Consider the following 57671-nt stretch of genomic DNA (forward strand, 5'->3'; position numbering starts at 1 on the left):
CGCCAATGCCGTGCCCTCGAACCCGGCAATGCCCGAGATCAGCAGCCAGGCAACGAGATGGGCGCCGACGAACAGCACGATGGCCTCCACAAGCGACGGAATCCTGATCATCGAGATCAGCGCCGCCACGATCGCCAGGCCGAGCATCAAGCCCTTGGTTCCGAGATAGGGATAGCTGATGCTGGCGGTCGGGTCCGCGAGCGCTGCCGCTTCCGGCTTGGACATCGCGCCGAGCGCGATTGCGATCACGCACAACACGATCGCCAGCAGGGCTTGCCACGAAGGTTTCAGCCAGTTCATGCCGGCCTCCCGCCCATGGCGCGATCGACGATGCGGCCGGCAACGCCGACCACCATGACCAGAAGTGCGGCCACGATCGAGCCGGCGACCAGCGCCGACCAGATGTCGATGGACTGGCTGTAATAGGCGCCGGCGAGCAGCTTGGCGCCGATGCCGGCGACCGCACCGGTCGGCAGCTCGCCGACGATGGCGCCGACCAGGCTCGCCGCCACCGCCACCTTCATCGAGGTGAACAGGAACGGCACCGAGGCCGGCACGCGCAGCTTCCAGAAAGTCTGCGAGGGACTGGCATTGTAGGTGTGCATCAGGTCGAGATGCATGATTTCGGGCGAGCGCAGCCCTTTCACCATGCCGACGGTCACCGGGAAGAACGACAGATAGGTCGAGATCATCGCCTTCGGGATCAGTCCGGTGACGCCGATAGCCGCGAGCACCACGATGATCATCGGCGCGACCGCCAAGATCGGGATGGTCTGGGAGGCGATGATCCACGGCATCAGGCTTCGGTCGAGCGTCGCCACATGTACGATGCCGACGGCAATGATGATGCCGAGCGCCGTGCCGAAGGCAAAACCGAGCAGCGTCGACGACAGCGTCACCCAGGCGTTGTAGACGAGGCTGCGGCTCGAGGTGATGGGCCGCAGGAAGGTGTTCTCGAAGAAGTTCACCGCCACCTGATGCGGCGCCGGCAGCGTCGGCTTCGGCTGCGCCAGCGTCTTGCCGATGAACTCGACGGCGCCGGGCGTTTCGTTGGCCCGGCTGTCGAGATCGCGCTGGAACGGCGCGTTGAGGATGACGGCGAAGACGTACCAGAGCACGACCACGCCGGCGAGGATCGAGGTGACGGGGACGAGCTTGTCGCGGAAGGAGTCCATCTAGCGCTTCGCCTCAATCGTCATAGCTGTGCCCTGCCCGCAAACCATCGCGCACACGGGCCGCGATCGCCAAAAACTCCGGCGTCTCGCGGATGTCGAGCGGCCGCTCCTTCGGCAGCGTCGATTCGATAATGTCGCTGACCCGGCCAGGGCGCGGCGACATGACGACGATGCGCGTCGACAGATACACGGCTTCCGGAATGGAATGGGTGACGAAGCAGATGGTCTTGTTGGTGCGCGCCCACAGCTGCAGCAATTGCTCGTTGAGGTGGTCGCGAACGATCTCGTCCAGAGCGCCGAACGGTTCGTCCATCAGCAGCAGGTCGGCGTCGAAGGCCAGCGCTCGGGCGATCGAGGCGCGCTGCTGCATGCCGCCGGAGAGCTGCCACGGATATTTCTTCTCGAAGCCCGACAGGTTGACGAGATCGAGCGTGCGCTTGATACGCTCCGCCTGCTCCGCCCTGGAGAGACCCATGATCTCCAGCGGCAGTGCGACATTGCGTTCGATGGTGCGCCAGGGAAACAGCGCGGCGGCCTGGAAGACATAGCCATAGGCGCGTTTCTCGCGCGCCTGCTCCGCGGTCATGCCGTTGACCGAGATCGTGCCTGATGTCGGTTTCTCCAGATCGGCGATGACGCGCAGCAGCGTGGTCTTGCCGCAGCCCGACGGTCCGATGAAGGAGACGAATTCTCCCTTGCCGATCGTCAGGTCGACATTGGACAGTGCCTGGACCGGCCCGTCATTGGTCTGGAAGGTGAGGCCAAGTTTGCTTGCCGCGACGACGGCTGGCGAAATCCCTGTCATCGGCCGTTGCCTGCCTGTTCCCGCCACACGGGCGCCGGCCGGAATCCGATTGCTTTTATCGCGATGTTGTTTTCCACTCGCCCTGTCCCAATGGCCCTGTTCCACTCAAATCGACGCCCGGAGTTCCCCGATGTCGCCCAAACCCACTTGTCATCTTATCCGCCCTGAAAGCACTTATGAAGGCAAGCAGGGATTGACCTATTTCGCCGGCATCGCCACGGAGTCGGTCGGCTCCTCCGGCATCTGCATGCACGTGCTCACCATGCCGCCCGGCGCCCGCGCCAAGGCGCATCTGCACGAGAACCATGAAACGGCGATCTACGTGCTCTCCGGCGAGGTCCATACCTGGTATGGCGACCGGCTCGAGCACCACATCGTCGTCAAGGCCGGCGACCTCTTCTACATCCCGGCCGGCGTGCCGCATCTGCCGGCCAACCTGAGCAACGCTCCGTCCTCGGCCGTCATTGCGCGCACCGATCCCAACGAACAGGAGAGCGTCGTCCTGCTGCCGGAACTGGATGCGCTGGTCGCCTGAGGTCGACGGGATCGCCGTCATTTGCACTGCGAGACTTCCCCCATCACATTGCCGTCCGCATCGGCGATCGTCAGCTTCTTGGCGTTCTTGGCGCTGCGCTTGATGGTGAAATTGGTCGGCGCCTGTCCCTCTTCGCCTTCCGCCTCACATGTCGCCGTCACCACCAGCGATCCGTCAGCCTGCGCTTGCGTCTTCGTGAAGGTGCAGGCGCTGGCTGCGGTGATCAATTCCTTGTCGGTCAAAAGCAGCATCTGATCGGCGGCGACTTCCTGGCCGTTGCGGTTGATGCAGCCATATTTGTCGCCATAGGGTTTCGACAGATCAATGCTTGCCGCAGAAGCCTGCCCCGCCGCCAGCACAAGCGTCATCGCAACAGACAAACCAAAACCACGCATGCTCATCCCCCTGATCCCAATGCTCAAAACGTCACGAACATGATTGCAGCGGTCCCATTTCTTCAAGGCCGGGAATGGTGACGAAGACGCCATCCCCACCCTTGTTGGTGACCAGAATTGTCTCGATCGTCGTCCCCGCCTCGCCTTCGGCCGAACAGGTCGAACGCAGCGATTGCGTGCCTGGCGCCGATGTCAATTGCTGCTCGAACCGGCAGCCGCTGCCATAGGTCTCGATGCCTTCGGCGGTCAGCAGGACATAGGCATCACTGTCCTGATAACCGGCCTTCACGCCGGCACAGCCGACATCATTGCCCCAGGAGCCTGCCAGCACGCCAGCCGCCGTCGCCGGGCCACCGGCAACTGCCGCCAAGACCATCGAGATGAGCGCGGCCGAACGCGCCAAGCTCAGACCCCCGTCGCCGGGATGCCGGTGCGTTCCACCTTGCGCGGCGCTGTGATCTCTTTCCACGTCGACAACGCCCGGTTGACCGCCGCGTTCGGCTCGCGGCCGACGAACTCGCCATGGCCGGGCTTGGCCTTCACCTCGGCCTCCTCGATCGACAATTCGCCGCGCGAAAAGACGAAACGCGGCAGGCCGGTCACCTCGACGCCTTCGAAGACGTTGTAATCGATCACCGACTGCTGCTTCTTGGCTGAAATCGTCTTCTTGCGCTTCGGGTCCCAGACGATGATGTCAGCGTCGGCACCTTCGACGATGGCGCCTTTCTTCGGATACATGTTGAGGATCTTGGCGATGTTGGTCGAGGTCACCGCGACGAACTCGTTCATCGTCAGCCGCCCGGTGTTGACGCCCTTGGTCCACAGCACCGGCAGGCGATCCTCGAGGCCGCCCGTGCCGTTGGGGATCTTGGTGAAATCGCCGACGCCGAAGCGCTTCTGCTTGGTGGTGAAGGCGCAATGGTCGGTCGCTACCACTTGCAGCGACCCGGCCTGCAGGCCGGCCCACAACGAGTCCTGGTGCAATTTGTTGCGGAAGGGCGGGCTCATCACGCGGCGCGCCGCATGGTCCCAATCCTTGTTGAAATACTCCGTCTCGTCGAGCGTGAGGTGCTGGACCAGCGGCTCACCGAAGACGCGCATGCCCTTCTGCCGCGCCCTGCGGATGGCCTCGTGCGCCTGCTCGCAGGAGACGTGCACGACATAGAGCGGCACGCCCGCCATGTCGGCAATCATGATGGCGCGGTTGGTCGCCTCGCCTTCCACTTCCGGGGGCCGCGAATAGGCATGGCCCTCGGGACCGTTGTTGCCGGCGGCGAGCAGCTTCTGCGACAGGGCCGCGACCACGTCGCCATTCTCGGCATGCACCAGCGGCAGCGCGCCAAGGTCGGCGCAGCGCTGGAACGACGCATACATCTCGTCGTCGTCCACCATCAGCGCGCCCTTGTAGGCCATGAAGTGCTTGAACGAGGTGATGCCCTTGTCGACGACGGTCGCCATCTCGTCGAACACCTGCTTGCCCCACCAGGTGATCGCCATGTGGAAGGAATAGTCGCAGGCAGCCTTCGACGTCTTGTTGTCCCACATCTGCAGGGCTTCGAGCAGCGACTGCTTCGGCGCCGGCAGGCAGAAATCGACCACCATCGTCGTGCCGCCGGCAAGGGCCGCCCGCGTGCCGGATTCGAAATCGTCGGCCGAATAGGTACCCATGAACGGCATTTCGAGATGGGTGTGCGGATCGATGCCGCCCGGCATCACATAGCAGCCGGTGGCGTCGTACTCATGGTCGCCATGCAGGTCGGAACCGATGGCGACGATCTTGCCGTGGCGGAACAGCACGTCGGCCTTCCAGCTGCGGTCGGCGGTGACGACGGTGCCGTTCTTGATGACTTTGGTCATTTTCTGTTCCCTTGTTCTCTTCGCGCTTCTTTATGAGCGGCGTTTGGAATCTAGATGGCTAAGTTCACTCCACGATGACGGCGGTCTCCACCACCGCATGGAACAGCACATCGGCGCCTGCGCTCGCCCATTCCTTGGTGATTTCCTCGGCCTCGTTGTGTGACAACCCATCGACGCAAGGGCACATCACCATGGCGGTCGGTGCGACGCGGTTGATCCAGCAGGCATCATGGCCGGCGCCGGACACGATGTTGCGATGTGTGTAGCCAAGCCGGTCGGCGGCATCGCGGATGGCCTTCACACAGCCGGCATCAAAGGTGACCGGATCGAAATGGCCGACCTGCTCGATCTTGTACTGGATGTCGAGCGCCTCGCAGATCGTGTCGATGCCTTCGCGGACGCGCGCATCCATGGCGTCGAGCACTTCCTTCTCCGGCGAGCGGATATCGATGGTGAAGACGGTGCGGCCGGCGATGATGTTGCGCGAGTTGGGGTAGGCCTCCATGTGGCCGACCGCGCCGACGGCGTCCGGCTGGTAATCCATGGCGATCTCGTGCACCAGTTCGATCACACGCGCCATGCCGAGCCCGGCATTGCGGCGCTTGGGCATTGGCGTCGAGCCGGTATGGGCTTCCTTGCCGGTCAGTGTCACCTGCAGCCATTTAAGGCCCTGGCCGTGGGTGACGACGCCGATGTCGATGTCCTCGTCCTCGAGGATCGGGCCCTGCTCGATATGCAGTTCGAAGAAGGCGTGGATCTTGCGATCGCCGACCTTCTCGGTGCCCTTCCAGCCGATGCGCTCCAGCTCCTCGCCGAATTTCTTGCCGTTCTTGTCCGTGTGCTCGTAGACGTCGGCCTGGTCGAGCACGCCGGCGAACACGCCCGACGCCATCATCGCCGGCGCGAAGCGCGCGCCTTCCTCGTTGGTCCAGTTGGTGACGACGATCGGATGTTTCGTCTTGATGCCGAGATCGTTGAGCGAGCGCACGATCTCCAGCCCGCCGAGAACGCCAAGCACGCCATCATATTTGCCGCCGGTCGGCTGCGTATCGAGATGGCTGCCGACATAGACCGGCGGCAGGCTGGGGTCGGTACCTTCACGGCGGGCAAACATCGTGCCCATCTCGTCGACGCCCATTTCGAGCCCGGCGGCATCGCACCAGCGCTTGAACAGATGCCGGCCCTCGCCGTCCTCGTCGGTCACGGTCTGGCGATTGTTGCCGCCGGCAATGCCGGGGCCGATCTTCGCCATCTCCATCAACGAATCCCACAAACGGTCTGAATTGATTCGCAGATTCTCGCCGGGTGCGGCCATGTATCGTCCTTATGCTTTTAGTTCGGTGAGAAACATTTGCGCCAAGCGCGGCTCTCCCGGCCGATTGGACCCTTGTTCCGCCCTCAGTTCAACCAGTCGCTGCATGGGAGCAAACAGGTCGGCGAAACCCATCTTATCCCGAAGCACGACAAGCTCGTGTCCTATCGCCTCCAGCCGCGTAACACTCTGCGGTAAATAACGCTCGTCGAGATAGGCTGGAACAGTCCCTTCGTTCTGGCCGAACAGACCCCACCGACCGTCGGCGCAATCGCGAAGTGCAACAAGCAAGGCGTCGAGATAGGCAGTCGCGAGAGACTGCCTATCCTTTTCCAACGCTGCCTCGCGCTTGGCGGAGACCATTCACACCCTTCCTAGTCTATTGACCGCAGCACTTCACGCACATGGTCGATCAGTTCGTTGATCTGGCCCTTGGTGATGATCAGCGGCGGCGACAGCGCGATGATGTCGCCGGTGGTGCGGATCAGCGCGCCGCGCTCGAACGCCTTGACGAAGGCCGAGAAGGCACGCTTGGTCGGGCTGCCGGCGATCGGCGCCAGTTCGATCGCGCCGATCAGGCCGATGTTCCTGATGTCGATGACATGCGGCTCGCCTTTCAGCGAATGCAGCGCGTCCTCCCAATAGGGCGCCAGTTCCTCGCCACGGGTGAGCAGGCCCTCTTCCTTGTAGGTGTCGAGCGTGCCCAAGGCCGCGGCGCAGGCGATCGGATTGCCCGAATAGGTGTAGCCGTGGAAGAACTCGATCATGTGCTCGGGGCCGGTCATGAAGGCGTCGTGGATCTCCTTCTTCACGAACACCGCGCCCATCGGGATGACGCCGTTGGAGACGCCCTTGGCGGTGGTCATGATATCGGGAACCACACCGAAATAGTCGGCCGCGAACGGCGCGCCTAGACGGCCGAAACCGGTGATGACCTCGTCGAAGATCAACAGGATGCCGTGCTTGGTGCAGATTTCGCGCAGCTTCTGTAGATAGCCCTTTGGCGGCAGGATGACGCCGGTGGAACCGGCGACCGGCTCGACGATGACGGCGGCGATGGTCGAGGCGTCATGCAGGGTGACGATGCGCTCCAGCTCGTTGGCGAGCTCCGCGCCATATTCCGGCACGCCCTTGGAGAAAGCGTTCTTTTCCGGCAGATGCGTGTGCGGCATGTGGTCGACGCCGCCGAGCAGCGTGCCGAACATCTTGCGGTTGGAGACGATGCCGCCGACCGAGATGCCGCCGAAATTGACGCCGTGATAGCCGCGCTCGCGGCCGATCAGGCGGGTACGCGCGCCCTCGCCCTTCATCCGGTGATAGGCGATCGCCATCTTCAGCGCTGTCTCGACAGATTCCGAACCGGAATTGGTGAAGAAGACATGGTCCATGCCCTTGGGCGCGATGTCGACCAGGCGGTTGGCCAGCTCGAACACGATCGGATGGCCCATCTGGAAGGCCGGGGCATAGTCAAGTTCGGCGGCCTGGTGCTGGATCGCCTCGGTGATCTTCGGCCGGCAGTGGCCGGCATTGACGCACCACAGGCCTGCGGTGCCGTCCAGCACCTTGCGGCCATCGCTGGTGGTGTAATGCATGTCCTTGGCGGACACGAACATGCGTGGCGCCTGCTTGAACTGCCGGTTTGCCGTGAACGGCATCCAGAATGCGCTGAGATCGTTCGGCGTGACTTTCAGCCGGTTGGACATGACCAAGACTTCCCCTTGTAACCTGTTTCGGTGCGTCCAACGCTTGGTCTTTGCGCCATTTTCATGCTACGCAAATTTTTGACCGATTGGACAAACGTTAGCACCGCCCTGTCGGCGGTCAAGGGATTACTAGCGGAAATGCGGCTCCTGAAGTGCGTTCCACAGCCTAGGGAAAAACTGGTCCAGAGAATTGGTCCAGATGACCACCAACATGAGGGTTCGCAACGGTGAACACCGGCACGGAAGCCCCTCGCCGCACCCGCATCCAGCAGGAAAAGCGCGAACTCATCCTGGAGGCCGCGCTCGAAGTGTTCTCCACCCATGGCTTCCGCGGCTCCACCATCGACCAGATCGCCGAAGCCGCCGGCATGTCGAAGCCGAACCTGCTCTATTACTTCCGCCGCAAGGAGGACATTCACGAGACGTTGATGCAGCGCCTGCTCGACACCTGGCTGGCGCCGCTACGCGAACTCGACGACATCGGCGATCCGATGACCGAGCTCAGGAGCTATATCAGGCGCAAGCTCGAAATGGCGCGCGATTTCCCGCGCGAGAGCCGGCTGTTCGCCAACGAGATCCTGCAAGGCGCGCCGCGCATTATGCCGCTGCTGGCGGGCGAGTTGAAAACGCTGGTCGACGAGAAGGCCGCCGTCATCAAGGGCTGGATGCGTGCCGGCAAGATCGCCAGGACCGACCCCTGGCACCTGATCTTCTCGATCTGGGCAACGACGCAGCATTATGCCGACTTCGACGTCCAGGTCCGCGCGGTGCTCGGGCCGAACCGCGGTGGCGACGGCCGCTTCGAGGACGCGGCACGATTCCTGGAGCAGTTGTTTCTTGAGGGGCTGAAGCCGAAGGGCTGACCCCCGCCACGGCGGCTCAGGCGCTGCGCCGCTCGGCCGGAAGATCTTCGAGCAGTTTCTGCAGCTTGGCAATCGAGTTCTGCTCGGCGAGCGGCGTGTAGACGATCAGCTTCATGTCCGAGCCGTCATCGATCGACAGGCTCATATGCTCGAACGCCATCGCGCCGGCGATCGGGTGCCGCAGATGCTTCATGCCGGACAGGCGATGCACGACGTCGCGCTGCGGCCACCATTCGCGGAACTCTGGGCTTGAGCGCATCATCAGGGCGATCAGCCGCTCGAAATCCGGATCGCCGACATATCTGGCGCTTTCGGCGCGGAACGCGGCAAGGGTTGCGCGCGCCAGCTGTTCCCAGTCCACCAAGAGATGCCGCCGGTGCGGATCGGTGAACACGCCGTGGATGATGTTGCGGGCGTCACCTTCGAGCTGGCCGTAATCGCCGAAAATGGCAACGGCCGCGTCGTTCCAGGCCAGCACGTCCCAGCGCGGACCGACGACATAGGCGGGCTGCAGGACAAGGCTCTGCAGCATATGCAGCAAAGGGCCTTCGACCTTTCCCGCCGCGATGCGCCGCCGCTCGGGCTGCTGGCGACCGGCGAGCGTGAACAGATGCCGCTTCTCGGCGGCGTCCAAACGCAGCGCGCCGCTGAGCGCCGTCAGAACCTCCACGGAAGGCCGCACATCCCTGCCCTGTTCCAGCCAGGTGTACCAGGTGGTGCCAACGCCGGCGATCATCGCCACCTCTTCGCGACGCAGGCCCGGCGTGCGGCGCCTGAGACCAGTCGAGATGCCCGTCGCCGAGGGCGTCAGCCTTTCGCGCCTCGAGCGCAGGAAAGCCCCGAGTTCGCGCCGGCGGCTGTCTTCAGCGGAATGGGAGGGAGCATCCATGCCTCCTATTATAGCAGTATTGATACCAGGATAAAGTTTGAACTGTTTGAGATCGGCCAGACGTCCCATCTTGCGTCCAGAGCAGCAACAGGAGGCTCTGGACATGGACCTGAAAGACAAGACAATCCTCATCACCGGCTCGACCGACGGCGTCGGCCGCGTCGTCGCGCAACGGCTGGGCGCCACCGGCGCCCGTGTGCTGGTGCACGGCCGCGACGCGGCGCGCGGCAAGGCAGCGGTCGCCGAGATCGAGACAGCCGGCGGCAAGGCTGAATTCCTCGCCGCCGACCTCGCCTCGCTGGCCGAGGTCCGCCGCCTCGCCGAGGCTGTACGTGCCCGCACGGACCGGCTCGATATCCTCGTCAACAATGCCGGCATCGGCACGGCAGGCGCCAAACGGCAGGTCAGTGCCGACGGCTACGAGCTGCGCTTCGCGGTCAACTATCTCGCCGGCTTCCTGCTAACCTCGGAGCTTCTGCCGCTGCTGAAGGCCAGCGCCCCGGCGCGCATCGTCAACGTCGCATCGGCCGGTCAGCAGGCGATCGATTTCGGCGACGTCATGCTGACCCATGGCTATAGCGGCGTGCGCGCCTACTGCCAGAGCAAGCTGGCGCAGATCCTGTTCACCGTCGATCTGGCGGAACAGCTGGAAGGCACCGGTATCACCGTCAACGCGCTGCATCCGGCGAGCTACATGAACACCACCATGGTCCGGCAGGCGGGCGTGACGCCATGGAGTTCGGTCGAGACCGGCGCGGACGCCATCGTCAACCTTGCCGCCTCATCCGCGCTCGAAGGCCGCAGCGGCCTCTATTTCGATGGCCTGCGCGAAGCCCGCGCCGATGCCCAGGCCTACGACGCCAGGGCACGGCAACAATTGCGAAAGCTGAGCCTCGACCTTATCGGCCCGGCCTCCTCAAAATCCAGGGAACAGCACTCATGATCAACAGAACGGAACACACAGTCATCATCGGCGGCTCGTCCGGCATCGGCCTGGCGACCGCGCGAAAACTGGTCGGTCCGGGCATGAAGGTGACGATCACCGGGCGCAACAAGGACAAGCTCATCAGCGCCTGGAACAGCCTCGGCGGTGCAGCCGACAAGGCCGCGTTCGATGCCTCGAAGCCCGACGAGGTCCGCCAGTTCTTCGAGCGCCTCGGCCCGTTCGACCATCTCGTCCTGGCGGCGAGCGGCGGCAAGGGCCTCGGTCCGTTCGAGACGCTTGACCTTGCCGATATCGGCAGCGGCGTCGAGGAGAAGGTGCGGCCGCAACTGTCCTGCCTGCAGGCCGCCTTGCCGACACTGAACAAATCGGGCTCGGTCACCTTCATATCGGCGGTGTCGGCTCAGGCCACAATGCCTGGCATCGCCGGCATCGGAGCGATCAACGGCATGCTCTTGACCGTGGCGCCGATCCTCGCAGTCGAGCTGAAGCCGCTGCGCGTCAATGTCGTGGCGCCCGGCGTCATCGACACGCCGTGGTGGGATTTTTTGCCCGACGAGCAACGGCAGGCGGTCTTTGCCGAGTACGCCGGCAAGACGCCTGTCGGCCGCATCGGCCGCGCCGAGGACGTCGCCTCGGCGATAGCCTTCCTCGTCTCCAACGGCTTCATGACCGGCCAGGTGCTGACTTGCGATGGCGGGTTGCGGTTCGCGGCCTGAGTTGGACCTCAGAGCGACTGCGCGATCAAAGTCAGGAAACCGCCGCCCAGCGCGACATTGCCGACGAAGCCGTTGATGCGCGCCGCGCGGTCCGGACCTTGGTGATCCCAGAAATTATGGAACATCGGCGTGGCGACAATCAGGAACAGCACCAGCACCGCGCTGGCGATTGCCGTCCAAAGGCCGGCCATCACCAGGACGCCTGCGATGATCTGGAGCACAATGCCGGCCCACAGTGCCAGCCGCGCCTGCGGCACGCCGCGCGCGGCCATCAGCCCGGTCAGGAAGGCCGCGTTTTGGATGTTGCGCAGGCCGGCGAAGACGAAGGCGCCGCCGAGCAACAGGCGGCCGAGAAACAACAGGGTCGATGGCAAATCGGCAGGCATAAAACACTCCCTTTGAAAACAATGGGAGCGCCGCCTCCCCGACGGCGCTCCTTTGGCATGAGAGAAATCAGGCCGCCCTGGCGGCCGGCATCGGATGAATGGCCTGGAACGGGATGCACAGCCGGTTCCAGGTGTTGATCATGCCGAGCGCGACGGACAGCTTGACCAGTTCCTCTTCCGAGAAATGCTCGAGCGTGCGGGCATAGAGCTCATCCGACACACCATTATCGGCGATCAGCGTCACCGCCTCGGTCCAGGCGAAGGCGGCGCGCTCGCGTTCGGAAAACAGCGGCGATTCCTTCCAGGCCGCGACGAGATAGAGCCGCTGCTCGGTCTCGCCGTCGCGCCGCGCCTCGCGGCTGTGCATCTCGACGCAGAAGGAACAGCCATTGATCTGCGAGGCCCTGAGCTTGATCAGGTGCAGCAGGCCGACCTCCAGCCCGCATTCATCGACCGCCTTGTTGAGCGCCGACACCGCCTTCATGATCTCCGGCGCCTTGGCGAAGAATTGCAGTCTCTGTTTCATCTGATGTCCTTTCACATCTACTTTTGCGGGGTGGAACTGGATTTCTGCGGCCGCTGGTGACGCGCCACGAAGGCACAGCTCGCGGCAAAGGATCTCGGATCGCCCTCGGCCGCGTAGTCCGCCACGACGTCGGACAGCTTCACTTCGGCGAGCGCTGCCCGATAGGCGCGCTCAGCCTTGAGCATCGCGGCATTGATGCCGCAGGGTTTGACATAGGCCGAGGCATCGATCTTGACCGGACCGTTGCGGCGGATCTCGCCGCAACGAAACGCCGGTTCGCGCCCTTCGATGGCCAGCACGATATCGAGCAGCGTGATGCGTTCAGCCGGCCGCGCCAGCCGGTAGCCGCCCGCTGGACCCGATACCGATTCCAGGATGCGCTCGGCCGTCAGCATGTTGAGGTGCTTCAGCAGATAGCTCGGCGACAGGCCGAAACATTCAGCGAGAGCAGCGCCCGGCATGGTGCTGTTGCCCTCGACACTTGCCAGCGTGGCCGCGCAGTGGATGGCCGCCTCAACGCCCTCGCCCAGCTTCATGATGCCGACCTCCTATTTATGGATATTTCTTATCGTGGATAATTCTTATCTGCAATAAGAAAAGAAAAACGGCGCCCGAAAGCACCGTTTTTTGAGTATCTGCGGCTACTCCGCGGCCACCTTGGCCATCGGGTTGTTCGGATGCGTCGTCCAGTTGGCGTAGATCGGCGACACCGGCTTGCCGGTGCGCTGGTCCATGACGCCGGCGGCCAGCGGCTCCATGGTGATGCAGTTCTCGACCGGGCAGACATTGACGCACAGATTGCAGCCGACGCACTCGGCCTCGATCACCTCGAAATGCCTGACGCCATCAACCATGCTGGTGATCGCCTGGTGCGAGGTGTCCTCGCAGGCGATGTGGCAGCGGCCGCATTTGATGCAGGCATCCTGGTCGATATGCGCCTTGGCGACATAGTTGAGGTTGAGATACTGCCAGTCGGTGACGTTGGGCGTGGCGCGGCCGATAATGTCGTCCAGCGAACGGTGGCCCTTCTCGTCCATCCAGTTTTCGAGACCGGCGATCATCTCCTGCACGATCTTGAAACCATAGGTCATCGCCGCCGTGCAGACCTGCACATTGCCGGCGCCGAGCGCCATGAATTCGGCGGCGTCGCGCCAGGTGGTGATGCCGCCAATGCCCGAGATCGGCAAGCCGCGCGTTTCCGGATCGCGCGCGATCTCGGCCACCATGTTCATGGCGATCGGCTTTACCGCCGGGCCGCAATAGCCGCCATGCGAGCCCTTGCCGTCGATGGTCGGCATCGGCGCGAAACTGTCGAGATCGACACCGGTGATCGAATTGATGGTGTTGATCAGCGACACCGCGTCGGTGCCACCGGCATGCGCCGCACGCGCCGGCTTGCGGATGTCGGTGATGTTGGGCGTCAGCTTGGTGATGACGGGCATGCGCGTATATTGCTTGCACCAGCGCACCACCATTTCGATATATTCCGGCACCTGGCCGACGGCGGCACCCATGCCGCGTTCCGACATGCCGTGCGGGCAGCCGAAATTGAGCTCGATGCCGTCGGCGCCGGTCTCCTCGACCAGCGGCAGGATGGCTTTCCAGCTTGCCTCTTCGCAAGGCACCATGATCGAGGCGATGAGCGCGCGGTCGGGCCAGTCCATCTTGACCTGCTTCATCTCACGCAGATTGGTCTGCAGGTCGCGGTCGGTGATCAGTTCGATGTTGTTGAGGCCAAGCAGGCGCCGGTCGGCGCCCCAGATCGCGCCGTAGCGCGGGCCGTTGACGTTGACCACCGGCGGACCTTCCTCGCCAAGCGTCTTCCACACCACGCCACCCCAGCCTGCCTTGAAGGCGCGGATGACGTTGTAGGCCTTGTCGGTCGGCGGCGCCGAGGCCAGCCAGAACGGATTTGGCGATTTGATGCCGACGAAATTGTTGCGGAGGTCTGCCATGACAGGTCCCTTTCAGCCGAGACGAAGAAGCAGTTCGACGGGTGCGAGAATGCCGCCTTCAAGCGCGGCGGTGAGATTGGCGATCTTGGTGGCGGCATCCTCGCCCATGACGAGGCCGACGCCGGGCGGCGGCTTCTTGCCCTCGGCCTGCGCGGCGGCCACCCGGGCACGTATCGCGGCGAAGAACTCGACGGCAAAAGCGCCGCGCTGTCTCTCGGCGACTACGGAGAAACCGGAAGCTGTAGCCGCTGAACGATAGTCGTCAGGCGTGGCGACGAAGGACATGGTCTCGTTGGAAGCCCACGGCAGCGGATAGGTCAGCGCGCCGGCCTTCAGCCGCATCACGTCGTAGACGGCAAAGACGCCGCCCGGCTTGAGCACGCGCGCGGCCTCGCTCATCAGTTTTTTCTTGTCGGGAAGGTTCATGCCGACATGCAGGATCATGGCGGCGTCGAAGCTGGCATCGGCGAACGGCATGTCCAGCGCGCTGCCTTGCACGAAGTGCGTGCTGTCGGCCATGCCCGTGCGCTTCGACAGGCTGGCCGCGATGTCGACATAGCTTTGCGTGAGATCGATGCCGGTGACATCGGCGCCGGCCTCGTTGGCGGCGAAACGGGCGGGACCGCCCACCCCCGATCCGATGTCGAGCAGCCTGGCTCCCGGTTTCAAACCCATCTGCCCGATGAGTTCCCTTGTGGCGGCGATACCGCCAATGTGGAATTCGTCGACCGCCTCAAGATCGCCGGCGCGCAGATGGGCGACGTCCACGCCGGTATTGGCGAGCGCGGCAAGGATGCGCTGCTCGAGACCGGATATGTCGTAGTGACGGGCGATGCCCGGTTCCACCGTGGCCATGATCCTTATCCCTGCGTCAGACTCCTGTGTATGCTTTCCGCCGCATCGCGCCCTTGCGCCACGGCCGAGACGGTCAGGTCGTCACCGCCGAAAATGCAGTCGCCGCCGGCCCAGACTTTCGCCAGCGAAGTGCGTCCTTCCGCATCGACCTTGATGCGGCCGGCTTCGAGGTCGATCGCGGCTCCGCTGCCATTGAGCGCGGCCGGGACAAAACTCTGGCCGATGGCCTTGAACACCTGGTCGGCGACCAATGTCAGCGTCTCGCCGGTGCCGGCGAGCTTGTCGCCCTTCAATGCCGTGTATTCGAGTTCAATGGCCGACACCTTGCCGCCGTCAGCGATGACGCGCTTCGGCTGCAGCCAGTGGCGGATGGTGACGCCATTGGCGGCCGCCAGATCCTGCTCGAACCCGGAGGCGTTCATGTGCTCCTGGCCGCGCCGGTAGCAGATCGTCACCTCCTCGGCGCCGAGCAGCTTCGACTGCACGGCGGCGTCGATCGCCGTCATGCCGCCGCCGATGACGACGACGCGGCGGCCGACCGGTAGGCCGGAGAGATCGCTGGCCTGGCGCAGTTCGGCGATGAACTCCACCGCGTTGGTGACGCCTTCGGCATCCTCGCCATCGGCGCGCAGCGCATTGACCCCGCCAAGCCCCATGCCGAGGAAAACCGCGTCGTAATTGCGGATCAGGTCGGAGAGCTGATAGTCGCGGCCGAGTGCCTTGCCGTTCTGGATGTCGATGCCGCCGATCGCGGTGACATAGTCGACCTCGGCCTGGGCGAAATTGTCGACGCTCTTATAGGCGGCGATACCGTATTCGTTGAGGCCGCCGGCCTTCGGCCGCGCCTCCAGTATGGTGACGTCATGGCCATGGCGGGCGAGCCGGTGCGCGGCGGCAAGGCCGGCCGGGCCGGCGCCGACCACGGCAATCGTCTTCCCGGTCGGCTCCGGACGCGGATAAAACTGCTTGTTCTCGGCCATCGCGACATCGGTGGCGTAGCGCTGCAGGCGGCCGATCTGCACCGGCTTGCCTTCCGCCACCTCGCGCACGCAGACCTCTTCGCACAGCGTCTCGGTCGGGCAGACGCGGGCACACATCCCGCCAAGGATGTTCTGGTCGAAGATGGTCTTGGCCGACCCGATCGGATTGCCGGTCGAAATCTGGCGGATGAACAGCGGAATGTCGATCGAGGTCGGACACGCGTTCATGCACGGCGCGTCATAACAGAAATAGCAGCGGTCGGATTCGACCAGCGCCTCGTGATGATCGAGCGGCGGATGCAGGTCGGAAAAATTGTCCGCGTACTGGTCGGGCGCAAGCCGGCCGCCGACGATACCTTCCTTGAACTGGCCTTCTGGCATTGTCAGTTCCCCATGTTTTCGTTTTGGGGAAGGCTAGCACGTTTTATTTTTTTATCAATTGGTCAATTTTCGACGCAAGTCGCTGAAAAGGCTCGATAATAACATGATTTTTTTACTCATGTTATGCGATGGACGGCTGCTCCTGCCTGGGTGCGCTGCCCTCGTCGACCGGCCGGCCATGGAGTGCCCGGACCTCGGCCGCCACCAGCTCCTGCAGCCGCCACAGATTTCGGTCGTGGATGCCGAACGCCTCGAGATGGCTGATTGTGTTGTAGAGATATTCGGCGCCGGAACCGATGTGGCCGCAGGCCCTGGCCAATATGCTCGCAACTCTGTCCAGCGGCTGGCTGAGCGAAGTTCCCCTGCCCTTCACGCCAACCCAGAAGCCGAGCGCCCGCAACGCGCCTTGCGCCGTATGCACCGGCAGCCACCTTACCGAGCTGACGCTCTCATGATCGCTGATCTCGCGGCGCAGCAGCCTTTCGATCTGCGCCGGCTTTTCGCCCTCCGGCAAGCGGTAGATCACCCCGTTGCAGCGCCCGCCGCGTTCGAGCGCCATCATCAGCCCCGGCTGCGCGGCACTGCCGCGCCAGCGCACCATGTCGAGGCAGAAGGAGCGATGCCAGCCGAAGGCCGTGGCGAGCCGTTGCTCGATCGATTCGAATTCCGGCTTCCAGATCAGCGAGCCGTAGGCGAACACCCACAGCGGCCCCTCGTCCGCTTCAGTGGAAAGCCGCGTTGCAAGAGCCTGGAAATCTTCATCGTTCAGCTCCGTCCAACTCGGGTCCGGGCCGGGATCGGCCTCTTCCCTGTGGCACAGTGCGACAAGCTCAGGCGTGAGCGACATCTGGCGCATGAACAACCCCCTTGCCGTACAGAAATCGAAAATCGCGGGGCACGCAACCGGGAACGCATGTCATGGGCGGGCATTATTGTCCGGGCGGTTGTAGGATTTCCTTGGCCAGGATCGTCCTGAGGTGGATCGGACAACGATCGATGCTGAACGGTGAGGAGACCGACCATGCCGAAATCCCCGATGCCCTTCTTCTGGTACGAGCTGATGACTTCAGACCTCGACGCCGCCGAGGCCTTCTATACCAAGGTTGTCGGCTGGACGGCGCAGCCCTTCGACAAGGCCCCCGGCATGCCGCGCTATACCGTCATGAATGTCGGCGAGCGCGGCGTCGGCGGGCTGATGACCATGCCCGAGGATGTCAAGAAGATGGGCGCGCCGCCGGCCTGGCTCGGATACATCCACACGAAGGATGTCGACGCCGCGACGAAATCCTTGAAAGCCGCCGGCGGCGGCGTTCACTGCGAACCCAGCGACATTCCGGGCGTCGGCCGCTTTGCCGTCGTCGCCGACCCACAAGGCGCGACCTTCATGTTCCTGCAGCCGAACGGCCCCGACCAGCCCGTCGTGCCGGCCAGCACGCCTGGCCATATCGGCTGGAACGAGCTCTACACCAGCGACTGGAAGGCGGCGTTCGATTTCTATTCCGGCCAGTTCGGCTGGACCAACGCCGGCGAATTCGACATGGGCCCGATGGGCACCTACCAGACTTTTACGGCCGGCCCCGAATCCGGCGGCGGCATCATGAACAAGCCCGCGCAAATCCCCGTCCCGGTCTGGCAGTTCTATTTCAACGTCACCGGCATCGACGCGGCCGCGAAACGCGTCACCGACAATGGCGGCAAGATCCTGATGGGGCCGATGGACGTCCCCGGCGGCAGCTGGATCGTGCAGTGCCAGGACCCGCAAGGCGCGCACTTCGCGCTGATGGCGCCGGTGCGCTGACGGCAACACCGCCGGCACGAAGCGACGGCCTTTCATCGCACCACCGATGAAAGGCCGCACTGCTCTGTTTGCCGCTTTATTCCGGCGTCAGCACAGCAACCTTCAGTTCGGCCTTTTTCGCGCCGCTGAACTGGACGGTGGCCGGCCCGGCCGCAAGCTTGAAGCGTACGCTCTTGCGGATGCCGGGGCAGGTTTTCACACCGCTATAGCCCGCCGACTTGATGGCCTTGCCGTCCTGGATGACGTCGATCCAGGCCTCGCCCGACAGGCTGATCTGAATGGCTCCCCCGGCCGGCACGTCCACACTGGCGACGGCACCGAACGTGCCATCCGCCGGCGCACGCTCGGGCGGCAGCGTAAAGCCGGCTTTCTCCGCCGGAACCAATGCCAGGTCCGCGGCAGCGCCTACAGCCAGCTCCGCTCCAGCCGGCGTTGCGGGCGCTGCGGCAAACAGCGCCTGTTCCCGCGTGACGGGCCATTTGAAGGCCTCGCAACCGGCGTCCTCGGCCATGGCGAAGCTGGTGCCTGCAAGGATGGCGAATAGGCTGATAACGACTTTTTTCATGGCAAGGGAACCCACAGATTCAGAGTGTCCGTCTCAATACAACCATAGCGCTATAAATGCAACCATGGCGTGAACGATATCAAAGGTGAAACTGGGGAACATTTCCAATCACCGATTGTTGATGGTGCTCCATGGGAAGTGAATGGTCCATCGCCGGGCAACGATCTATGGCCGGACAGGGAGGGTGAAAATGGAGTTTTAGATGAAGCTTTTTGACGGCCTCTCCAGATACCAGCCGCAGGCGCTCGGCGTGCTGCGCATGATGACCGCGCTGCAATTCGTCGAACATGGCAGCCAGAAACTGTTCAACTTTCCCGCCAGCGCCGAGCCTCACGTCCTCACCGGGTTGACGACGGCCGCCGGCATCCTCGAATTCGCCGGCGGCATCCTGCTGGCGCTCGGCCTGTTCACTCGGCCCGTCGCGTTCCTTCTGGCCGGCGAAATGGCGATCGCCTATTTCATGGCGCACTACCCGCGCGATTTCTTCCCCATCAACAACAGCGGCGATTCGGCAATCTCGTTCTGCTTCATCTTCCTCTATCTGGTCTTCGCCGGCGCCGGCGCCTTTGCGCTGGACAATCGCGGCAAGGCCTGATGTCCCCGCGGGGGTGAGCCTTCACCCCCGCATCCGCTCGAAATTCGCATCGAACAGCGGTGCTGCCTGTATGCGCGCTGCATGCCGCTTGCCCAGCAACTCGATTTCGAAGCCGTCGCTTTCGTCGGCGATCTCCTTCGGCACATAGCCGACGGCGACCGACTTTTTCGAATGATGGGCATAGCCGCCCGACGTCACCCAACCGCGCACCGCGCCGCCGAACCAGATCGGTTCGTCGCCGATGACATCGGCATCGTCGGCGTCGACAATGAAGGCACGCAGCCGCAATTTACCGCCTTGCTTGCGCTCGGCCAGCGCCGCCGCCTTGCCGATGAAATCCGCCTCCTTGCCATAGGCGACGAAGCGGTCGAGCCCGGCTTCGAGCGGCCCGTAGATCGGCCGGTATTCGCGCCCCCAAGAGCCGTAGTTCTTCTCCAGCCTGAGCGCATTGAGCGCGCGCGAACCGAACAGGCCGATGCCGAACTCGGCACCCGCCGTCATCAACGCATTGAACGCCGCGCGCTGGTATTCCGGCGCAACCCACATCTCGTAGCCGAGATCGCCGGTGTAGCTGACCCGGCCGACCAGGCACGGCGCCATGCCAATATCCATCCTCGCCACCGCCATGAAGGGAAACGCCGCGTTGGAGACATCGGCGCGGCTGACCTTGGCCAGCACTTCCCGCGCCTTGGGGCCGGCAATGGCAAGGCCGGTGAGTTTCGCGCCGAGCGCCTCGATATGAACTGAACCGTCGCCAGGCAGATGCGCCTCGAACCAGCGCATATGGTACTGCTCGGCAATACCGGAGCCGGCGAGGAACCAGCCATCGCTGCCCAGATTGGCCAGCGTGAAATCGCCGATCAGCCTGCCATCGTCCTTCAGCATCGGCGCCAGCGTCATGCGGCCGGGCTTCGGCAGTTTGCAGGCAAGCATGCGGTCGAGCCAGGCCGCCGCCCCCTCGCCCGTAACCTTATATTTGGCGAAGCTCGAAATCTCCGCAAGGCCGACGCCGCCACGCACCGTCGCGACCTCCCTGGCAACATGGGAGAAATCGCTTGAACGCCGCCAGGAAAACTCGTCCTTGACGCCTTCAGGCGCATACCAGAGCGGCACTTCCAGCCCATAGGCGACACCCCACTGCGCGCCCTTGGCCGACAACAGATCGTAGACCGGCGTCGTCTTCAGTGGCCGTCCGGCGGGCAGTTCCTCATTGGGGAAGCGGATCGAGAAGCGCCTGGAATAGTTTTCGCGCACCTTGGCGTTGGTATAGGCCATCGTTGCCCAGTCGCCATAGCGCGCCACATCCATGGCCCAGATGTCGGCGCCGGGGTCGCCCTCGATCATCCAGTTGGACAGTGCCAGCCCGACGCCGCCGCCCTGGCTGAAGCCGGCCATGACGCCGCAGGCGACCCAGAAACCCGGCAGGCCGCGCACCGGCCCCACCAGCGGGTTGCCGTCGGGCGCGAAGGTGAAGGGCCCGTTGATGATCTGCTTGATGCCCGTGTTTTGGAAGGCGGGGAAATGCCGGAACCCGACCTCCAGCGACGGCGCGATGCGGTCGATGTCGGGCGCCAGCAATTCATGGCCGAAATTCCACGGCGTCTGATATTCCGACCACGGCTTGTTGGCCTTCTCATAGGTGCCCATCAGCATGCCGCCGCGCTCCTGGCGCAGATAGAGCTCGCCGTCGAAATCGACGGCATGGATGATCTCGGTGCCGGTCTTGGCGTTCCAGGCGGCGACCTCCGGCATGTCCTCGGTGATCAGGTACATGTGCTCCATGGCCAGCACCGGCAATTCGAGCCCGACCATGCGGCCGACCTCGCGCGCCCACAGGCCGCCGGCATTGACGACATGCTCTGCCACGACCTCGCCCTTGTTGGTGATGACGCGCCACAGCCCGTCGGGCCGCCGCACAATGTCCTCGACCTTGGTGAAGCGTTCTATGTCCGCCCCAAGCTTCCGCGCGGCCTTGGCATAGGCATGGGTGACGCCGGAGGGATCGAGATGCCCATCCTCCTTGTTGCGGACGGCGCCGACGAACTGCTTGGGATCCAGCAGCGGCATCAGCTCGGCCGCCTCCTTCGCCGAGATCACTTCCAGGTCGATGCCGAGATAACGGCCCTTGGCGACGACACCGCGCAGCCAGTCGAGCCGCGCCTCGGTCGCGGCGAGCAGCACGCCGCCGGTCAGGTGCACGCCGCTCGCCTGTCCCGACAGTTCCTCGATCTCCTTGTAGAGGCTGATCGTGTATTTCTGCAGCTTGGCGACGTTGGGATCGCCATTGATCGTGTGCATGCCGCCCGCCGCGTGCCAGGTCGAGCCGGATGTCAATTCGTCACGCTCCAACAGCACCACGTCGGTCCAGCCATGGCGGGCGAGATGGAACAGCACGGAACACCCGACGACCCCGCCGCCAATGACCACGACCTTTGCATGCGATTTCATGGATTTTTCTCTGATATCAATGGATTGGATGGGTGAGATGAATCAGGACGGGAGGCATCACGGCTCGCCCTGCCCGATCGCTTCCTTGCGCCTGGCGACATAGGCCTCCAGCGCCTCGCGCACGGCGATGTCCATCGCCGGCTCGGCATAGTCTTCCAGCGCCTTTTTCCACAGCCGCGTCGCGCGTGCGGTTGCGTCGAGGCTGCCGGCTTCCTGCCAGGCTTCGTAATTCTGCCAGTTGGAGAGCATCGGCTGGTAGAAGGCGGTGGCGTAGCGCTCCAGCGTATGCGGCTCGCCGAAGAAATGACCGCCTGTCGGCACCGCGCCCAGCGCCTCGACGGCGAGTTCCGCCTCGTCGACCACGATCGGCCGCAGGAACTCCATCATGTGCTGGATCATCTCGACATCGATGATGAACTTTTCGAACGACGCCGTCAGCCCGCCCTCCTGCCAGCCGGCGGCGTGATAGACGAGATTGCCATGGCCGAGCACCGCGCCCCACAGCGCCATCAGCGTCTCATAGGCGCCTTGCGCGTCCGCCGCATTGGAGGCCGAACCGGGCGTTGTGCGGTAGGGCAGCCCGTAGCGCCGCGCCAATTGCCCGGACGCAATGTTGGCCTTGGTGTTCTCCGGCGTACCGAAGGCCGGCGCGCCCGACTTCATGTCGACATTGGAGGTGAAGGCGCCATACATCACAGGCGCCCCCGGCCGCACCAGTTGCGTCAGCACAACGCCGAACAGCGCTTCCGCATTCTGCTGCGCCAAGGCACCCGCCAGCGTCACCGGGCTCATCGCCCCCATCAGCGTGAACGGCGTCACCGCTACCGACTGGCCGAACTCGGCCATGGTCATCAGCCCTTCGGCCATCATCTCGTCGAAGCGGCGCGGCGAATTGACCGAGATGATGGTGGCAATGCCCGGATCGTCGCGCAGTTGGTCCAGCGTCAGGCCGCGCGCGATCGCCATCATCTCGATGCCGTCCAGCGCCCTGCCCCGGCCGATCGCCGAGACATGAAAGCTCTTGTCGGTCAGCGTCAGGTTGGTGAAGTAGGTGTCGAGATGGCGCGAATTGGCCGGCAGCTCGACCGGCGCGCAGACCTGGTTGCCGAGCATGTGGATGCAGTTGAAATGCTGCGCCAGCCGGGTCAGGTCCGCATAGTCCTTGAGATTGCCGGCGCGGCGGCCACGCTCCATGTCGTGCACATTGGGCGGCCCGGCGACGAGGGTAAAATTGATGGTGTTGCCGCCGAGATGGATTGTGTTGGCCGGGTTGTGTGGCGTCAGCGTATAGCTGGAGCGCGTCGTCTTCAGCGCCTCGTCGACCATGCCGCGATCGATGCGGACATTGGCCGAGGCGTGATCGACCCTGGCACCCGCTTTCTCGAACAGCGACAGCGCCCGCGGGCTCATCACCTCGATGCCGAAATTCTCCAAAATATGCATCGACGCCTGATGGATCGCCTCGATCTGGTCTGGAGACAGCAGAGCCATCGGCGGATAGGGATTGGTCACCCGCCTCGGCGGCAGTTGCGGGATGGGCGCCGGCCCCCGGTTGCTGGTGCGCTCGGCGCCACGCTTGCGTCTCGGTTCGTTCATGCCGGCATCAAAGCCTTGGCAAACCAGGCAAGCTGTCAGAAATACGCCGTCTGCAGGCGCGATTTTAGCCACGGCGGCATTTATGCAGAATGGCTTTATAAAAAGCGACAGCACGTGTCGGAATGCTGCTATGGCATTTTCCCGGCCGCTCCTGCCTACGAGGCGTTAACGGCGGCAGCAAGATTCCTTTTATGATTTCGGCCTATTGCTCATCCAATGCGTAGGTCGAGTTTTAGTAAAATTGTAGCAGTTGGCGTGTTGCTGGCACTTTCGGCCTGCGCGACCGCGCCCAGTCACATCAATAATGTCTGTGCCGTCTTCGACCAGAATGACGGCTGGTTCGACAACTGGCAGTCTGCGGCCGAACGGACAGCGCAGAAATATGGCGTGCCGGTCCCCGTGCTGATGGCGACGGTGCGCAAGGAATCCGGCTTCAAGAGCAATGCCCGGCCGCCGCGCACCAAGCTTCTCGGCTTCATTCCCTGGAAGCACGTCTCGTCGGCCACCGGCTTCTCGCAGGCGCTGGACGGCACATGGTCGCAATATCAGCGCGAAACCGGCAACTGGGCGGCGCGACGCACCAAATTCGCCGACGCCGTCGATTTCGTCGGCTGGTATCACTCCAAGACAGCAGATACCTACGGCGTCGCCCGCAACGATACCTACAATCTCTACCTAGCCTACTATCTCGGCTGGACCGCCTATGGCCGCGGCAATCGTGGCGACGCCGGCGTGCAGGGTTACGCGCGGGCGACCGACAAGATGGCGCGGGACTATGAAGCGCAGTTGCGGCAATGCGGAAGCTGACAGTCAGCCAGGGGTCAGTGCCGCCTCGTCGTGTCTTTCGGCTTTGAGACCCCGGTTTCGGAGGTCTCGTCGCGGACTTCGTGGCGACGGGCTCGCAAGACGGCGTCCGCGTCCTCGGCAGCCTTTCCGGTCACATCGGCGTCCGCATTGGCGTTTTTGCCGCTCGGGCGCGCCGGCGGCGAACCGGCAAAGCCTGGACCTTCGCCATGCGACGCGTCGTCCGGAACGCCCTCATGGGCTGCGTGTTCCTTGTCGAACTTGATCACCGGTTCCATCTTGGCCAGCACGTCGTCGGCCAGCCAGCACAGGCTCATATGGCCGTCGCCGAGATGCTTGACCGGCGGCACCTTGGTCTCACACAGATTGTCCGGCACCAGCTTCTTGTAGCCGCAGCGCGTCTGGAACGGGCAGCCGGACGGCGGGTTCATCGCCGAAGGAATGTCGCCTTCAAGCACTATGTGCCGCTTGACCACGCTGGTGTCGGCGATCGGGATCGCCGACAAAAGCGCCTCGGTATAGGGATGGTAGGGCGGCGCGAAGATCTGGTCGGTCGTGCCTTGCTCGACGATGTAGCCGAGATACATGACGACGACGCGGTCGGCGATGTAGCGCACGACCGACAGGTCGTGGCTGATGAACAGCATCGTCGTCTTGTTCTTGCGCTGGATGTCCATCAACAGTTCGGTCACCGCCGCCTGCACCGACACGTCGAGCGCCGAGACCGGCTCGTCCGCCACCACCACCTTGGCGTCGCCGGCAAAGGCGCGCGCCACGCCGATGCGCTGCTTCTGGCCACCGGACAGCTGGCGCGGCTTGCGCGTCTCGAAGGCACGCGGCAGCTTCACCAGGTCGAGCAGTTCCAGCATGCGCTTGCGCCGGTCGGCGACCGTCTTGCCGACATTGAACTTCTCCAGCGTGCGGATGATCTGCGAGCCGACAGAATGGCTGGGGTTCAGCGTATCGAACGGGTTCTGGAACACCATCTGGATCGACGACACGGTTTCCACGCTGCGGCTCTCGATGCCGGTCGACTGGATCTGCTTGTTGCCCAGCGTCACCGTGCCGGCGCTTGCCGTCTCCAGCCCGAGCAGCACCTTGGCCAGCGTCGACTTTCCGCAGCCGGATTCGCCGACGATGGCGACAGTCTCGGATTCGCGCGCCATGAAGGAGATCGTCTCGTTGGCCTTGACGACGCGGCCCTCGCTCGAGCCGAACACCTCGCTGCCGCCGACCTTGTAGTATTTCCTGAGATCCTCGATCTTGAGCACCGGCGCGCCGGGCACGACGCGCTCATTGACCTTCTTGGCGCCGGGCGGCAGCGCCTCCCAGTCGATCTCGTTGAAGCGCACGCAGCGCGAGAAATGACCCTCGTGGCCGGCGACCTCGATCATCGGGATTTCGGCGGCGTTGCAGACGCCCTCGACGAAATGGTGGCAGCGCGGACCGAAATTGCAGCCCTTCGGCCGCTCATGCGGCAGCGGCAACTGGCCGGGGATGGCAATCAGCGGCCGTGAATTCTTGTCGGCTCCCGGCAGCGGGATCGAGCGGAACAGCCCTTGCGTATAGGGATGGCGCATCCGGTCGAACACGTCCTTGATCTTGCCGGTTTCCACCGCCTCGCCCGAATACATCACGGTGATGCGGTCGCAGGTCTCCAGGATGAGGCCGAGATTGTGCGACACGAAGATCATCGACGTGCCGAATTTCTCGCCCAGCCCCTTGACCAGTTCGACGATGCCCGCTTCCACCGTCACGTCGAGCGCCGTCGTCGGCTCGTCGAGCAGAAGCAGCGCCGGCTTCGACAGCAGCGCCATCGCAATGACGATGCGCTGCTGCTGGCCGCCGGAAAGTTGGTGCGGATAGGAACGCATCATGCGCTCGGGATCGGGCAGCTTGACCGCACGCACCATTTCGAGGGAGCGTTTGTAGGCCTCTTCCTTCGACACCTTGTCGTGGATCAGCGGCACTTCCATCAGCTGCTGGCCGACCTTCATCGCCGGATTGAGGCTGGCCATCGGCTCCTGGTAGATCATCGCGATCTTGTTGCCGCGGATGGCGCGCAGCTCCTCCTCGGAGAGCTCGCCCATGTCCTTGCCCTGGAACTTGATCTTGCCGCCGACGATCTTGCCGATGTTGGAGAGGTCGCGCATGATGCCGAGCGACACGGTCGACTTGCCGCAGCCGGATTCCCCGACGATGCCCATCGCCTCGCCGGGCATGACCGTGCAGGAAAAATCCATGACCGCCGGTATTTCGCCCTTGCGGGTAAAGAAGGAGATCGACAGGTTTTCGATCTCGATGATCGGCTCTGCGGGATTTCGAACTGCCTCGTTCATGGGTCGCTCCAATCCAAATTCTACCAGATGCGGGTCAGAGCCCGTCAATCAGTCTTTCATCGATTGTTCACGCAGCGAGTCGGCCAACAGGTTGAGCCCCAGCACGAACGACATCAGCGCGATCGTCGGCGGCAGCGCCGGATGGATGAAGGAGCGCAGCAGCCTGCTGGCATCCTTGATCGCGGTGCCCCAGTCGGGGCTTTCCGGTGCCAGGCCGAGGCCGAAATAGCCGAGCGTGCCGAGCAGGATGGTGGTGTAACCGATGCGCAGGCAGGCATCGACGATCAGCGGCCCGCGTGCGTTGGGCAGGATTTCCCAAAGCATGATGTACCAGGGCGATTCACCGCGCGTCTGCGCCGCCGCCACATAGTCGCGCGTCTTGATGTCCATCACCAGGCCGCGCACGATGCGGAACACGCCCGGGCTGGAGGCAAACACCACCGCCACGAAGATGTTGAGCTGGTTGGGATCGATGTGGACGATGTGCAGCGGGTCCTTGTCGAAGACGAGGCCCAGATAGATCCAGCCGCCGACGATCAGGGTGATGCCGAGCAGGATGTATAGCCGGTCGGGCCGGTTCTTGTAGCGCGTCCAGAACAGCACGCTGAAGAAGATGATCGGAAACAGGAAGAACACGCCGGCCATGGCGTAGGGGATCGGCGTGTCCATGATGCCTGGCGTCACCAGGAGGTAGAACAGCAGGATAACCGGGAAGGCCAGCACGAGGTTGGCCAGGAACGACAGGACCGTATCGATCTTGCCGCCGTAATAGCCGGCAGGCAGGCCAAGCGTGATGCCGACCATCAGCGCGAAGCCGGTGGCCGCCGGCGCGATGATCAGCACGATCTGGCTGCCATAGACCATGCGCGAAAACACGTCGCGGGCCAGCTTGTCGCCGCCGAACAGATAGACAAGCCCCGATTGCGGCTCGACGGCGCCGGGCAGCATGTCCTTCATCACCGGGATCTGTGCCAGCGGATCGAAGGGCGAGATGGTCGATGCGAAGATCGCCGTGAACAGCCAGAACAGGCAGATGCCGACGCCGACGATGCCGACGCCGCTGTCGAACAGCTGCCCGTAGAGCGCCAGCCTTTTCTTGTAGGCGAAGCTCGTCCCCATGACGATGATGAGCGCGATCCAGACGGGCCAGAAGCGCGACAGCACTTCGAGGATGACACTGAAGGCACTGATATATTGGACCTGCATCCGCTTCGCCCCCTACTGAACTCTGATACGCGGATTGAGAAACGCGTAGCCGACATCGGAAATGAGCTGTGTGATCAAGACGATGAACACCGAGACCAGCGAACAGCCAAGCAAAAGGTCGATGTCGTTGTTGCCGGCGGCCTCGACCAGCGTGTAGCCGAAGCCCTGGTAGCGGAACATCACCTCGACGATGACGACGCCGGTGAGCAGCCAGGGAAATTGCAGCATGATGACGGTGAACGGTGCGATCAGCGCGTTGCGCAGCGCATGTTTCACCACCACGCTACCGAAGGAGAGACCCTTCAACCGGGCGGTGCGGATGTATTGCTGCGTCATCACCTCGACCATCGAGGCGCGGGTCATGCGGGCGATGTAGCCGATGCCGTAGATTGCCAGCGTCATCACCGGCAGGGTGAAATTATAGAAGGTGATGCCCTGGCTGGCCGACGCGGCCGAGCCGTTCAACCAGCCAAGCCATGAGGCGAAGATGACGGTGAAGATGACGCCCGACACATATTCCGGTGTCGCCGTCGAGGCGATCGAGGCGACCGAAAGCACGCGGTCGGTTCGCGACCCCTCGCGCATGCCGGCCAGGATGCCGATCAGCAGTGAGATCGGCACCATCACCACCAGCACCCAGAACATCAGGATACCGGTGGCGCCAAGTGCGGGAAACAATTTCGACGCGACCGTTGTCTTGAACTTGGTCGAGCAGCCGAAATCGCCTTCGAGGACGCCGGAAAAGGTCGGCACGACCGGGTCATTGCAGAAGGAGAAACGCTGCGCCGGCTTGCCGGTCGCCGGGTCGGTCACCGGCTGCTTTGGCATGACGCCCAGCCACTGCCCATAGCGGACAAAGAAGTTCTGCCGGTAGCCATGGTTGGCCAGCCAGCTCTCGAGCTGCTCGGCCGACGTGTGCATTTCGGTCTGGCTGATCGCCAGCTTCTTCAGGTTGGGTTCAAGGTTGATCAGGAAAAAGACGACCATGGTCAGGCATAGCATCGTCAATGCCATGGTGCCGAGACGCCTGATGATGAAGGAAAGCATGGCGGCCCCCTGCCGGTCTGGTTGGGGTTGGAGCCCGTTGAAAAACCACCTCAGCCGCGACGGCGGAACTGGCTGTCAAACAGGCCCTCGGATGCAATCAACCCAGTTTATTGCACGACCTTGCCAGAGGAGTCCGCAACTTTGTTGCGCCGACTTCTGGTTTTGGAATCATGCGGGGAGTGGGAGGAAGGGGCAAACTGCCCCTTCCTCCGCTTGGCCTGATCACGCCTGGTCGAGCCAGATCTTGCCGTAGTCGCGCTCGAATGTCGGATGCATCTTGTAGTTTTGCACCGCCTTGACCGAGTGGCTGTAGAGCTTGCGCCAGTAGGGCTGGATGATGATGCCGGAATCCTGCAGGATCTGCTCGATGTCCTTCATCATTTCCTTGCGCTTGGCCGCGTCGGAGACCGCAAGCGCGGCGTTCAGCTTGGCATCCCAGTCGGGGTTCGACCAGGCACACTCGTTCCAGGCCTCACCGGTGCGGTAGGCCAGCGCCAGAACCTGAACGCCGAGCGGACGCATGTTCCAGTTCGTCATCGACAGCGGATACTTCAGCCAGTCGTTCCAGAACGTCGAGCCCGGCAGCACCGTGCGCTTCACCTTGATACCGGCGTCGCGCAGCTGGGCGGCGATCGCGTCGCCGGTGTTCTTGTGCCAGTCCTCGTCGACGGTGATCAGTTCATGCTCGAAATCGGCCTGACCGGCTTCCGCCATCAGCGCCTTCGCCTTGGCCGGATCACGGGCAACCTTGGGCAGCTCGTAATATTCCGGATGGATCGAGCAGACATGGTGGTTCTCGGCGACCGAGCCGGCATTGCCGTAGCCGAGCTGGAGGACGACATTGTTGTCGACGCCGAGTTGCAGCGCCTTGCGCACCTTCTCGTTGTCGTAAGGCTTGTGGGTGACGTTGGTGCGGCAGACAATGGTCGAGGCGGTGACGACTTCGGACTTGACCAGGTCCATCTTGTCGAGGATCGACACATAGTCGGCCGACGTTTCGAAATTGGTGTGCACTTCGCCGGCCTCGAAAGCGCTGACCATGGCGGCCGGATCCGTGCCGTAGTCGATGAACTCGATGCCGTCGAGATAGACGTCGCCGTCCCACCACTTGTTGTCGGCGCGGCGCTTGTAGACCACTTTCTGGCCGACATCGTAGGAGACGAGCTCGAACGGACCGGTGCCGATCGGGCAGGCTTTGAAGTCGCCGCCCTTTTCATCGAAGGACTTGTGGACGATGAGCGCGACATAGTCGCAAATCCCGGGAATGATCGAGATGTCGGGCTTGGTGAGCGACAGCTTGACGGTCATGTCGTCGACCTTGGTGACCGCGCCTTCACGCAGCTTGCCGGTCTTGTCGTCGAACAGCGTGCCAAGACGGCCGGGCATGGAATTGCCTTCAGCGGCCTTCTCGCCCCAACGGTTGAAGTTGTGCACCACGTCGTCGGCGGTGAACGCATCGCCATTGTGCCAGGTCACGCCCTTGCGCACATGCAGCACGTACTGGGTGGCATCGTCGTTGACGTCCCAGGACTCAAGCAGATAGGGGCGGAACGTGTATTCGGTGGTGTATTTGACCAACGGCTCGAGCGCCTGGCGCTCGGCATTGGCGATTTCCGACCAGTCGGCCTTGCGCGGATCCTTCGGATCCTTGATCCACTGGGCGACCTTCAGGATGCCACCCTTCTTGGGGGCGTCTTCGGCGCGCGCCTCGGTCGGCGCCGCCAGCCCGAGCAGGCCGTAAGCCATCGCCGTTGAAGCGCCGAAAACGCTGGCTAGCGCCAGGAATTCGCGGCGATCGACCTTGCCTGCCTTGGCTTCTTCGGCCATGGCCAGGATGTGATCCGGAACGCGATCGCCATTACTCTTATAGATTGTCATGACTAACTCCCATTGTTGGCTTTCCGCCGATTAACATTCCGCATCCAGGCCATGATGTCAAAGACGGCTTGGATTGGGAACATATTGGCGAATGTGCAACTTTGAAAAGGGAGCGGTACGCGTGATAGCGACAGTCTTGACGCAAAATTGCTAGTGCGCCCAGATTTCGCCAAAATCTGCTCGGGGCGAATAAATTGAGACATTGGCACGGGTTAAGACAGCGCCAGTCCCGGCAATGGTGAGGGCCAGCCCCTCAATATTCCTTTTCGTAGAAGATGCCGCCCTTGGCCTCGCCGGCGTCCGTCGCCTCGCCGCGCAGCTTGACGCCGCGCCCGACATTGAGGTCGATGGTCGCCTTGCCCGAGCCCGGCTTGTCGCCCTTCTGGATGGTCACATAGGTGCGGTCGTTCAGGTATTTGCCGGCGGAGACCGCCGTGCCGCCCTTGTCGTCGGTGGTGACGTCGAGATCGTCGACGCCGATGGCGCTGCGCAAATTCTCAAGCAGCGACGTCGAGCCGCCGACACCGGCCAGTTGCCCGGCCGCCTCGGCCAGTTGCGCGATCTGCAGCGGCGACAGGTTCGACATGGACCGGCCGAAGATCAATTGCGCCAGCACCTCGTCCTCCGGCAGCGCCGGCACCGAGGAGAACGTGAATTTCGGATTGGTCGCCTCGCCCGACACCACGATGGTGACGGTGGCGCTGGTCGTCGTCGTGGTCGCCGTCAGGTTGAGATAGGGCACCAGCGAACCGGAGAAGCCGACCGTGCCCTCGGTGAAGGTCAGCCGCTTGCCCAGGATCGACAGCCGGCCGCGCTGCAGGGTGAAGGTGCCGACCGCCTGCGGTGACGAGGCCGGGCCGGTCAATCTCAGCGAGCCGCCCAGTTCGGCATCGACGCCCCTGCCCTGGATGAAGATCTGGTTCGGCGCGTTGACCGTGACGTCGAGCGCGAGCCCGCTGTCACCACTCTTGCCTGACGTCGTCGCGGGGCGCAGCGCCTTGTCCTGCGCCCTCACCGCGTTGGGCGCGTTCTTGTGCTTCACGTCGAGCGCCGAGAGCGAGCCCGGCAACTTATCCGGAACCGTGATGACGGTCTTGGCGAGATTGACGGTGCCGGCAATCACCGGTGCCGATACCAGCGGGCCCTTGATCGTCAGGTCGCCGCCGAGATTGGCGGTGACCGCGCGCCCGTCGGTATAGCGGCCGTCGGTGAGCTTGATCGACAGGTCGGCCGGAAAACCTTGCGCCGGATTGATGCCGACCGTGCCGCTGGCCGACAGGCTGCCGCGCGTCGACAATGTTCCGGTCAGCCGGTTGATCCTGGCGACGCCGCCGCCGATCGAGACGTCGGCCGCCAGATCGTTGACGGCCAGGCCCGAGCGCGCATCGACCAACCGCGCGCCCGATGTGCTGACGCTGCCGCCGATGACGGGCGACGTCGCCGGGCCACGCACCTGGACATTGACGGTGGCCGTTCCCGACAGCGACAAGCCCTGCGCGGCAAGCTTCTGGCTGAGCATGCCGAACGGCACGGCGCCGTTGAAGTCGAGCACCAGCGCCGGCGTGCCCGCCGTCGTCACCGTGCCGCCGCCCTTGAGGCCAAGGCCGGCGCCATCGCCGATATTGGCATTGAAGGTCAGCTTGTTGCCGGCAAAGGTACCGGAGGAGGACACGCTCACCGCGCCGACACCGGCACCGCGGGTCTGCGACGTCTGCACGCCGGCCGCGTCCATGTTGAAGGCAACGGTCGGACTGGCGGGCGCGCCGGTCACCTTCACCGTGCCGGAAATCGAACCGGCGGCATCGAGACCCGGGGAGAAACTGTTGGCGAGCGACATCGGCACCTTCGCCAGCGCCGCGTTGATGTCGAGCGCCTGCCCGACCTTGCCGGTCACCGTCGCCGTGCCGCCGCCAAGGTTGAGCACCAGCCGGTCCAGCGTCGTCGTGCCGTTGGCGATGCTGACCGTCGAAGCCTGGGCGATCGCCGCCTTGATGCCCTGGACGGTCGCCTGGCCGGAAGCGAGTTCGATCGTCGTCGTGCCATTGGCCACCTTCACGCGGCCGGCGGCCTTGGCCGGAATGCCCTTGACGGTGGCGCCACCGGAAAAGCCGGTCCAGTCGCCGTCGCGCTTCAGATCGACATCGATGCCGCTGATCACGGTGCCGCCCGATTTGACGGTGTCGGCGCGGATCTTGCCCGAGATCACCGGCGCGGCGAGATAATTGGTGATCAGCGCATCGACGGAAACCGCCTTCGCCTGGAGATCGCCGCGCGTGATCGAGGCAGTGGCCGCCTTGATGGCGACCTGAGGTGCGGCATCGTTCTTCGTGAAGGCGATCGTGCCGCGCACGTCGCCCTCCGCCTTTTCCAGCGCCAGCGCGGCGAGCGGACCGATATCGGGCAGATCGAGCGAGATGGTGCCCTCGGGCACGAACTTGTCGTCCAGCGCCAGATCGCCGGAAATCCGGTTCTTGCCCAGCGACAGGAGCAGGCCGTTGATGGCGCTCTTGCCGTCCGCCGTCGCCAGCACCGCGCTGCCTTGCAAGGCCTGTCCCGCGACATTGCCGGTCAGTTGCACGTTCGCCGCCGGGTTGGCGGCATCCGCCTTGCCGGTGGCCGTGAGCTTCAGCCCGGTGATCTCGCGCTCGGCCACCAAAAGCCGATCGCTGTTGACCGTCAGCGACAGATCGGGTGCGATGGCCGGTCCCTGTGCGTTCAGCGCAAATGCAATGGCACCCCTGGCGTCCTTCGAGAGCGGCGAGATATCGGCAAGGGCGCCGGTGATGTCTGCGGCCAGCTTGTTGTCGGCAAGGCTCGCCTGCCCCTGCGCGGTCAGTCCGCCCGAGACCAGCTTCAGCCCATCGACATTGATGCTGCCGTTGGGATCGCGCTTCAGCGTGGCGCTGATCTCAGCGCGTTCCCCAAGCATGCCGCGCGCCGCCGCCGGCAAGGCCGAAGACGGGGCATCCGCGCTCAGCTTGAGGTCGATGGCGCCATCGCGCAACGAAACCTGGCCGGCGACCTGGCTGTTCAGCGCATCGCTCTTGAGCGAGCCGCTGTCGATGGCAACGCCCTCCGACGTCAGCCGGGCGTTCAGCGCGGCCGTCACCTTGCCGGCGATCAGCGGCGCGATGGCGGCATTGTCGAGACCGACCTTGTCCACCGACACCGTGCCGGTAACCGGCCCGGCGCGGTTCTTGAGATCGAACGCATCCGAGTGCAGGGCCAGGACGAGCCCGTCCACCTTCGCCGGGCTGGTGGTGACCGAGGGCAGGATCGCGGAGACGTCCAGGCGGGCTCGCGTGCTCTCGCCCGCCGCCTTCGCCGACAAGGACCGGATCTCGATCTTCACCGGGCTCGCGGCGCTGCCGACCGTCAGCGGCAGGCTGGGGCCGGATGAGGTGAGATCCAGCGCAAAATCGCTGGCGCCGTTCGGATTGATGGTGCCGGAGGCCGTACCGGAAATCTTGTCGCCGGACAGCGTCGCATGGTCGAGGGCGACGCCGCCGGCCAGGGTGTAGGTGCCGGCCGCATCGACCGCGAGCGGCCCGAGCCCGGCCTGGCGGGTCTGGCTGGTCTCGACGCCGGCAAGCTGTGCGTTGAACCGAACTTCCGGGGCAGCCGGTGTTCCGGTCACTTGCGCGGCGCCGCCGAGCGTGCCCACCGCATCGAGCCCGGGGGCAAAATCATTGGCCAGGGCCGCCGGCAGCGCGGAGAACTGTGCCGCGAGATCGAGCGTCTGGCCGGCGCTGCCAGACAGCGTCACCGCACCGCCGCCAACATCAAGCGCCAGCTTCTCGATGCTGGTCGTGCCATTGGCGATGGTCAGGGTCGAGGGTTCAGCGATTGCCGCCTTGATGCCGCGAACCGTGGCTTCGCCGGAGGCGATCTCGACGCTGGTGGTGCCCTCAGCGATCTTGACCCGGCCGGCGGCGGTCGCCGGAATGCCCGCGATGGTGGCGCCGCCGGTGAAATTGGTCCAGTCGCCGTCGCGCTTGAGGTCGACGCCGATGCCGCTGATTTCGGTGGCGCCCGAGGTGACGCTGTCGGCCTTGATGGCGCCCGAGATCGCCGGCGCCTTGAGATAATTGGCGATCAGCGCGTTGACGGCGATCGTCTTGGCCGTCACCTCGCCGCGTGCGATCGAAGTGCTCTTGGCATCGACGGTGACGGATGGCGCATCGCCGTCCTTGGCAAACAGGATAGTGCCGTTGATGTCGCCGGTCACGGCCTGGCCGGCGAGTGCCGCCAACTGGTCGATTGCCGGTGCGGCGAGCGTCAGCGTGCCGAGCGGCATGAACTTGTCATCGAGCGCCAGGTCGCCGGAAACCTTGTTGTCGCCGAGCGAGACCAGGAAACCGTTGATCGAGCGCTTACCCTCGCTGGTCACCAGCGCCGCCTTGACGTCGAGCGGCTGGTCGTTGACCGACCCGGTCAGCGAAACATCGGCAGAGGGGCTGGCTATATCGGCCTTGCCGCTTGCCGTCAGCTTGATCGCCTTCACCGTGCGGCCCGAGGCCGTCAGGCTGTCGCTGTCGGCGGAGACGGTGAAATCCGGCGCCGTCCTGGCTCCGCTTGCCGACAGGGCGAAATTGACGCCGCCGGCGACCGGCACGCCGACCATCGGCGACAGCACCGAAACATCGCCCAGCGTACCTTTGATGTCGGCCTGGATGTCGCTGCCTTGCGCGCTGGCGGTACCGCTGGCACTGAGCGAGCCGGAGGTCAGCGAAATCGAATTGGCGGCGAAGGCCCCTTGCGGGTCGCGCGTGGCGGCGGCCGAGAACTTCACCCGCTCGCCGAGCACCGAACTGATCTGCGGCGGCAAGGCGGTCGACACGGCATCGGCATTCATCTTGAGCTGCATCGACAGATCCGCCAGCGCCACCGTCATCGTCAGCGAGGCGTTCAACGCATCGGAACGCAGCGTGCCCTGGTCGATGGCGATGGCGTCCTTGCTCAGCGATCCGGCGAGGTCGACATCGACCTTGCCGGTGATCAGCGGCGCCAGCGTCGCCACGTCGGTCTTCAGCCCGCCCGCGGTCAGCTTGACGGAAAACGGCCCGGCACGGTTCTGGATATCGAAGCCGTCGGAATGGATCTGTGCCGAAATGTCGTTGAGCTGGGTGCCGCCCGCCACAACGGAGGCCAGCGAGGCACCGATGTCGACGATCGGCGCCCTACCGTCGCCGAAGGCGCGGGCGGTGGCATTCCTGATCGCAACGGTGATCGGTTGCGCCGCATTTCCCACGGTGAACTGCACCGGCGCGCTTTTGGCGGCGATTTCAACCGACAGGTCGCTGGCGCCGGCCGGATCGGCAATGCCGGTCGCGGTGCCATGGATCGCGTCGCTTTCGATGCTGGCCCGGTCGACGCTGATGCCGCCCGCCGAGGTCGTGGTGCCGGCGACGTCGAAGCTGGTCTTTCCCGTAAACAGCGGCCGCAGATTTTGCGGCAGGAAGGGCGCGAACTCGCCGTCGCCCTTGGCCTCGACGTGATTGCCCTTGTCGGTAAGTTGATGACGGCCCGTCAGCTGCGTGACGATCTTGCCATCGACCATGAATGTGGCGATGCCGTTCCAGTTGGCAAGCGGCCCCGTGCCCGAGACCGCTATTTCGACCGGCGGCGTATCGGGCAGCTTGAGCAGATTGGCGATGATGCCACCGGCCGGCTCCGAAGCCTTGAGGTCGAGGTCGAGCCTGTTGTCGGCAGGCGCAAAGTGGATCTTGGCGTCGACATTGCCTTGTTTGCCGTCATGGCGGGTGACGTTGAGCACCGTCTCGACCGCGAGCGGCGCCGCATCGGCCTTGAGCATCCCCTTGGCGGCGAGTTCGGCGATGCCGCTGCCGGCCAGTTGCTGGCCAAGCGCGATCTCCGGCAGGTCGATCTTTCTGATGTCGATGGAAACCGGCAGCGTCGTCGTGCCGCCCTGCGCCGGCGGCTGCGTGCCGGCCACCGGCAGGCGTGCCAGTTCGATGCGTCCGGCCGCGATGCGGTCGGCGCTGAAACTTTTCGACAAAAGCGAAAGGGGCGACCAGTCGACGGCCACCTTTCGCGCCACCAGCCAGGCGCCTTCGCGGTCTTCCAGCACGACATGGTCGACGCTGAGCGCGCCCGACCAGATGCCGTCAATGCCGCTGACGGTGACCTTGCGGTCGTCGCTCGAGGCCAGCCGCGAAATGATGCCGGCGAGATTGTCGCGTCCGCGCTCGGTCTTGGTCAGCACAACCAGTGCGCCGATCGCGCCCGCGACCACGATCAGCAGCGTGTAGAAAGCAATGCGAAGGATGCGCCAGACCGTCTTCATTTCAGAACGCCTGCCCGATGCCGGCATAGATGCCAAAATGCGGATCGCCGGGATCGCGGTTGAGCGGCACGGCCGCGTCGATGCGCAGCGGCCCGAACGGCGTGACGTAACGCAGGCCGACGCCGGCGCCGACCTTGACGTCGGAGAAGTTGGGCATCGACTTGGTCGAGACCGTGCCGGCATCGACGAACGGCACGATACCGATCGTATCGGTGACGGCTATGCGCATTTCGACCGAGGTCTCGAAGAAGGACAGGCCGCCGATCGGCTGGCCGGTGAAGTCTTTCGGGCCGATGCCTTGGTAGGCATAGCCACGCACCGAACCGCCACCGCCGGAATAAAATCGCCGGTCGGCCGGAACGTTCTGCAGCCCGGTGCCGACGATCGAGCCGACGGCGACGCGCTCGGCCAGCACGAATTTCGAGGCCGTGTCGAGCGACTGATAGGCCGATCCCTCGCCCTTCAGCTTGAGGAAGGCGGCACCGCTCATGATGTCGTAGCTCGGTTCGGCATAGGCCAGCACCCGGAAGCCCCTGGTCGGGTTCAGCCTGCTATCCCTGTTGTCATAGACATATTGCAGCGGAACGCTGGCGATGAGGTAGGTGTGTTTGCCGAACGCATCCGTGACCCTGGAATAATCGAGGGCCACTTCCGCCGACACGGTCTGCTTCTTGTCCAGTTCGTAGGACAGGCCGGTGCTGCCCTTGACCGAGAAATGGTCATACGCATCCGGATGCTCGAGCACCGTCTTGACGCTGGCGAAGAACTTCGACGCCGGCCCGATCACGCCGGGTTTCTCGAACATGATGCCGGCATTGTAGTTCAGATCGGACAGGTTGTTGCTGCCGATGCCGCTGATGGCGCCGTCGATGCGCAGCTTTTCCGCGTGACCAAACAGGTTGCGGTGCCCCCAATAGCCTTCCAGGCCCAGCCCCTCCGTGTTCGAGAAGGTGCCGCCCAGGCCGAAATAGCGCGGCTTGCGCTCGCTGACCTGGACGCCGATCGGGATGTTGCCGTCGGCATCGAGCTTGTCGGCTTCCTTGAAGGTGACGCTGTTGAAGACTTCCAGCGCCAGCAGCCTGTCGCGCGCGTCGCTGATCTCCTGCGGCGAGTACTGCTTGCCGCGCTTCAAGCCCGTCATGTATTCGGTGAAATCGCGGTCGACCTTCTCGGTGCCCTCCACCGTCGTCGCGCCATAGCCGGCGACCGGCCCGGCCGCGACCGTCAGCGTCACGTCGAGCGTCGAGGTCGCGTGGTCGGCGACGATCTGCCGGTCGGTGACCTTGGCCAGCGGCCTGCCCTGCTCCTTCAGCGTCCGCACGATCAGCGCCTCGGCCTTGAGCACCGCGCCCGACCCGGCGTCGCCGCCCGATATCAGGCCGTAATCGGCGCTCATCAGTCCCGCCGCGTCGCCTTCCAGCTTGATATTGCCCAGAGTGAATTTGGGGCCGGCGGAGATGGTGATCGCCACCGGAATCGGCTGCGGACCCTTGAATTCGGCGTCCGGCGGCAGTTCATCGAGCGGCTTGCCGTCGATGGTGACGGTGACCACGCCTTCGTAGCGGGCATCGGCATAAAGGGCGGCGACCAGTTGTTCACGGTCGCTGCGCGCCTTGGCCATCAGTCCGAGCGAACCGGAGACCGGCCGCCCTTCGTCGCCCTTCAGCGCCGAGGCGTTTTCGAGCTTCTTGACCAGATCCTTGTCGGCATCGGGCGCCGTGATGGTCACGGCATAGCGCAGCGGATCGACAATATCGGCGTCCTCGTCATTGGACGATCCCCACAGCTTGATGCCGAAAAGCTCGAAAGCCGCCGCAGGCCGTGATTCGGCGACCAGCGCGGTCGCGCACATCAACGCCAAAAGCAGGGCGCGCGGAAGCACGCGCCCTGGCGCGGTCCCTCCTGACATCTGCTCTTCATGCGCCGGCATTAAGACAACCTAGGTTACAAAACTAAAATTGGAATGAAGTTCTGAAGCGCTCGTAAAGGGGCCACAATCCAATTGTCTGAAATAGGACGGGCTTGGAATTCACACCTTTTGCGTCGCCGCAAGAATGCGTGATCCCCTGTCCTATGGAGGTACTACCGGTCATCGGCCGGAAAGGAAACCGTTGGCAGGCGGAACCCTGCCGCGTCCTGTGTTGACAAGCTTGACTGAAGCTTGAACATGCCTGGACGTCTGCAATTGTCTGGAGGGTGTAATGGCAATGCGCGCGGCCCGTGGTCTGTCGATCCTGATCCTTCTCTTCTTCGCCTGGAGCAGCGTTGCGCAGGCGGCCGAGGCCCGGCGAATCGCAACGACGGACAATTCCGACTATTTCGGCTTTGATCTCAGATCCGACCAGAATGTCACCCTCGACCAGTGCAAGACGACATGCCTTGGCGATCCGGCCTGCCGCGCCTTCACCTACAACACCAAGGCCAAATGGTGCTTTCTCAAATCCGACTATAATCAGCTGAAGCCGTTCAACGGCGCGGTCGCCGGCAAGGTCGTCAGGATTGACGGCGATCCCGATATCGGCGCGCCGCCGGAGCTCGCCTTCTTCCCCAACTGGATGGCCGACCAGGCCCAGCAGTACCGCAACAGGCTGCTTGGCCCGGCCTTTGACAAGCCGACCGAAGGCATGGCGGCCCTGATCAGCTCGGCCGAACAGGCCGTGCTGACCGGCGATCATCGCTCCGCCATGCAGAAATACGAGGCCGCGGTCTCGGTGATGCCTGACGATGGCCGGCTCTGGCTCAATCTGGCGCGTGAAACGCTGGCCGTGCAGCCCGCCGCCAACACCTCCGAAGCGTCCACCTTGCCGATGAACGCCACTTCCGCCGCCTTCAACGCCTATAAGCTCTTGCGCACCACCAAGACCCGCGCGGACGTGCTGGCGCTGCTTGGCGCCGGCCTCGACAAGCGCGATCTCTACCGCCCGGCGCTGCAGGCCTATGAGGCGAGCCTCGCGCTCGTGACGTCGCCGGCCGTGCAGGCCGACTATGCCGATCTCAAGGCCCGCAAGGGTTTCCGTGTCGTCGACCACAGCGTCGATGCCGACACCAGCGCGCCGCGCATCTGCGCGCAATTCTCCGAGGAATTGGTCAAGACCGGCGTCGACTACGCGCAGTTCGTCACCGTCGACAACGCGCCGCCGAAGGGCGTCGAGGCCAAGGATAAGCAGATCTGCGTCGAAGGCCTCGAACACGGCCAGCATTATGACGTCACCTTCCGCGCCGGCCTGCCGGCGGCCATCGGCGAAGTGACCGCCGCTCCCGTGGTGCTGTCGATCTATGTGCAGGATCGCGCGCCCTCCGCCCGCTTCACCGGCGACAGCTTCGTCCTGCCGGCCGGCGCGCGCCGCGGCATTCCGGTCGTCACCGTCAACATGAACGCCGCCGAGATGAAGCTCTATCGCATCGGCGACCGTTCGCTGGCGCAGCTTCTGTCGGGCTACCAGTTCCTGCACCAGCTCGACAGCTATGACATTTCCAACATTTCCGAGCAGATGGGCGCGCCGGTCTGGCAGGGCCAGCTCGACATCGCCAACGACCTCAACAAGGAGGTCACCACCTCCTTCCCGGTCGACCAGGCGCTGCCGCAGCGCAAGCCCGGCGTCTATGTGCTGACCGCCCAGGCCGTCAATGGCAAGGGCGATGACTACAATTCGCTGGCCACGCAGTGGTTCGTCGTCTCCGACATCGGCCTGTCGACCTATACCGGCCAGGACGGGCTCAACGTCTTTGCCCGTTCGCTGGGCTCGGCCAAGCCGATCGCCGGCGCCGAACTGACGCTGGTTGCCCGTAACAACGAGATTCTCGGCACAGCGACATCGGATGCCGACGGCCATGCCGTCTTCAATCCCGGCCTGACGCGCGGCGACGGCGGCATGGTGCCGGCCGTGCTGATGGCCAAGCAGGGCGACAATGATTTCGTCTTCCTCGACATGTCCAAGGCCGGCTTCGACCTGTCGGACCGCGGCGTCACCGGGCGCGCGGCGCCCGGCGCGCTCGACGTCTATGCCTGGACCGAGCGCGGCATTTACCGCGCCGGCGAGGATGTCCATGTCGCCGCCCTTGCCCGCGATGGCGCCGCCAAGGCGGTCGAGAATCTGCCGCTGACCTTCATCTTCTCGCGCCCCGACGGCGTCGAGGACCGCCGCATCGTCAGCGACGGCGCTTCGGCCGGCGGCCATGCCGTCGACCTGCCGCTCGAACCCAACGCCATGCGCGGCACCTGGTCGGTGTCGATCCATACCGATCCGAAACAGCCGGCGGTCGCCAGCCAGATGTTCCTGGTCGAGGATTTCGTGCCGGATCGCATCGAATTCGACATGAAGGCCGACAAGCAGGAAATCGAGCGCGGCGAAACCGCCAACATCAACATTGACGGCCGCTTCCTCTATGGCGCGCCGGCGGCGGGCCTGGCACTGGAAGGCGAACTGACGCTGTCGACGGCACGCGACTGGGACCGCTTCCCCAACTTCTCCTTCGGCCTCGCCGACGAGCAGTCGGCGGAGCCCACCGTCACGCCGCTGACCAACCTGCCGGTGGTTGGCGATGACGGCAAGGCGACCTTCCCAGTCACCGTCGACCAGTTGCCCTCGACCACCAAGCTGGTCAACGGCAAGGTGACGGTGCGCATGCGCGAAACCGGCGGCCGCGCCATCGAGCGCTCGCTCAACATCGGTATCCGCCCCCAAAACCATATGATCGGCATCCGTCCGGACTTCGCCGATGGTGAGGTGCCGCAGGGCGGCACGGCCAAGTTCAGCCTGATCGCCGTCGCTCCCGATGGCAAGCGCGAGGCGCTGAAAGGCGCGCAGTGGACGCTGGTCAAGGTCGAACGCAATTACCAATGGTACCGCTCCAACAATTCGTGGAGCTATGAACCGGTGACCTTCACTAAGTCGATCGCCAATGGCCAGATCGACCTCGGCGCCGACGGCGACGCTACCGTCTCCGTGCCGGTCGACTGGGGCCAGTACCGGCTCGAGGTCGAAACATCAGACCCCGAGGGTCCGGCGACCAGTTATGAGTTCGACGCCGGCTGGTATGTCGCCTCGACCACCACGGAAACGCCTGACGGCCTGGAAATCGCTCTCGACAAGGACAATTATGCCGCGGGCGAAGTGGCCAAGCTGAAGGTTTCGCCGCATTTTGCCGGCGAACTTCTGATCAATATCGGTTCCGACAAGCTGTTGAAGACCATCACGGCCACCGTGCCGGCCGGCGGCAGCACCGTCGACATCCCGGTCGGTGACGATTGGGGCGCCGGCGCCTATGTCACGGCAACCCTGTTCCGGCCCGGCGACGCGCAGGAAACGCGCATGCCGGCCCGCGCCATCGGCGTGAAATGGCTGAAGGTCGATCCGGGCGCCAAGAAGCTCGCGGTCACGCTGACGCCGCCGGACAAGACGATGCCGCGCCAGCAGCTGTCGATCCCGGTTTCCGTGGCCGGCGTGCAGCCGGGCACCAACGCCTATGTCATGGTCGCCGCCGTCGATGTCGGCATCCTCAATCTGACCAACTACAAGGCGCCGGACCCGGAGAACTGGTTCTTCGGCCAGCGCATGCTGGGCATGGAGATCCGCGACATCTATGGCCGGCTGATCGACGGCTCGCTCGGCACCACCGGCAAGCTCAGGACCGGCGGTGACGGCGCCAACATGCAGACGCAAGGCAGCCCGCCCACCGAAAAGCTGGTCGCCTTCTTCTCCGGCCCCGTCCAGCTCGACGCGGACGGCAAGGCACGGATCGACTTCGACATCCCGCAGTTCAACGGCACCGTGCGCGTCATGGCCGTCGCCTGGACCAAGGAAGCGGTCGGCCATGCCACGTCGGACGTCATCGTGCGCGACCCCATAGTCATCACCGCCGGCCTGCCGCGCTTCCTGGCGCCCGGCGACAACGCCGTGATGCGGCTCGACGTGGCCGACACCGACGGCCCGGCCGGCGACTATGCCTTCTCGATCGACACGACAGGCGACCTGTCGACGGGCGACAAGCCCCTGCCCCAGAAGCTGACGCTCGCCCAGGGCAAGCGCCAGACGCTGACCGTGCCGCTGATCGCCAAGACGCCGGGCAATGCCTCGCTCACCATCAAGCTGGCACACGCCGACGGCACCAAGGTCGAGCAGACGCTCTACGTGCCGGTGCGCCCGGCGCAATTGCCGGTCACCACGCGCCTTGTGGTTGACCTCAAGGGCAATGGCGGCGCGCTGCGCGTCGACAAGGAGCTGCTTGCGGCAAGCCTGCTGGAAGGCGCTTCCGTCAGCGTCGGCGTTTCGCAGGCGGCTGCCTTCGACGTGCCCTCGCTCCTCATGACGCTCGACCGCTACCCCTATGGTTGCGCCGAGCAGACCACCAGCCGCGCCATGCCGCTTCTCTATGTCAACGAGATGGCCTCGGGCATCGGCATGGAAAGCGACCCCGAGTTGCATGGCCGCATCCAGGATGCCATCTACAAGGTGCTGAGCTACCAGTCCTCGAGCGGCAGCTTCGGCCTGTGGGGTCCGGGCTCCGGCGATCTGTGGCTCGACGCCTATGTCAGCGAGTTCCTGACCAGGGCGCGGGAGCAGAAATACGAGGTGCCGGCGCAGGCCATGAACCAGGCGCTGAGCAATCTGCAGAACTCGCTCGGCTACGACCAGAGCGTACAGGACCGCGGCAGCGAGATCGCCTACGCCCTCTACGTCCTGGCCCGCAACAAGAAGGCCTCGATCGGCGATCTGCGCTACTATGCCGACACCCAGCTCGAAGCCTTCTCGAGCCCGATGGCCGTTGCCCAGCTGGCGGCGAGCCTTGCGCTCTACGGCGACACCCAGCGTTCGGAAGCGACGTTCAAGACCGCGCTGCAGCTCGCCAAATCGAGCTCCGACTACGACTGGTACCGCTCCGACTACGGCTCGGCCTTGCGTGACGGCGCGGCGATGCTGTCGCTGGCGGCGGAATCGAAGCCGGTCTCGTCGGTCGTGCCGGAGTTGATCAAGCTGGTGACCAGGCAACGCGCCGAAGCCCGCTGGACCAGCACCCAGGACGATTCCTGGATGCTGCTGGCGGCCCGCGCGCTGAAGGAGGGCAATGACTCGATCACGCTCTCCGTCAATGGCGCGCCGCATTCGGGCGGCTATTCCAACCAGGTCAACGGCTCCGAACTGGTCGACAGCCCGCTCGAAATCGCCAACACCGGCAAGACCCCGCTGCAGGCCGTCGTCACCACCGTGGCGTCGCCGATCCAGCCCCTGCCGGCTGGCGGTGACGGCTTCACCATCAACCGCACCTACTACAAGCTCGACGGCACCGAAGCCAATGTGACGGAGGCTACCCAGAACGAACGCTATGTGGTCGTGCTCAAGGTCACCGAGCAGAACAGCTGGCCATCGCGCCTGCTGGTCACCGACCTGTTGCCGGCTGGCTTCGAGATCGACAATCCCGGCCTGGTCTCCAGCGCCCAGTTGACGAACTTCTCCTGGCTGGCACAGACCGACGCCGCCCATCTCGAATTCCGCGACGACCGTTTCGTCGCGGCGTTCAACCCCGCCGATGGCGACCACGACCACAATCTGACGCTCGCCTATGTCGTGCGCGCCGTGACACCAGGCACCTATGCCCACCCGGCCGCAACGGTGGAAGACATGTACCGGCCGCAATACTCGGCCCGCACTGCCACCGGCATGATGGAAATCAAGGCGCCGTAAGGTGCCTGTGGTGGCGATCATGCAAAAGGCGATGGCGCCAATGACAACCTCCTTCTCCCCGTCACTATACGGGGAGAAGGTGGCGGCAGCCGGATGAGGGGCAGCGCCATGCTTTCAAGAAAGCTCCTCCGCCGCGCCGCCATAACCGGAGCTTCCTGCGCCGGCATTCTCGCGATCTCCGCCGCCACCCTGTGGGAGCTCGACCGCGCCTTCCCGCCGCCGCTGCCGGCGGAGCTCACCGTCTCGACCGAAGTCCAGGACCGCGATGGCCAGCTGTTGCGCGCCTTTGCCACGCCGGACGGCTATTGGCGGCTCGAAACACGGCTCGACCAGGTCGACAAGCAGTTCGTCGACATGCTGGTCACCTATGAGGACAAGCGCTTCTGGGATCATCAGGGCGTCGACGTGCTGGCACTTGGCCGCGCCGCCGGCCAGCTCATCACCAGCGGCCACATCGTCTCCGGCGGCTCGACGCTTTCGATGCAGCTCGCCCGTCTGATCGAGCCACGCGAAAGCCGCAGCCTCGGCTCCAAGATCAAGCAGATGCTGCGCGCCATCCAGATCGAGCGCCGGCTGTCGAAGAAAGAAATCCTCGAGCGCTATCTCACCCTTGCGCCCTATGGCGGCAATCTGGAAGGCGTGCGCGCCGCTTCGCTCGCCTATTTCGGAAAGGAGCCGAAGCGGCTCACCGTCTCGGAAGCCGCCCTGCTCGTGGCGCTGCCTCAGTTGCCGGAAAAGCGCCGGCCCGACCGCAACCTCGCAATCGCCCACGCCGCCCGCGACCGCGTGCTGACCCGCATGGTCTCCTCGGGCCTGATCGGCGAGCGCGAGGCCGCGCGCGCCGCCCTTGACGACGTGTCGGGCCTGCGCCGCACTCTGCCGGCGCTTGCCCCGCATGCCGCCTATGCGATGCTGCCCAGAGCCGTTCCCGGCCAGCCGCTCAAGCTGACGATCCGCAAAAGCGTCCAGGAAGGGCTGGAGCAGGTGGCGCGCGATGCCGCCACCAGGCTTGGACCTCGCCTCTCCGTCGCCATGGTGCTGGCCGATTCCCGCACCGGCGACATTCTGGGCGAAGTCGGCTCGGCCAATTTCTTCGACGCCAGCCGCTCGGGCTGGATCGACATGACCAAGATCGTGCGTTCGCCCGGCTCGACGCTGAAGCCGTTCATCTATGGCCTCGCCTTCGAACAGGGACTGGTGGCGCAAGAAACGCTGATCGAGGACAGCCCGGTCGATTTCGGCGGCTACCGGCCCAAGAATTTCGACATGGGCTACCAGGGCGATGTCAGCGTCCGCCAGGCCCTGCAGCTGTCGCTCAACGTGCCGGCGATCCGCGTGCTCGACGCGGTCGGTCCGGCGCGGCTGACCGCGCGCTTCCGGCAGGCCGGCGTTAACCCGATCCTGCCGGTCAACGAGGCGCCGGGCCTGGCCATCGGCCTCGGCGGCGTCGGCGTCACGCTGCGCGACCTCGTCCAGCTCTATACGGGGCTCGCCAATGGCGGCAAGACGCACACGCTGCATGACGGCACCGAGCCGGCCAATGCCGAGCGCACCACCGCCACCATCCTCAACGACCAGGCGAACTGGCAGGTCATCGACATCCTGTCGGGGGTCAAGCCGCCCGAAGGCGCCTTGCAGCGCGGCATCGCCTACAAGACCGGCACGTCCTACGGCTACCGCGACGCGTGGTCGGTCGGCTTCGACGGCCGCTACGTGCTGGGCGTCTGGGTCGGACGTCCCGATGCCAGCGCCGTGCCGGGCCTTTCCGGCTATGTCTCGGCCGCCCCCATCCTGTTCGAGGGCTTTGTCCGCTCGGGCCTGGCTACCGTGCCGCTGCCGGGCAAGCCGCCCGGCGCCTTCACCCCCAAGCGCGAGGACCTGCCGGTGACGCTCGCCCGCTTCGGCGCCGGCGCCGATGGCCTGATGCAGGCGACGCCGACCGAGCCCGCGCCGACGATCATCTTCCCGCCGGACGGCGCCCGCGTCGACCTTGCCACCAATTCCGCCGAGGCTACGCCGCTGGTATTGAAACTACAGGGCGGCCGTGCTCCGTTCCGCTGGCTTGCGAACGGCAAGCCGCTGGTTGGCCTCGACCGCCGCCGCACCGCGACCTGGCAACCGGACGGTGCCGGCTACTCGACGCTGACCGTGATCGACGCGGCCGGGCGAGCGGCGAGCGTGAAAGTGTTCGTTGAATAGAGTGCGCCAGGCGATTCTGCGCGTTGGCTTTTACGCGCTGACGGTTGTCGCTCCCGTTCTGCCGGCGCATGCCGACCCCCTCCCCGCCGGCTTCGTCCGCCTCGCCGATATCGCCCCGTCGATCCGCCAGGATATCCGCTACGCCGGCACGGGCAATTTCCTGCACCGCAAGGTGAATGGCTACGACACACCGGTCTGCGTTCTCACCTTGCAGGCAGCGCAAGCTCTTGCCGGCGTCCAGCAGGCAATCGCCGCCAAAGGCCTGACACTGGTCGTCTTCGACTGCTACCGCCCCGCCCGCGCCGTCGCCGACATGGGCGAATGGACACGAAATGGCGGGCCGCCCGATCCGCAATGGTATCCCAGGGTCCGGCGAGGCGACCTCATCGCCAAGGGCTATGTCGGCGAACTGTCGACCCATTCGCGCGGCTCGACCGTCGATGTCGCGATTGCGCGGGCCGACGGCCAATCCGTCGTCAAACCGGCCTGCGGCGCCATCGATGCCGGCACACTCGACTTCGGTACCGGTTTCGACTGTTTCGACCCGACGAGCGAGACGGCGCACCGCCCGCTCGGCAATGAAGCTACAGCAAACCGCAAGCTGCTCGTCAGTGCCATGCTTGCCGGCGGCTTCAAGAACTATGCCCGCGAGTGGTGGCACTTCACGCTCAGGCACGAGCCCTTTCTCACCCAGCGCTTCGATTTCCCGGTGAGCGCCGAGTAATATACCGGGCCGGCCCCAAACGACCTTGCCGCAGCATGACATATCTCTAGATAGGACCTGAGTCCGCGCAGGGCTACGGCGGGAAAATATTTCTCCACACAGCGGAAGACCGTCGAAGATTTTCTTCAGGAGGGCAAAAAAGGCAACATTCGATGCATCTAATTTCTATCAATTCGCTAGATTTGGCGCGGGTTCAACGGAGGCAGAAATGACCAAACCTCATTTCCGGAAACTGCTCGGCGCACTGGTCGCCACATCTGTCCAGTTCGGTACGCTCGGTTTCGCGTTTGCCGACACCACCATCCTCAACGTCTCCTACGATCCGACGCGGGAACTCTACAAGGCCTATGACGAGGCCTTCGCCGCGCATTGGAAGGCCGAGACCGGCGAGACGGTGACCATCCAGCAGTCGCATGGCGGATCGGGCGCCCAGGCCCGCGCCGTGATCGACGGCCTCGACGCCGATGTGGTGACGCTGGCGCTTGAGGGCGACATCAACGCCATCGTCTCCAAATCGAAGAAGATCAATCCTGACTGGCGCAAGAAATTCGAAAACAATTCAGCGCCTTACACCTCGACCATCATCTTCCTGGTGCGCAAGGGCAATCCCAAGGGCATCCACGACTGGAGCGACCTGGTCAAGGACGGCACCCAGGTGATCACCCCCAATCCGAAGACTTCAGGTGGCGCCCGCTGGAACTATCTGGCCGCCTGGGCCTACGCCAACGCCCATGATGGCGGCGACGAAGCCAAGACCAAGGAATTCGTCGGCAAGCTCTACGCCAATGCCCCGGTTCTCGACACCGGCGCGCGCGGTTCGACCGTCACCTTCGCGCAAAAGGGCATCGGCGACGTGCTGATCGGCTGGGAAAACGATGCCTATCTGGCACTCGACGAATTCGGCGCCGACAATTTCGAGATCGTCTATCCGCCGACATCGATCCTGGCCGAGCCGCCGGTGGCGATCGTCGACGCCAATGTCGATGCCAAGGGCACGCGCAAAGTGGCGGAAGCCTATCTCGGCTGGCTCTATTCCAAGGAAGGCCAGACGATCATCGCCAAGAACCACTATCGTCCGGCCAAGCCCGAACTGGTGGCGCCGGCGGATCTGCCCAAGACCCCCGACATCAAGCTGATCTCCATCGACGATCCGCTTTTCGGCGGCTGGAAGAAGGCGCAGCCTTATCATTTCGGCGATGGTGGTATATTCGACCAGATCTACAAGCCGGCCCAGTGAGGTTGGGCAGTGCCCGAAGACGCCCGTTTATGGGCTTCTTCAGCGACAATCTGGTTGAGTAAGAAGGGACGATCCAGAACTCCATGACCACAGCACCCGCGCAGGCGGGGTGGCGATTCAGGCAGCCGAGTGTCATTCCGGGTTTCGGATTGACGCTCGGCTTCTCGCTTGCCTACCTCACCCTTATCATCCTCATTCCGCTGTCCGGGCTGATCTGGCGCTCGGCCTCGCTTGGCTGGGCTGACTTCTGGGCGATCGCCGGCGACCGCCGCACCATCAATGCGCTGGAAATCAGCTTCGGCACCGCCTTCCTCGCGGCGGCCGTCAATGTCGTCTTCGGCACGCTGGTCGCCTGGGTGCTGGTGCGCTACCGCTTTCCCGGCCGCCGCATCGTCGACGCCATGGTCGACCTGCCCTTCGCGCTGCCGACGGCGGTGGCCGGCATTGCGCTCACCACGCTCTACGCGCCGAACGGCTGGATCGGCAAATTGCTGATGCCGCTCGGCATCAAGGTCGCCTACACGCCGCTCGGCATCGTCGTGGCACTTGTCTTCATCGGCCTTCCCTTCGTCGTGCGCACCGTGCAGCCGATCATGGAGGAGATCGACAAGGAGGTGGAGGAAGCCGCCGCCACGCTTGGCGCCAGCCGCTTCCAGATCATCACCCGCGTGCTGTTTCCGGGCCTGGCACCAGCCATCATCACCGGCTTCTCGCTGGCCTTCGCGCGCGGCGTCGGCGAATACGGCTCGGTCATCTTCATCGCCGGGAACCTGCCCTACAAATCCGAGATCGCGCCGCTTCTGATCGTCATCCGGCTGGAGGAATACAACTACCCGGCGGCGACCGCGATCGCGGCAATCATGCTCGCCCTGTCCTTCGTCATGCTTCTGGTCGTCAATCTCGTGCAGACATGGAGCCGCAAGCGCTATGGCTGATCCCGAAATCAAATCCTACGAACCCTACCATGAGAGCCGCTCGGCGGCGGTGACCGAAAGCCGTCCCGCGCAAGCCGTGCTGATGGCGATCGCCTTTGTCTTCCTCGGCGTCTTCCTGCTTTTGCCGCTGATCATCGTCTTCCACGAAGCGCTGGCAAAAGGCATCGGTGCCTATACGCAGGCACTGGGCGAGCCGGACGCGCGCTCGGCCATCCGCCTGACGCTGCTTGTCGCGGCGATCTCGGTGCCGCTCAATGTCGTCTTCGGCATCTCCGCCGCCTGGGCGATCGCCAAGTTCGAGTTCAAGGGCAAGGCGTTTCTCACAACGCTGATCGACCTGCCCTTCTCGGTCTCGCCGGTCATCTCGGGCCTGGTCTACGTGCTGCTGTTCGGAGCGCAAGGATTGCTCGGCGAGTGGCTGAAGGCACATGGCGTCCAGATCCTGTTTGCCGTGCCGGGCATTGTGCTGGCCACTGTCTTCGTCACCTTCCCCTTCGTCGCCCGCGAACTGATCCCGCTGATGCAGGAACAGGGCAATGGCGACGAGGAGGCCGCCCTCTCGCTCGGCGCCAATGGCTGGCAGACCTTCTGGTATGTGACGCTGCCCAACGTCAAATGGGGCCTGCTCTACGGCGTGCTTCTGTGCAACGCCCGCGCCATGGGCGAATTCGGCGCGGTGTCGGTGGTGTCGGGACACATACGCGGCCTGACCAACACCATGCCGCTGCATGTCGAAATCCTCTACAACGAGTACAATGCCGTCGGCGCCTTTGCCGTCGCTTCACTGCTTGCCGAACTGGCGCTCGTCACGCTGGTCTTGAAAACACTGCTCGAGATGCGCTACGGCGCCGAACTCGCCGCGACGCGCGGGCATTAGATGCATGTCGCCCAAAAGTGGCTACCGGTTTTGGGATAACGACATGCATCCACCAAAAAAGGTTTTGTAAATGGAAGTTCGCGTTGCCAACGTGCGCAAGGAGTTCGAGCGGTTTCCGGCGCTCCACGACGTGTCGCTCGACATCAAGTCGGGCGAACTGATCGCCTTGCTGGGGCCGTCGGGCTCCGGCAAGACGACGCTGCTCAGGCTGATCGCCGGGCTGGAGCGGCCGACCCGTGGAAAAATCTTCTTCGGCGACGAGGACGCCTCGCAGAAGTCGATCCAGGAGCGCAATGTCGGCTTCGTCTTCCAGCACTATGCGCTGTTCCGGCACATGACGGTGGCCGATAATATCGGCTTCGGCCTGAAGGTCCGGCATGGGTCCTCGCGGCCACCGGCGCAGGAAATCCGGCGCCGCGCTTCCGAGCTTCTCGACCTTGTCCAGCTTTCAGGACTGGAGAAGCGCTATCCGGCGCAGCTCTCGGGCGGCCAGCGCCAGCGTGTCGCGCTCGCGCGCGCCATGGCGATCGAACCCAAGGTGCTTTTGCTCGACGAGCCGTTCGGCGCGCTCGATGCGCAGGTGCGCCGCGAACTACGCCGCTGGCTGCGCGAAATCCATGATCGCACCGGCCACACCACCGTCTTCGTCACCCACGACCAGGAAGAGGCGCTGGAACTCGCCGACCGCGTCGTGGTGATGAGCCAGGGCCGCATCGAGCAGGTCGGCACCGCCGACGACATCTACGACACGCCGAACTCGCCGTTCGTCTATGGCTTCATCGGTGAATCGAGCTCGCTTCCCGTCAAGGTCGAGAATGGCGAGGTCTGGCTCGCCGACCGCCCGATCGGCCTGTCGGCGCCGCACGCGCCCGAGGGCGAGGCGACGCTCTACTTCCGCCCGCACGATGTCGAACTGCTCGACGGCTGCAGCGGCTGCATCGCCGGCACGGTGGCTGCCAGCCGCCGCGTCGCCGGCACACGCCGGGTCGAACTCGAGATTGGAGGCGAGCGCCAGCGGGTCGAGATCGAGTTGCCCGTCGGCCATCCCGCGGCGCAGAAGAGCCGGGTGGCGTTCCGTCCGGGGCGCTGGAAGCTGTTTCCGGCGGCCTGATCTTCGGGACAGGCGCTATTCCAGCCAGTTCTCGACCTTCAGCTTGCCCATCCGTGTGAACTCCCCAATGTTGGCCGTCACCAGCGTGGTGCCCAACACACAGTCGTGAGCGGCAATAAAAAGGTCATTGTGGCCAATGGATTGGCCGACAGACTCCAACTCGGCGCGAAGCGCGCCGTACTCGGCATTCACCGGCACGTCGAGTGGCAAGACAGGGATCTCGGCCAGCAGATCCTCGACCCGCTCGAGCAGCTTGGCCGATCCACCGCGGACAAGGAACAAAAACGGGGGCCGAAGCGAATGCCCTCTGGAAAAGAATTCTAAGGACCCATCGTGTTGGCCACATCTTTTCTCGCGGCAAGGTCGCGGAACTATCACCTATGCCTCGCCCCGTCCCCTGCGCCACGGCTATGGTCGGGGCATAACGCATTGCATCCGGAGCCTTTTTCATGAAGCGATTTTTCCTCGGGGTCGCCACTATCGCCGGCCTGGTCCTCGCATCCTCCCAAGCCTGGTCTGCCGACAAGCTGCTCAACGCCTCCTATGACGTCGGCCGCGAACTGTTCGTCCAGGTCAACAAGGCCTTCATCGCCGGGCATCCGGGCGTCACCGTCGACCAGTCGCATGCCGGCACCTCGACGCAGGCGCGCGCCATCGCCGAGGGCCTTGGCGCCGATGTCGTCACCTTCAACCAGGTCACCGATGTCGATTTCCTGGTCAAGAAAGGGCTCGTCTCCGCCGACTGGCAGAAGGACTTTCCCGACAATGCCTCGCCCTTCTATTCGCTGCCTTCGTTCCTCGTCCGCGCGGGCAATCCCAAGCACATCAAGGACTGGAACGATCTGGTGCGCGACGACGTGCAGGTGATCTTCCCCAACCCGAAGACGTCGGGCAACGCCCGCTACACCTATCTGGCGGCCACCGCCTACGCCAAGGAAGCGTTCAAGGGCGACGATGCCAAGGTGAAGGAGTTCATCACCAAGCTGTTCAACAACGTGCCGATCTTCGACACGGGCGGGCGCGCCGCGACCACCACCTTCGTGCAGCGCGAGATCGGCGACGTGCTGATCACCTTCGAATCCGAGACGCGCGGCATCCGCAAGGAGTATGGCGACGACAAGTTCGAACAGGTCACCCCCTCGGTCAGCCTGCTCGCCGAATTCCCGGTGGCGATCGTCGACAAGGTCGCCGACCAGCACGGCACGCGCGATCTGGCCAAGACCTATCTCGATTTCCTCTACACGCCCGAAGGCCAGGACATCCTCGCCCAGAACGGCAACCGGGTGCGTGACGCGGCCGTCGCCGCCAAATACAAGGCTGATTTCCCCGAGGTACGCCTGCTGACGGTGGAAGACGTCTTCGGCGGCTGGGACAAGATCCAGAAAGAGCATTTCGCTGCTGGCGGTCTGCTCGACCAGGCCTATGGCAGCCGCTGACGGCCACGGCATAAATTGAACAGACGAAGGAAGCCGGCAACTCGCCGGCTTTCTTCGTTTTTGCCATCAGTCATGGCGAATACGGCGCCATCCCTGCAAAACGTTACAAAGAATCAACGCGTTTGTGCCTAACGTGCCATTTGGCGTCTTGTTGTCGCGAAATGCCATCGCGCGGCGAAACCGTCATTATTTGCACACAAACAGCCGCCAGATGCGAGGTGGTTGGGGCTTCAACGGGTTGACTAGGGCATGCTGACAAAAAAAGGCAAATACGGCCTCAAGGCCCTCGTGCATCTTTCCGGCCTGCCGGTTGGCCAACTGGCCTTCGTCAACGACATCGCGGTCGCCAACAACATCCCGAAGAAGTTCCTCGACGCCATCCTGGGCGAGTTGCGCAATGCCGGCTTCGTCCAGAGCCGCAAGGGCAAGGAAGGCGGCTATCGGCTTGCCCGGCCTGCCTCCGAGATCAAGATCGGCCATGTCGTGCGCGTGCTGGACGGGCCGCTGGCGCCGATCCCCTGCGCCAGCCGCACGCAGTACCAGCGCTGCGAGGATTGCGACGAGGCGACCTGCCAGGTCCGGCACATGATGCTCGAGGTACGCCAGGCAATCGCCGAGGTGCTCGACAACAGAAGCCTCGCCGCCATGCGCGATGCCGATAACGACGATTTCCCGGTCGAGCTGTCCTCGCAAATCTGAGCCTTCGAGTGGCGCTCGGCGCCGCAAGGTTGCGCGGTCCATGCCAACGCAGTAAAGCGGTCTTGGACAACAGGCTGGACCGATGAGGCTGTCGTGGTTCGCAAAATCCCGCAACCACAAGCCGCCATCCGCGGCCACCTTCCGCAGTGAAATCATCGCCGACATCCTCGTTCCCGAGCGGGCCGAGCATGTGCGCTTCTTTAGCCGCAAGCCGGTCCACCCCGGCAGGACGCGCCGGTTCTCGAACCAGGATCTGCGCGAAAGCCTGCTTGCCGCATTCTATCTCGTGGTCGCGGCTTCGGTGCCGGTGCGCTGGTGGGCGGCGATCTGCGAGCGGATGTCCCGGCTTCGCCTGAGACGCCATATGCGCAAGCAATTTCCAGCCTACGCCGCGGCAACGCGCGCCGTACTCGGCGCCGGCATCGACGCGCGCGGCCTGTTCGAGGCGTTGCTTGCGGCGCGCCACCGCCGCCGGCTGCAGCTTGCCGCGCACCTTGCCGGCTTCCGCTGGTCCCCGACTATCCGGCTGGAGGGACAGGAAGGATTGCGGGCAGCGTTGCTGCGCGGCCACGGCGCCATCGTGTGGTGCGACCAGTTCACATCCCAGACCATCTTCGGCAAGCGCGCCCTGCACGAGGCGGGCATCGAGGCGCATCAGGTGAGTGTCAATTCCCACGGCGTCTCGGAATCGATGTTCGGCCTGCGGTTCCTGAACCCGCCGCTGGTCAAGGTCGAGAACCGCTACCTCAAGAGCCGCATCGTCTTCGATCGCGACGACGCCTATCAGGTCACCATCCGCATCCAGAAGATCCTGAAGCGCAACGGCGTGGTGCTGATGACCAACACCATCCACGCGGGCACGACCTTCACCGAGGTCGCGATCGGCGAAAGCGGCTGGACGCATCTTGCCTCGGCGCCGGCGAATTTCGCCGCGAGGGGCGGAGCGGCGCTGTTTGCCATGTCGACCTTCGAGACCGTCCCCTTTCGCGAATACCGGGCCGTCGTCAGCCCGGAACTGTTGCCGGCCGGAGCGGAGATCGGACGGGATGGTGCCAAGGACATGGTGCTGCAGGCACGCTATATCCTGCTCAAGCGCGACCGTCTGCTCGAAGCGCTGAGACTGTTTCCCGAACAGATGCTGATCTGGTCCAGCAGCCGAAGGCTGACGGAAGCCTCGGACAATGCCATGACAGGCGACGATACCGGCTCATGAATTGGCCAGCAGATGCATCGCGTCGGCAACGACATCGGCGACGGCACGCGTCGCGTCGATTGTCAGCGCCCGCTCATCGCTGCCCGGCGGCTCCAGAATGGCGAACTGGCTGTCGACCAGGCTTGCCGGCATGAAATGGCCCTTGCGGCTGGCGACGCGCCGCCGCGCCGTGGCCGGGTCGATCTCCAGATAGAGGAAGACGATGTCGGGGCAAAAACCGCGCAGGCGTTCGCGATAGCCGCGCTTCAGCGCCGAGCAGGCCGCGACCACGCCCTGCCCTTCGCCGACCGACGCCGCGATGCGCTCGCCGATGGCGTCGAGCCAGCCCTCGCGCAACTGGTCGGTAAGCGGCTCGCCGCTCGCCATGCGCGCCACGTTCTCCGGCGGATGCAGCCTGTCGCCTTCGATGAAGACGGCATCCAGCGCCTCCGCCAGGGCGATGCCGACAGCCGACTTGCCGCAACCGGCGACGCCCATCACCACGACGGCCGGAGGCACCGGACCGGCAGCGCCCGTCGGCGCCTGTGCTGCTTCTTCGTCCACGGCTAGAGCATGATGCCGAAAAGTGAGAAGCGGCTTTCGGACGACATCATGCTCTATCTCCCTGATTTGGTGGCGGATTCAGATTTGACGCAATACCTGACAGAAAACCGCTCACACTTTTCCTGGAATTGCCCTAGCGGCTTGCCGGCGCGCGGCCGTAAAGCAGCAGCATGGCGACGATGACGACGCCATAGATGATCTGCCGCCCCGCCTCCGGCATCTGCATGACCGACAGGATGGACTGCAGAAGCGTGATCAGGATGACGCCGGCGACGGTGCCGAGATAGGACCCGCGCCCGCCCAGGATCGAGGTTCCGCCGAGCACCACGGCTGCGATCGACGGCAAGAGATAGGCATCGCCCATCGACTGCGCCGCCTTCGAGGCATAGCCGGCCAAAAGCACGCCGCCAAAGGCCGAGAGCCCGCCGGAGACGGCGAAGGCGATCATCACCACGCGCCTTGTGTCGATGCCGGAGAGATAGGCGGCGCGCTCGCGGTTGCCGATGCCGTAGACGGTGCGGCCAAAGCCGGTGCGAGTCAGCACGAAGACCATCGCCGCCCCGATCAGCGCCCAGATGATGACGGCGTTGGGCACGCCCGGAATGGCAAAGCCGGTGGCGAGGTAGCGCATGGCGCCCGTGGCCGAATCCTGGGGCGAGAAGCCGCCGGTGTAGACCACCATCAGCCCTTGCGCGACGGCGTTGGTGGCGAGCGTGATGATCATCGAGGGAATGCGCAGATAGGCGACGCCGATGCCGTTGACGATGCCGATCAGCACGCCGCAGAAGATGCCGAACGGAATGGCCAACACCACTCCGGCCGGACCGTAGGCGGCCGCCGCGCAGGCCATCATGGCGCCCGCCGCCACGGACCACGGCACCGACAGGTCGATCTGGCCTAGCAGGATGACCAGCATCATGCCGGTGGCGATGACGCCGAGGAACGAGGCCACCTTCAACTGCTGCAGCAGGTATTCAGGCGACAGGAAGCTTCTGGAATAGAGGCTGCCGAGGAACAGCAACAGCACGATGCAGGCGAATGCGGTCAGCACCGCCGGATCGGCGCGGCGGATGAATTTCGGCATGCGGCCGGCAATGCCGCCTAGCGTCGTTTCGCTCACAGGAACCACTCCAGCCGGTTGCGGACCCGAAACAGGGCGAAGGCGCCGAGGCTGACCGCGATCAGCAGGATAACGCCCTGGAACAGCGGCTGCCAGAGCGGATCGAAATCGAACACGAACAGCAGATCGCCGATGGTGCGGAAGGCCAGAGCGCCGAAGATGGCGCCGATGGCGCTGCCCTTGCCGCCGAACAGCGAGACACCGCCCAGCACCACGGCGGCGATCGAGAACAGCGTGTAGGCGTTGCCGCTGGCATAGGCCGCGTCGCCCGTATAGGTGAAGAAGGTGAGGAACAGCCCGCCGATCGCGGCCAGCAGCCCGGCCAGTGTGTAAGCGGCGAACTTGCCGCGCCTGATCGGCACGCCCGACATATAGGCCGCCGTCTCCGACGATCCCGCCGCGTAGGCAGCGCGACCAAGCACCGAGCGGCTGAACGGCACCCAGATCACCAGCACGATGGCGAACAGCGCGACGAGGCTCGCCGGCACCACGTCGAAGACGCGTCCGGTCATCGCGTCGGCCAGGTCCTCATTGACCGAACCGCCAGGGAAGGGCCGCAGCAGAAGGCCGATGCCGTAAAAGACGGCGCCGGTGGCGATGGTGGCGACGATCGGCTGCAACCGGCCGTAGATGACGATGGCGCCGTTGATGGCGCCGCACAGGAGACCGACCGCCAGCACGGCGATGACGCCGAGCGTCGTCTGCATGGGCGTGCCCACCACCAGCCAGGAGGCCAGGCAGTTGGTGAGGAGAAAGATCATGCCGACGGACAGGTCGATGCCGGCGGTGATCACCACCAGCGTCTGCGCCATGGCGACGAAGGCGAGCAGCACGCCCTTGTTCGCCGCCGTCTGCACCACATTGGCGGTGAAGCCGGCCGGATGGTTCGAGGTGTAGATGATGAACATGACGATGAAGATGCCGAGCGCCAGCAGCGTCCCGCGCTGCTCCGCCAGCCAGTAGCGCCAATCCTTCACGCACTTGCTCCCAGGCCCACCGGGCTCTCCTCGCCATGGATGTTGAGCGCGCTCGC

The 57671-nt window shown here is 64.3% G+C and carries 48 protein-coding genes and 1 pseudogene (2 of these 49 running past the window's edge); 18 read left to right on the top strand and 31 right to left on the bottom strand.

The genetic code is table 11. The features are described from left to right. The 3 genes in view from QQK95_RS11025 to QQK95_RS11035 are tightly spaced (at most 13 nt apart) and all read right to left on the bottom strand, a layout consistent with a single transcriptional unit that may run on beyond the window. Window positions 1–300 carry the start of an ABC transporter permease gene (locus QQK95_RS11025; protein WP_284272191.1) on the bottom strand. The gene continues 855 nt to the left of window position 1, outside the view, so only the first 300 of its 1155 coding nucleotides appear in the window; its start codon is at window positions 298–300; the stop codon falls past the left edge of the window. Next, the gene (locus QQK95_RS11030; protein WP_284272193.1) at window positions 297–1175 is read right to left on the bottom strand and encodes an ABC transporter permease; all 879 of its coding nucleotides are present in this window, start codon (window positions 1173–1175) and stop codon (window positions 297–299) included. Before QQK95_RS11030 ends, QQK95_RS11025 begins: the two co-directional genes overlap by 4 nt. Before the next feature lie 13 nt (window positions 1176–1188). Continuing rightward, on the bottom strand, window positions 1189–1980 hold the full coding sequence (locus tag QQK95_RS11035) for an ABC transporter ATP-binding protein (protein WP_056571950.1): 792 nt from the start codon (window positions 1978–1980) through the stop codon (window positions 1189–1191). Between the two features lie 130 nt (window positions 1981–2110). Between QQK95_RS11035 and QQK95_RS11040 the strand changes: the two genes are divergently transcribed. After that, window positions 2111–2515 (top strand): cupin domain-containing protein, encoded by a 405-nt coding sequence (locus tag QQK95_RS11040; RefSeq protein WP_015317160.1) that lies wholly within the window; start codon window positions 2111–2113, stop codon window positions 2513–2515. A gap of 17 nt (window positions 2516–2532) precedes the next feature. Here QQK95_RS11040 and QQK95_RS11045 read toward each other — a convergent pair whose 3' ends face one another. The 6 genes from QQK95_RS11045 to QQK95_RS11070 form a co-directional block, all read right to left on the bottom strand. Then, a complete protein-coding gene (locus tag QQK95_RS11045) occupies window positions 2533–2910 on the bottom strand; it encodes a hypothetical protein (RefSeq protein WP_284272219.1) in 378 nt (125 codons plus the stop codon). A 31-nt stretch (window positions 2911–2941) separates the two neighbouring features. Next, window positions 2942–3313, bottom strand: a complete 372-nt coding sequence (locus QQK95_RS11050; RefSeq protein ID WP_284272220.1) for a hypothetical protein — start codon at window positions 3311–3313, stop codon at window positions 2942–2944. A gap of 2 nt (window positions 3314–3315) precedes the next feature. Next, the gene (gene hydA / locus QQK95_RS11055; RefSeq protein WP_284272221.1) at window positions 3316–4767 is read right to left on the bottom strand and encodes a dihydropyrimidinase; all 1452 of its coding nucleotides are present in this window, start codon (window positions 4765–4767) and stop codon (window positions 3316–3318) included. 64 nt (window positions 4768–4831) lie between these two features. Beyond that, a complete protein-coding gene (locus QQK95_RS11060) occupies window positions 4832–6082 on the bottom strand; it encodes a Zn-dependent hydrolase (RefSeq protein WP_284272222.1) in 1251 nt (416 codons plus the stop codon). A 9-nt stretch (window positions 6083–6091) separates the two neighbouring features. Next, window positions 6092–6442, bottom strand: a complete 351-nt coding sequence (locus QQK95_RS11065; protein WP_284272223.1) for a hypothetical protein — start codon at window positions 6440–6442, stop codon at window positions 6092–6094. An 11-nt stretch (window positions 6443–6453) separates the two neighbouring features. Further along, window positions 6454–7782, bottom strand: a complete 1329-nt coding sequence (locus QQK95_RS11070; protein ID WP_284272224.1) for an omega-aminotransferase AptA — start codon at window positions 7780–7782, stop codon at window positions 6454–6456. A 227-nt stretch (window positions 7783–8009) separates the two neighbouring features. On the opposite strand from QQK95_RS11070, the gene QQK95_RS11075 reads away from it, so the two are divergent. Then, window positions 8010–8645 (top strand): TetR family transcriptional regulator C-terminal domain-containing protein, encoded by a 636-nt coding sequence (locus QQK95_RS11075; RefSeq protein ID WP_069092507.1) that lies wholly within the window; start codon window positions 8010–8012, stop codon window positions 8643–8645. Window positions 8646–8661: 16 nt separating this feature from the next. On the opposite strand, the gene QQK95_RS11080 is transcribed toward QQK95_RS11075, so the two are convergent. Next, window positions 8662–9534 (bottom strand): helix-turn-helix transcriptional regulator, encoded by an 873-nt coding sequence (locus QQK95_RS11080; RefSeq protein ID WP_284272225.1) that lies wholly within the window; start codon window positions 9532–9534, stop codon window positions 8662–8664. 103 nt (window positions 9535–9637) lie between these two features. On the opposite strand from QQK95_RS11080, the gene QQK95_RS11085 reads away from it, so the two are divergent. Both QQK95_RS11085 and QQK95_RS11090 read left to right on the top strand, forming a co-directional pair. Further along, window positions 9638–10477, top strand: a complete 840-nt coding sequence (locus QQK95_RS11085) for an SDR family oxidoreductase (protein WP_284272226.1) — start codon at window positions 9638–9640, stop codon at window positions 10475–10477. Beyond that, complete coding sequence (locus QQK95_RS11090; protein ID WP_284272227.1) at window positions 10474–11196, top strand: SDR family oxidoreductase; 723 nt, start codon at window positions 10474–10476, stop codon at window positions 11194–11196. The genes QQK95_RS11085 and QQK95_RS11090 overlap by 4 nt, the downstream gene beginning before the upstream one ends. Before the next feature lie 8 nt (window positions 11197–11204). On the opposite strand, the gene QQK95_RS11095 is transcribed toward QQK95_RS11090, so the two are convergent. The 7 genes from QQK95_RS11095 to QQK95_RS11125 form a co-directional block, all read right to left on the bottom strand. Continuing rightward, entirely contained in the window at window positions 11205–11582 is a 378-nt protein-coding gene (locus QQK95_RS11095; protein ID WP_284272228.1) for a DoxX family protein, read from the bottom strand. A 67-nt stretch (window positions 11583–11649) separates the two neighbouring features. After that, window positions 11650–12108, bottom strand: a complete 459-nt coding sequence (locus tag QQK95_RS11100) for a carboxymuconolactone decarboxylase family protein (protein ID WP_284272229.1) — start codon at window positions 12106–12108, stop codon at window positions 11650–11652. 17 nt (window positions 12109–12125) lie between these two features. Then, window positions 12126–12644, bottom strand: coding sequence for an RrF2 family transcriptional regulator (locus QQK95_RS11105; protein WP_284272230.1), 519 nt, complete (start codon window positions 12642–12644; stop codon window positions 12126–12128). 105 nt (window positions 12645–12749) lie between these two features. Then, window positions 12750–14063 (bottom strand): NAD-dependent dihydropyrimidine dehydrogenase subunit PreA, encoded by a 1314-nt coding sequence (gene preA / locus QQK95_RS11110; RefSeq protein ID WP_140889538.1) that lies wholly within the window; start codon window positions 14061–14063, stop codon window positions 12750–12752. 12 nt (window positions 14064–14075) lie between these two features. After that, complete coding sequence (locus tag QQK95_RS11115) at window positions 14076–14918, bottom strand: class I SAM-dependent methyltransferase (RefSeq protein WP_284272231.1); 843 nt, start codon at window positions 14916–14918, stop codon at window positions 14076–14078. A gap of 5 nt (window positions 14919–14923) precedes the next feature. Then, entirely contained in the window at window positions 14924–16279 is a 1356-nt protein-coding gene (locus QQK95_RS11120; protein WP_284272232.1) for an NAD(P)-dependent oxidoreductase, read from the bottom strand. A 121-nt stretch (window positions 16280–16400) separates the two neighbouring features. Continuing rightward, window positions 16401–17135 (bottom strand): gamma-glutamylcyclotransferase, encoded by a 735-nt coding sequence (locus QQK95_RS11125; protein WP_284272233.1) that lies wholly within the window; start codon window positions 17133–17135, stop codon window positions 16401–16403. 165 nt (window positions 17136–17300) lie between these two features. On the opposite strand from QQK95_RS11125, the gene QQK95_RS11130 reads away from it, so the two are divergent. After that, complete coding sequence (locus tag QQK95_RS11130; protein ID WP_284272234.1) at window positions 17301–18077, top strand: VOC family protein; 777 nt, start codon at window positions 17301–17303, stop codon at window positions 18075–18077. A 76-nt stretch (window positions 18078–18153) separates the two neighbouring features. Here the strand turns inward: QQK95_RS11130 and QQK95_RS11135 are convergent, their stop codons facing one another. Then, entirely contained in the window at window positions 18154–18657 is a 504-nt protein-coding gene (locus QQK95_RS11135; protein WP_322791213.1) for a hypothetical protein, read from the bottom strand. 54 nt (window positions 18658–18711) lie between these two features. On the opposite strand from QQK95_RS11135, the gene QQK95_RS11140 reads away from it, so the two are divergent. After that, window positions 18712–18858: a hypothetical protein gene (locus QQK95_RS11140; RefSeq protein WP_284272236.1), complete on the top strand. Its 147-nt coding sequence runs from the start codon at window positions 18712–18714 to the stop codon at window positions 18856–18858. Beyond that, on the top strand, window positions 18845–19237 hold the full coding sequence (locus QQK95_RS11145; RefSeq protein ID WP_284272237.1) for a DoxX family protein: 393 nt from the start codon (window positions 18845–18847) through the stop codon (window positions 19235–19237). Before QQK95_RS11140 ends, QQK95_RS11145 begins: the two co-directional genes overlap by 14 nt. Window positions 19238–19258: 21 nt before the next feature. Here the strand turns inward: QQK95_RS11145 and QQK95_RS11150 are convergent, their stop codons facing one another. Together QQK95_RS11150 and QQK95_RS11155 are read right to left on the bottom strand one after the other, a co-directional pair. Further along, a complete protein-coding gene (locus QQK95_RS11150) occupies window positions 19259–21685 on the bottom strand; it encodes a GcvT family protein (RefSeq protein ID WP_284272238.1) in 2427 nt (808 codons plus the stop codon). A 57-nt stretch (window positions 21686–21742) separates the two neighbouring features. Beyond that, window positions 21743–23281 carry a trimethylamine methyltransferase family protein gene (locus QQK95_RS11155; protein ID WP_284272239.1) on the bottom strand — a complete coding sequence of 513 codons (1539 nt, stop codon included), beginning with the start codon at window positions 23279–23281 and terminating at the stop codon, window positions 21743–21745. Between the two features lie 216 nt (window positions 23282–23497). Here QQK95_RS11155 and QQK95_RS11160 point away from each other — a divergent pair, with 216 nt between their 5' ends. Continuing rightward, a complete protein-coding gene (locus QQK95_RS11160; RefSeq protein ID WP_140889547.1) occupies window positions 23498–24088 on the top strand; it encodes a transglycosylase SLT domain-containing protein in 591 nt (196 codons plus the stop codon). A 14-nt stretch (window positions 24089–24102) separates the two neighbouring features. On the opposite strand, the gene QQK95_RS11165 is transcribed toward QQK95_RS11160, so the two are convergent. The 6 genes from QQK95_RS11165 to QQK95_RS11190 all read right to left on the bottom strand — a co-directional run bounded on the left by QQK95_RS11165 (window position 24103) and on the right by QQK95_RS11190 (window position 38792). Next, a complete protein-coding gene (locus tag QQK95_RS11165; RefSeq protein WP_284272240.1) occupies window positions 24103–26424 on the bottom strand; it encodes a dipeptide ABC transporter ATP-binding protein in 2322 nt (773 codons plus the stop codon). A 48-nt stretch (window positions 26425–26472) separates the two neighbouring features. Then, window positions 26473–27630, bottom strand: coding sequence for an ABC transporter permease (locus QQK95_RS11170; RefSeq protein ID WP_284272241.1), 1158 nt, complete (start codon window positions 27628–27630; stop codon window positions 26473–26475). Between the two features lie 12 nt (window positions 27631–27642). After that, window positions 27643–28677 carry an ABC transporter permease gene (locus QQK95_RS11175; protein WP_284272242.1) on the bottom strand — a complete coding sequence of 345 codons (1035 nt, stop codon included), beginning with the start codon at window positions 28675–28677 and terminating at the stop codon, window positions 27643–27645. 222 nt (window positions 28678–28899) lie between these two features. Continuing rightward, window positions 28900–30555 carry an ABC transporter substrate-binding protein gene (locus QQK95_RS11180; RefSeq protein WP_284272243.1) on the bottom strand — a complete coding sequence of 552 codons (1656 nt, stop codon included), beginning with the start codon at window positions 30553–30555 and terminating at the stop codon, window positions 28900–28902. 253 nt (window positions 30556–30808) lie between these two features. Next, window positions 30809–36862 carry a translocation/assembly module TamB domain-containing protein gene (locus QQK95_RS11185; protein ID WP_284272244.1) on the bottom strand — a complete coding sequence of 2018 codons (6054 nt, stop codon included), beginning with the start codon at window positions 36860–36862 and terminating at the stop codon, window positions 30809–30811. A 1-nt stretch (window position 36863) separates the two neighbouring features. Beyond that, window positions 36864–38792, bottom strand: a complete 1929-nt coding sequence (locus QQK95_RS11190; protein ID WP_284272245.1) for an autotransporter assembly complex protein TamA — start codon at window positions 38790–38792, stop codon at window positions 36864–36866. A gap of 271 nt (window positions 38793–39063) precedes the next feature. Here QQK95_RS11190 and QQK95_RS11195 point away from each other — a divergent pair, with 271 nt between their 5' ends. From QQK95_RS11195 to QQK95_RS11225, 7 genes are all read left to right on the top strand, one after another. Further along, on the top strand, window positions 39064–44544 hold the full coding sequence (locus tag QQK95_RS11195; protein WP_284272246.1) for an alpha-2-macroglobulin family protein: 5481 nt from the start codon (window positions 39064–39066) through the stop codon (window positions 44542–44544). A gap of 108 nt (window positions 44545–44652) precedes the next feature. Beyond that, entirely contained in the window at window positions 44653–46743 is a 2091-nt protein-coding gene (pbpC, locus tag QQK95_RS11200; RefSeq protein ID WP_284272247.1) for a penicillin-binding protein 1C, read from the top strand. After that, window positions 46736–47467 carry a M15 family metallopeptidase gene (locus QQK95_RS11205; RefSeq protein ID WP_409371679.1) on the top strand — a complete coding sequence of 244 codons (732 nt, stop codon included), beginning with the start codon at window positions 46736–46738 and terminating at the stop codon, window positions 47465–47467. The genes pbpC and QQK95_RS11205 overlap by 8 nt, the downstream gene beginning before the upstream one ends. A gap of 208 nt (window positions 47468–47675) precedes the next feature. Further along, window positions 47676–48704: a sulfate ABC transporter substrate-binding protein gene (locus QQK95_RS11210; RefSeq protein WP_199642119.1), complete on the top strand. Its 1029-nt coding sequence runs from the start codon at window positions 47676–47678 to the stop codon at window positions 48702–48704. An 83-nt stretch (window positions 48705–48787) separates the two neighbouring features. Further along, complete coding sequence (cysT, locus tag QQK95_RS11215; protein WP_284272248.1) at window positions 48788–49639, top strand: sulfate ABC transporter permease subunit CysT; 852 nt, start codon at window positions 48788–48790, stop codon at window positions 49637–49639. After that, on the top strand, window positions 49632–50516 hold the full coding sequence (gene cysW, locus QQK95_RS11220) for a sulfate ABC transporter permease subunit CysW (RefSeq protein WP_284272249.1): 885 nt from the start codon (window positions 49632–49634) through the stop codon (window positions 50514–50516). Before cysT ends, cysW begins: the two co-directional genes overlap by 8 nt. A gap of 70 nt (window positions 50517–50586) precedes the next feature. Continuing rightward, a complete protein-coding gene (locus QQK95_RS11225; RefSeq protein ID WP_284272250.1) occupies window positions 50587–51627 on the top strand; it encodes a sulfate/molybdate ABC transporter ATP-binding protein in 1041 nt (346 codons plus the stop codon). Between the two features lie 15 nt (window positions 51628–51642). Here QQK95_RS11225 and QQK95_RS11230 read toward each other — a convergent pair. Further along, window positions 51643–51891 (bottom strand): annotated as a pseudogene (locus QQK95_RS11230) (PIN domain-containing protein); the annotation flags it as partial. Between the two features lie 185 nt (window positions 51892–52076). Here QQK95_RS11230 and QQK95_RS11235 point away from each other — a divergent pair. The 3 genes from QQK95_RS11235 (at window position 52077) to QQK95_RS11245 (ending at window position 54975) form a co-directional block, all read left to right on the top strand. Continuing rightward, the gene (locus QQK95_RS11235) at window positions 52077–53063 is read left to right on the top strand and encodes a sulfate ABC transporter substrate-binding protein (RefSeq protein ID WP_284272251.1); all 987 of its coding nucleotides are present in this window, start codon (window positions 52077–52079) and stop codon (window positions 53061–53063) included. 249 nt (window positions 53064–53312) lie between these two features. Continuing rightward, window positions 53313–53762, top strand: coding sequence for an RrF2 family transcriptional regulator (locus tag QQK95_RS11240; protein ID WP_095773862.1), 450 nt, complete (start codon window positions 53313–53315; stop codon window positions 53760–53762). Between the two features lie 82 nt (window positions 53763–53844). Next, window positions 53845–54975, top strand: a complete 1131-nt coding sequence (locus tag QQK95_RS11245) for a hypothetical protein (RefSeq protein WP_284272252.1) — start codon at window positions 53845–53847, stop codon at window positions 54973–54975. On the opposite strand, the gene QQK95_RS11250 is transcribed toward QQK95_RS11245, so the two are convergent. The 4 genes from QQK95_RS11250 to QQK95_RS11265 form a co-directional block, all read right to left on the bottom strand. Next, window positions 54970–55518 (bottom strand): gluconokinase, encoded by a 549-nt coding sequence (locus QQK95_RS11250; protein WP_284272253.1) that lies wholly within the window; start codon window positions 55516–55518, stop codon window positions 54970–54972. The two genes, QQK95_RS11245 and QQK95_RS11250, sit on opposite strands and share 6 nt — an antisense overlap. 133 nt (window positions 55519–55651) lie before the next feature. After that, the gene (locus tag QQK95_RS11255) at window positions 55652–56638 is read right to left on the bottom strand and encodes an ABC transporter permease (protein WP_284272254.1); all 987 of its coding nucleotides are present in this window, start codon (window positions 56636–56638) and stop codon (window positions 55652–55654) included. Next, complete coding sequence (locus tag QQK95_RS11260) at window positions 56635–57615, bottom strand: ABC transporter permease (RefSeq protein ID WP_284272255.1); 981 nt, start codon at window positions 57613–57615, stop codon at window positions 56635–56637. Before QQK95_RS11260 ends, QQK95_RS11255 begins: the two co-directional genes overlap by 4 nt. After that, a protein-coding gene (locus QQK95_RS11265; protein WP_284272256.1) for a sugar ABC transporter ATP-binding protein crosses the window boundary here: on the bottom strand, window positions 57612–57671 show its 3' portion. It continues 1488 nt past the right edge of the window; 60 of the gene's 1548 nt are visible here — the last part of the coding sequence; its start codon lies off the right edge, out of view; the stop codon is at window positions 57612–57614. The genes QQK95_RS11260 and QQK95_RS11265 overlap by 4 nt, the downstream gene beginning before the upstream one ends.

The organism is Mesorhizobium huakuii (assembly GCF_030160235.1).
Taxonomy (GTDB): Bacteria; Pseudomonadota; Alphaproteobacteria; order Rhizobiales; family Rhizobiaceae; genus Mesorhizobium; species Mesorhizobium huakuii.

What these genes read in the sequence shown, in the direction of transcription:
- QQK95_RS11185 (WP_284272244.1), bottom strand. Translation starts at nt 36,862, where the DNA reads ATGAAGACGGTCTGGCGCATCCTTCGCATTGCTTTCTACACGCTGCTG.
- QQK95_RS11180 (WP_284272243.1), bottom strand. Translation starts at nt 30,555, where the DNA reads ATGACAATCTATAAGAGTAATGGCGATCGCGTTCCGGATCACATCCTG.
- QQK95_RS11070 (WP_284272224.1), bottom strand. Translation starts at nt 7,782, where the DNA reads ATGTCCAACCGGCTGAAAGTCACGCCGAACGATCTCAGCGCATTCTGG.
- QQK95_RS11160 (WP_140889547.1), top strand. Translation starts at nt 23,498, where the DNA reads ATGCGTAGGTCGAGTTTTAGTAAAATTGTAGCAGTTGGCGTGTTGCTG.
- QQK95_RS11085 (WP_284272226.1), top strand. Translation starts at nt 9,638, where the DNA reads ATGGACCTGAAAGACAAGACAATCCTCATCACCGGCTCGACCGACGGC.
- QQK95_RS11245 (WP_284272252.1), top strand. Translation starts at nt 53,845, where the DNA reads ATGAGGCTGTCGTGGTTCGCAAAATCCCGCAACCACAAGCCGCCATCC.
- QQK95_RS11030 (WP_284272193.1), bottom strand. Translation starts at nt 1,175, where the DNA reads ATGGACTCCTTCCGCGACAAGCTCGTCCCCGTCACCTCGATCCTCGCC.
- QQK95_RS11165 (WP_284272240.1), bottom strand. Translation starts at nt 26,424, where the DNA reads ATGAACGAGGCAGTTCGAAATCCCGCAGAGCCGATCATCGAGATCGAA.
- QQK95_RS11235 (WP_284272251.1), top strand. Translation starts at nt 52,077, where the DNA reads ATGAAGCGATTTTTCCTCGGGGTCGCCACTATCGCCGGCCTGGTCCTC.
- QQK95_RS11130 (WP_284272234.1), top strand. Translation starts at nt 17,301, where the DNA reads ATGCCGAAATCCCCGATGCCCTTCTTCTGGTACGAGCTGATGACTTCA.
- QQK95_RS11060 (WP_284272222.1), bottom strand. Translation starts at nt 6,082, where the DNA reads ATGGCCGCACCCGGCGAGAATCTGCGAATCAATTCAGACCGTTTGTGG.
- QQK95_RS11040 (WP_015317160.1), top strand. Translation starts at nt 2,111, where the DNA reads ATGTCGCCCAAACCCACTTGTCATCTTATCCGCCCTGAAAGCACTTAT.
- QQK95_RS11120 (WP_284272232.1), bottom strand. Translation starts at nt 16,279, where the DNA reads ATGCCAGAAGGCCAGTTCAAGGAAGGTATCGTCGGCGGCCGGCTTGCG.
- QQK95_RS11240 (WP_095773862.1), top strand. Translation starts at nt 53,313, where the DNA reads ATGCTGACAAAAAAAGGCAAATACGGCCTCAAGGCCCTCGTGCATCTT.
- pbpC (WP_284272247.1), top strand. Translation starts at nt 44,653, where the DNA reads ATGCTTTCAAGAAAGCTCCTCCGCCGCGCCGCCATAACCGGAGCTTCC.
- QQK95_RS11195 (WP_284272246.1), top strand. Translation starts at nt 39,064, where the DNA reads ATGGCAATGCGCGCGGCCCGTGGTCTGTCGATCCTGATCCTTCTCTTC.
- QQK95_RS11115 (WP_284272231.1), bottom strand. Translation starts at nt 14,918, where the DNA reads ATGGCCACGGTGGAACCGGGCATCGCCCGTCACTACGACATATCCGGT.
- cysT (WP_284272248.1), top strand. Translation starts at nt 48,788, where the DNA reads ATGACCACAGCACCCGCGCAGGCGGGGTGGCGATTCAGGCAGCCGAGT.
- QQK95_RS11100 (WP_284272229.1), bottom strand. Translation starts at nt 12,108, where the DNA reads ATGAAACAGAGACTGCAATTCTTCGCCAAGGCGCCGGAGATCATGAAG.
- QQK95_RS11035 (WP_056571950.1), bottom strand. Translation starts at nt 1,980, where the DNA reads ATGACAGGGATTTCGCCAGCCGTCGTCGCGGCAAGCAAACTTGGCCTC.
- QQK95_RS11155 (WP_284272239.1), bottom strand. Translation starts at nt 23,281, where the DNA reads ATGAACGAACCGAGACGCAAGCGTGGCGCCGAGCGCACCAGCAACCGG.
- QQK95_RS11145 (WP_284272237.1), top strand. Translation starts at nt 18,845, where the DNA reads ATGAAGCTTTTTGACGGCCTCTCCAGATACCAGCCGCAGGCGCTCGGC.
- QQK95_RS11175 (WP_284272242.1), bottom strand. Translation starts at nt 28,677, where the DNA reads ATGCTTTCCTTCATCATCAGGCGTCTCGGCACCATGGCATTGACGATG.
- QQK95_RS11065 (WP_284272223.1), bottom strand. Translation starts at nt 6,442, where the DNA reads ATGGTCTCCGCCAAGCGCGAGGCAGCGTTGGAAAAGGATAGGCAGTCT.
- QQK95_RS11095 (WP_284272228.1), bottom strand. Translation starts at nt 11,582, where the DNA reads ATGCCTGCCGATTTGCCATCGACCCTGTTGTTTCTCGGCCGCCTGTTG.
- QQK95_RS11170 (WP_284272241.1), bottom strand. Translation starts at nt 27,630, where the DNA reads ATGCAGGTCCAATATATCAGTGCCTTCAGTGTCATCCTCGAAGTGCTG.
- QQK95_RS11190 (WP_284272245.1), bottom strand. Translation starts at nt 38,792, where the DNA reads ATGCCGGCGCATGAAGAGCAGATGTCAGGAGGGACCGCGCCAGGGCGC.
- QQK95_RS11225 (WP_284272250.1), top strand. Translation starts at nt 50,587, where the DNA reads ATGGAAGTTCGCGTTGCCAACGTGCGCAAGGAGTTCGAGCGGTTTCCG.
- QQK95_RS11150 (WP_284272238.1), bottom strand. Translation starts at nt 21,685, where the DNA reads ATGAAATCGCATGCAAAGGTCGTGGTCATTGGCGGCGGGGTCGTCGGG.
- QQK95_RS11210 (WP_199642119.1), top strand. Translation starts at nt 47,676, where the DNA reads ATGACCAAACCTCATTTCCGGAAACTGCTCGGCGCACTGGTCGCCACA.
- hydA (WP_284272221.1), bottom strand. Translation starts at nt 4,767, where the DNA reads ATGACCAAAGTCATCAAGAACGGCACCGTCGTCACCGCCGACCGCAGC.
- preA (WP_140889538.1), bottom strand. Translation starts at nt 14,063, where the DNA reads ATGGCAGACCTCCGCAACAATTTCGTCGGCATCAAATCGCCAAATCCG.
- QQK95_RS11105 (WP_284272230.1), bottom strand. Translation starts at nt 12,644, where the DNA reads ATGAAGCTGGGCGAGGGCGTTGAGGCGGCCATCCACTGCGCGGCCACG.
- QQK95_RS11125 (WP_284272233.1), bottom strand. Translation starts at nt 17,135, where the DNA reads ATGCGCCAGATGTCGCTCACGCCTGAGCTTGTCGCACTGTGCCACAGG.
- QQK95_RS11090 (WP_284272227.1), top strand. Translation starts at nt 10,474, where the DNA reads ATGATCAACAGAACGGAACACACAGTCATCATCGGCGGCTCGTCCGGC.
- QQK95_RS11045 (WP_284272219.1), bottom strand. Translation starts at nt 2,910, where the DNA reads ATGCGTGGTTTTGGTTTGTCTGTTGCGATGACGCTTGTGCTGGCGGCG.
- cysW (WP_284272249.1), top strand. Translation starts at nt 49,632, where the DNA reads ATGGCTGATCCCGAAATCAAATCCTACGAACCCTACCATGAGAGCCGC.
- QQK95_RS11080 (WP_284272225.1), bottom strand. Translation starts at nt 9,534, where the DNA reads ATGGATGCTCCCTCCCATTCCGCTGAAGACAGCCGCCGGCGCGAACTC.